At 34.4% G+C, this 57,671-nt stretch carries 44 protein-coding genes, 4 tRNA genes and 1 rRNA gene (1 of these 49 running past the window's edge); 9 read left to right on the top strand and 40 right to left on the bottom strand.

Annotated features, from left to right (window positions below):
- The 8 genes from BED47_RS10585 to BED47_RS10550 form a co-directional block, all read right to left on the bottom strand.
- Window positions 1-204, bottom strand: partial view of a carbohydrate ABC transporter permease gene (locus BED47_RS10585; protein WP_084006881.1) — the 5' portion only. The gene continues 555 nt to the left of window position 1, outside the view; 204 of the gene's 759 nt are visible here — the first part of the coding sequence; the start codon lies at window positions 202-204; its stop codon lies beyond the left edge, outside the window.
- A gap of 89 nt (window positions 205-293) precedes the next feature.
- Window positions 294-1,232, bottom strand: a complete 939-nt coding sequence (locus BED47_RS10580) for a carbohydrate ABC transporter permease (RefSeq protein WP_069033827.1) — start codon at window positions 1,230-1,232, stop codon at window positions 294-296.
- 84 nt (window positions 1,233-1,316) lie between these two features.
- Window positions 1,317-2,567, bottom strand: coding sequence for an ABC transporter substrate-binding protein (locus BED47_RS10575; RefSeq protein WP_069033654.1), 1,251 nt, complete (start codon window positions 2,565-2,567; stop codon window positions 1,317-1,319).
- Between the two features lie 418 nt (window positions 2,568-2,985).
- Complete coding sequence (locus BED47_RS10570; RefSeq protein WP_069033653.1) at window positions 2,986-4,485, bottom strand: malate:quinone oxidoreductase; 1,500 nt, start codon at window positions 4,483-4,485, stop codon at window positions 2,986-2,988.
- 622 nt (window positions 4,486-5,107) lie between these two features.
- Complete coding sequence (locus BED47_RS10565; RefSeq protein ID WP_069033652.1) at window positions 5,108-13,129, bottom strand: S8 family serine peptidase; 8,022 nt, start codon at window positions 13,127-13,129, stop codon at window positions 5,108-5,110.
- Between the two features lie 444 nt (window positions 13,130-13,573).
- On the bottom strand, window positions 13,574-15,061 hold the full coding sequence (locus tag BED47_RS10560) for a WD40/YVTN/BNR-like repeat-containing protein (protein ID WP_069033651.1): 1,488 nt from the start codon (window positions 15,059-15,061) through the stop codon (window positions 13,574-13,576).
- Between the two features lie 136 nt (window positions 15,062-15,197).
- Window positions 15,198-17,279 (bottom strand): HAMP domain-containing sensor histidine kinase, encoded by a 2,082-nt coding sequence (locus tag BED47_RS10555; protein WP_069033650.1) that lies wholly within the window; start codon window positions 17,277-17,279, stop codon window positions 15,198-15,200.
- Window positions 17,254-17,940, bottom strand: coding sequence for a response regulator transcription factor (locus tag BED47_RS10550; RefSeq protein WP_069033649.1), 687 nt, complete (start codon window positions 17,938-17,940; stop codon window positions 17,254-17,256). Before BED47_RS10550 ends, BED47_RS10555 begins: the two co-directional genes overlap by 26 nt.
- Window positions 17,941-18,697: 757 nt before the next feature.
- Here BED47_RS10550 and BED47_RS23210 point away from each other — a divergent pair.
- A complete protein-coding gene (locus BED47_RS23210; protein ID WP_084006860.1) occupies window positions 18,698-20,185 on the top strand; it encodes a DNA/RNA non-specific endonuclease in 1,488 nt (495 codons plus the stop codon).
- Between the two features lie 248 nt (window positions 20,186-20,433).
- Here the strand turns inward: BED47_RS23210 and rlmH are convergent, their stop codons facing one another.
- The 22 genes from rlmH to BED47_RS10435 form a co-directional block, all read right to left on the bottom strand.
- Complete coding sequence (gene rlmH, locus BED47_RS10540) at window positions 20,434-20,913, bottom strand: 23S rRNA (pseudouridine(1915)-N(3))-methyltransferase RlmH (protein ID WP_069033648.1); 480 nt, start codon at window positions 20,911-20,913, stop codon at window positions 20,434-20,436.
- A gap of 59 nt (window positions 20,914-20,972) precedes the next feature.
- Window positions 20,973-21,164 (bottom strand): CxxH/CxxC protein, encoded by a 192-nt coding sequence (locus BED47_RS10535; RefSeq protein ID WP_387325021.1) that lies wholly within the window; start codon window positions 21,162-21,164, stop codon window positions 20,973-20,975.
- A gap of 74 nt (window positions 21,165-21,238) precedes the next feature.
- Window positions 21,239-22,033, bottom strand: coding sequence for an MBL fold metallo-hydrolase (locus BED47_RS10530; protein WP_069033647.1), 795 nt, complete (start codon window positions 22,031-22,033; stop codon window positions 21,239-21,241).
- Between the two features lie 2 nt (window positions 22,034-22,035).
- Entirely contained in the window at window positions 22,036-22,833 is a 798-nt protein-coding gene (locus BED47_RS10525) for a two-component system regulatory protein YycI (protein WP_069033646.1), read from the bottom strand.
- A complete protein-coding gene (locus BED47_RS10520) occupies window positions 22,820-24,172 on the bottom strand; it encodes a YycH family regulatory protein (RefSeq protein ID WP_025569161.1) in 1,353 nt (450 codons plus the stop codon). The genes BED47_RS10525 and BED47_RS10520 overlap by 14 nt, the downstream gene beginning before the upstream one ends.
- Window positions 24,169-26,004 carry a cell wall metabolism sensor histidine kinase WalK gene (gene walK / locus BED47_RS10515; RefSeq protein WP_029715380.1) on the bottom strand — a complete coding sequence of 612 codons (1,836 nt, stop codon included), beginning with the start codon at window positions 26,002-26,004 and terminating at the stop codon, window positions 24,169-24,171. Before walK ends, BED47_RS10520 begins: the two co-directional genes overlap by 4 nt.
- Window positions 26,004-26,708, bottom strand: coding sequence for a response regulator YycF (gene yycF, locus BED47_RS10510; RefSeq protein WP_025569158.1), 705 nt, complete (start codon window positions 26,706-26,708; stop codon window positions 26,004-26,006). The genes walK and yycF overlap by 1 nt, the downstream gene beginning before the upstream one ends.
- Window positions 26,709-27,045: 337 nt before the next feature.
- Window positions 27,046-27,118 (bottom strand) — tRNA-Phe (locus BED47_RS10505).
- Window positions 27,119-27,124: 6 nt separating this feature from the next.
- A tRNA-Asp gene (locus BED47_RS10500) sits at window positions 27,125-27,200 on the bottom strand.
- A 24-nt stretch (window positions 27,201-27,224) separates the two neighbouring features.
- A tRNA-Glu gene (locus BED47_RS10495) sits at window positions 27,225-27,296 on the bottom strand.
- A gap of 19 nt (window positions 27,297-27,315) precedes the next feature.
- A tRNA-Lys gene (locus BED47_RS10490) sits at window positions 27,316-27,388 on the bottom strand.
- 151 nt (window positions 27,389-27,539) lie between these two features.
- Complete coding sequence (locus BED47_RS10485; protein WP_069033645.1) at window positions 27,540-28,829, bottom strand: adenylosuccinate synthase; 1,290 nt, start codon at window positions 28,827-28,829, stop codon at window positions 27,540-27,542.
- A gap of 251 nt (window positions 28,830-29,080) precedes the next feature.
- Complete coding sequence (dnaB, locus tag BED47_RS10480; RefSeq protein ID WP_025568964.1) at window positions 29,081-30,439, bottom strand: replicative DNA helicase; 1,359 nt, start codon at window positions 30,437-30,439, stop codon at window positions 29,081-29,083.
- A gap of 27 nt (window positions 30,440-30,466) precedes the next feature.
- Window positions 30,467-30,910, bottom strand: coding sequence for a 50S ribosomal protein L9 (gene rplI / locus BED47_RS10475; RefSeq protein WP_025568963.1), 444 nt, complete (start codon window positions 30,908-30,910; stop codon window positions 30,467-30,469).
- Window positions 30,907-32,883, bottom strand: a complete 1,977-nt coding sequence (locus tag BED47_RS10470; RefSeq protein ID WP_025568962.1) for a DHH family phosphoesterase — start codon at window positions 32,881-32,883, stop codon at window positions 30,907-30,909. The genes rplI and BED47_RS10470 overlap by 4 nt, the downstream gene beginning before the upstream one ends.
- 91 nt (window positions 32,884-32,974) lie before the next feature.
- Entirely contained in the window at window positions 32,975-33,901 is a 927-nt protein-coding gene (locus tag BED47_RS10465; protein ID WP_069033644.1) for a YybS family protein, read from the bottom strand.
- A 132-nt stretch (window positions 33,902-34,033) separates the two neighbouring features.
- Window positions 34,034-34,267: a 30S ribosomal protein S18 gene (gene rpsR, locus BED47_RS10460; RefSeq protein ID WP_025568960.1), complete on the bottom strand. Its 234-nt coding sequence runs from the start codon at window positions 34,265-34,267 to the stop codon at window positions 34,034-34,036.
- 80 nt (window positions 34,268-34,347) lie between these two features.
- Window positions 34,348-34,833, bottom strand: a complete 486-nt coding sequence (gene ssb, locus BED47_RS10455; protein WP_025568959.1) for a single-stranded DNA-binding protein — start codon at window positions 34,831-34,833, stop codon at window positions 34,348-34,350.
- Window positions 34,834-34,867: 34 nt separating this feature from the next.
- The gene (rpsF, locus tag BED47_RS10450) at window positions 34,868-35,158 is read right to left on the bottom strand and encodes a 30S ribosomal protein S6 (RefSeq protein ID WP_025568958.1); all 291 of its coding nucleotides are present in this window, start codon (window positions 35,156-35,158) and stop codon (window positions 34,868-34,870) included.
- A gap of 130 nt (window positions 35,159-35,288) precedes the next feature.
- Complete coding sequence (gene ychF, locus BED47_RS10445; RefSeq protein WP_025568957.1) at window positions 35,289-36,389, bottom strand: redox-regulated ATPase YchF; 1,101 nt, start codon at window positions 36,387-36,389, stop codon at window positions 35,289-35,291.
- Window positions 36,390-36,552: 163 nt separating this feature from the next.
- Entirely contained in the window at window positions 36,553-36,750 is a 198-nt protein-coding gene (locus BED47_RS10440) for a DUF951 domain-containing protein (RefSeq protein ID WP_025568956.1), read from the bottom strand.
- A 37-nt stretch (window positions 36,751-36,787) separates the two neighbouring features.
- Window positions 36,788-37,684, bottom strand: a complete 897-nt coding sequence (locus BED47_RS10435) for a mechanosensitive ion channel family protein (RefSeq protein WP_049813553.1) — start codon at window positions 37,682-37,684, stop codon at window positions 36,788-36,790.
- Between the two features lie 194 nt (window positions 37,685-37,878).
- Here BED47_RS10435 and yyaC point away from each other — a divergent pair, with 194 nt between their 5' ends.
- Window positions 37,879-38,466, top strand: a complete 588-nt coding sequence (gene yyaC / locus BED47_RS10430; protein ID WP_049813552.1) for a spore protease YyaC — start codon at window positions 37,879-37,881, stop codon at window positions 38,464-38,466.
- A 103-nt stretch (window positions 38,467-38,569) separates the two neighbouring features.
- On the opposite strand, the gene BED47_RS10425 is transcribed toward yyaC, so the two are convergent.
- The 10 genes from BED47_RS10425 to rpmH all read right to left on the bottom strand — a co-directional run bounded on the left by BED47_RS10425 (window position 38,570) and on the right by rpmH (window position 47,521).
- Window positions 38,570-39,406, bottom strand: coding sequence for a ParB/RepB/Spo0J family partition protein (locus BED47_RS10425; RefSeq protein ID WP_025568953.1), 837 nt, complete (start codon window positions 39,404-39,406; stop codon window positions 38,570-38,572).
- On the bottom strand, window positions 39,399-40,160 hold the full coding sequence (locus tag BED47_RS10420; protein WP_025568951.1) for a ParA family protein: 762 nt from the start codon (window positions 40,158-40,160) through the stop codon (window positions 39,399-39,401). The genes BED47_RS10425 and BED47_RS10420 overlap by 8 nt, the downstream gene beginning before the upstream one ends.
- A gap of 127 nt (window positions 40,161-40,287) precedes the next feature.
- Window positions 40,288-41,130, bottom strand: coding sequence for a nucleoid occlusion protein (noc, locus tag BED47_RS10415; protein ID WP_025568950.1), 843 nt, complete (start codon window positions 41,128-41,130; stop codon window positions 40,288-40,290).
- Window positions 41,131-41,215: 85 nt separating this feature from the next.
- The gene (gene rsmG / locus BED47_RS10410) at window positions 41,216-41,935 is read right to left on the bottom strand and encodes a 16S rRNA (guanine(527)-N(7))-methyltransferase RsmG (protein ID WP_069033643.1); all 720 of its coding nucleotides are present in this window, start codon (window positions 41,933-41,935) and stop codon (window positions 41,216-41,218) included.
- 21 nt (window positions 41,936-41,956) lie between these two features.
- A complete protein-coding gene (gene mnmG / locus BED47_RS10405) occupies window positions 41,957-43,843 on the bottom strand; it encodes a tRNA uridine-5-carboxymethylaminomethyl(34) synthesis enzyme MnmG (RefSeq protein ID WP_069033642.1) in 1,887 nt (628 codons plus the stop codon).
- Between the two features lie 18 nt (window positions 43,844-43,861).
- Entirely contained in the window at window positions 43,862-45,238 is a 1,377-nt protein-coding gene (gene mnmE / locus BED47_RS10400; RefSeq protein WP_069033641.1) for a tRNA uridine-5-carboxymethylaminomethyl(34) synthesis GTPase MnmE, read from the bottom strand.
- Between the two features lie 166 nt (window positions 45,239-45,404).
- A complete protein-coding gene (gene jag, locus BED47_RS10395; protein WP_069033640.1) occupies window positions 45,405-46,043 on the bottom strand; it encodes an RNA-binding cell elongation regulator Jag/EloR in 639 nt (212 codons plus the stop codon).
- Complete coding sequence (spoIIIJ, locus tag BED47_RS10390; protein WP_069033639.1) at window positions 46,040-46,825, bottom strand: YidC family membrane integrase SpoIIIJ; 786 nt, start codon at window positions 46,823-46,825, stop codon at window positions 46,040-46,042. Before spoIIIJ ends, jag begins: the two co-directional genes overlap by 4 nt.
- Before the next feature lie 39 nt (window positions 46,826-46,864).
- Window positions 46,865-47,245 (bottom strand): ribonuclease P protein component, encoded by a 381-nt coding sequence (gene rnpA, locus BED47_RS10385; RefSeq protein ID WP_069033638.1) that lies wholly within the window; start codon window positions 47,243-47,245, stop codon window positions 46,865-46,867.
- Window positions 47,246-47,386: 141 nt separating this feature from the next.
- Window positions 47,387-47,521, bottom strand: a complete 135-nt coding sequence (rpmH, locus tag BED47_RS10380) for a 50S ribosomal protein L34 (RefSeq protein WP_056467137.1) — start codon at window positions 47,519-47,521, stop codon at window positions 47,387-47,389.
- 746 nt (window positions 47,522-48,267) lie between these two features.
- On the opposite strand from rpmH, the gene dnaA reads away from it, so the two are divergent.
- From dnaA to BED47_RS10345, 7 genes are all read left to right on the top strand, one after another.
- Window positions 48,268-49,614 (top strand): chromosomal replication initiator protein DnaA, encoded by a 1,347-nt coding sequence (gene dnaA, locus BED47_RS10375; RefSeq protein WP_069033637.1) that lies wholly within the window; start codon window positions 48,268-48,270, stop codon window positions 49,612-49,614.
- A gap of 156 nt (window positions 49,615-49,770) precedes the next feature.
- Window positions 49,771-50,916: a DNA polymerase III subunit beta gene (gene dnaN / locus BED47_RS10370; protein ID WP_069033636.1), complete on the top strand. Its 1,146-nt coding sequence runs from the start codon at window positions 49,771-49,773 to the stop codon at window positions 50,914-50,916.
- A gap of 218 nt (window positions 50,917-51,134) precedes the next feature.
- Entirely contained in the window at window positions 51,135-51,353 is a 219-nt protein-coding gene (gene yaaA / locus BED47_RS10365) for a S4 domain-containing protein YaaA (protein WP_069033635.1), read from the top strand.
- A 17-nt stretch (window positions 51,354-51,370) separates the two neighbouring features.
- Window positions 51,371-52,492 carry a DNA replication/repair protein RecF gene (gene recF, locus BED47_RS10360; RefSeq protein ID WP_069033634.1) on the top strand — a complete coding sequence of 374 codons (1,122 nt, stop codon included), beginning with the start codon at window positions 51,371-51,373 and terminating at the stop codon, window positions 52,490-52,492.
- A gap of 98 nt (window positions 52,493-52,590) precedes the next feature.
- Window positions 52,591-54,510: a DNA topoisomerase (ATP-hydrolyzing) subunit B gene (gyrB, locus tag BED47_RS10355; protein WP_069033824.1), complete on the top strand. Its 1,920-nt coding sequence runs from the start codon at window positions 52,591-52,593 to the stop codon at window positions 54,508-54,510.
- Window positions 54,511-54,580: 70 nt separating this feature from the next.
- Window positions 54,581-57,091: a DNA gyrase subunit A gene (gyrA, locus tag BED47_RS10350; protein WP_069033823.1), complete on the top strand. Its 2,511-nt coding sequence runs from the start codon at window positions 54,581-54,583 to the stop codon at window positions 57,089-57,091.
- A 356-nt stretch (window positions 57,092-57,447) separates the two neighbouring features.
- Window positions 57,448-57,671: ribosomal RNA gene (locus BED47_RS10345) — 16S ribosomal RNA — on the top strand; the annotation flags it as partial.

Genomic DNA, 57,671 nt, shown 5'->3' with positions numbered 1-57,671 from the left:
AGAACATAGTAATAATTGTCCGATTGTGCGAATTACTGTAATGATTAGCGTATTAAACATGAATTTAAAGAATGGTAGTAAATCAAAAACATCTTTATAATTCACCCACTGGAAATGCTTTGGAACAATAACAGGTGGAACATGAATCGACTCAGCATAAGTTTTTAATGAAGTTAGTAACATCCATATAAAAGGGAAGACCATCGCCAAGGCGCCGACAATTAGGATTAAATGAATTAAGATTGTTTTACTTGTAATCTGGTATCTTGCTTTCTCCAATGGTTACTCCTCCTTCAATCATAATGAACCCATTTCTTTTGTAAAACCATTTGAATCGCTGTAATGATCAAAATAATGATTAATAGTAAAACGGCAATTGCAGCAGCATAACCTTTATCATTTAACACGAATGCATGCTGATAAAATAAGTACACAATTGATTGAGTATTTTCGAGTGCTGTACTGCTTTTCCCAATCATCATAAAAATTAAATCAAACACTTGGAACGCCCCAATAAAGGACATGATTGTTACGAAGAATATAACCGGGGAAAGTAACGGTAGTGTTATTTTAAAGAAGACCTTGACTGGCCCTGCACCATCTATCTCCGCTGCTTCGTAATATGATCTTGGAATCCCTTGTAGTCCTGAAAGAAAAATAACCATGTTGTAACCAAGTCCACTCCAAATTGCTACTACTATAATTGAATACAGTGCAATTTTTGGATCACTTACCCATTGTGGACCTTTTATGCCAAAGATGGATAAAAGATAATTTAGGAGCCCATAATCAGAATTATATAACCATCTCCAAACCATAGCGATTGCTGCTGGCATGGTAATAACAGGTAAAAAATATAAGGTTCGATAAACAGATTTACCCTTAATTTTTTGGTTTAAAAGTACTGCTATAAGAATTGATAAAAATATACCAATCGGAACCGTAAAAACGATATAAATGCCTGTGTTTTTAAACGACTGTAGTAGGTTAGAGTCTTCTAACATTCGTCTATAATTGTCTAATCCTGTCCATTCATATTGCCCAAATGCTCCCCATTCTGTAAAACTGAAGTAAATCGTTTGAATGATTGGCCACAAATAGAAAATCGTTAAACCAATCATTGTTGGAGCAATCATACAATACGCCCAAAAATAATCTGATCGTTTTTTCGTCTTTGATAAGCTTGGTATTTTTAGTTTACTTTTTGATTTCACTTCAACTTGTAGGGGCATTTCTTTCACTGTATTCACTCCTTTTAAGGGAAATAAAGAGAAGAAGTAATTTTAGGCTTTATAAATCTTCTTCTCTTCATTTTTTTAGTTCTTTGCTAGTGCCTCGTCTGCCTTTTTCGTTAATTCTTTTGCAGCATCTTCAACACTTTCTTCATTGCTCCATGCCTTTTTCAAGATATCAGTTTCATACTGCCAGATTTCGCCCGTATTTTTTACACTTGGTAACGGAACTGAATAATCAACTCCATCAATAAAGGCTTGAAGATTTAAATTTGGAACAGCTTTTAGCCAAGCATCTTGTGTACCATTATAAGCAGGGATTACTGTACCAGTTTTCGCATATACTTCTGCTGCTTCTTTAGAACCTAGGAATTGAACAAACTTCCAAGCAGCATCTTTATGTTTTGTGTTTGCCGCAATAACGTTTGCTAATCCATGAATGGCAACTGCACGCTGTTTTCCTTTAGGTACGACAGCTACATTTAAATCTGGATTTTTCTTATATTCCGGAACCATCCAAGGTCCATCAAACATCATTGCAATTTTTCCAGAAGAGAATAACTCTGATGGTGCTGTTTCCGTCATTTGAGCTTGTGTTGGAGACAGACCCTCTTTTATAAAACTAATGTTATATTTAAGTGCTTCAATTGCCTCAGGTTGATCAAATCCGACTGATTTGCCATCATCGGAAATAATATGACCACCATTTTGCCAAATGAAATCATAATATCCGCCTTGGTTACCCATTAAAGCCGCAAAGCCGTAAACTCCCTTATCTTTATTTGTAAGCTTCTTAGCAACCTCTTTTAACTTATTCCAATCCCAAGTATTATCTGGGTATGGTATACCTGCTTCATCAAAAATCTTTTTGTTATACCAAAGTCCAGTTGTATCAAAGTCTTTTGGAATACCATAAAGCTTTCCATCTACTGTATAAAGATCGACTAATGACTTAGGATAATTGTCTAGACTGTAGTTGTCCTTTGATGCTAAGTCACTAAGTGGGACAATTACTTTGCCTTCCGCATATTGGACTATATGTGGACCATTCATCCATAAAACGTCCGGTAATGCTCCTCCTGTTGCAGCAGTTTCTAACTTTTGGAAATACTGTGCATATGGAGTAAGCTCAGTTTTCACTTTAATATTAGGGTACTTTTCATTAAATAATTTTATAATTTCATCAACTGCGGGAACTTGCTTCTTATCCCAAAAACCGTAAGTAATTTCAACCTTTCCATCTTTTGCATCCCCCGATGTGTCACTGCTACCACAACCAGCTAATCCTAGTAAGCCTAAAGCCAAAGTTAGTAGCAAAACAAGCCACTTTTTCATCCTATTCCCCTTCTTTCTCTTAAAAGTTTAAAGCCTTTTAATCTAGTAGTTGCTCTAAAAGACATGATTTGGAATATTGTGCTCCATGAATACGTTGTCATGATGTTATTACCAGTTGATTTGAAAAGGCTTACAAAAAAATGTTTAATTTCTAATAGAACATTCACCCCCTGTTATAACTTTCATAAATTCACTTTAGTAATGATGTCATTACCAGTTGTATGTAGTATAACACCTCTTTTTTAAATCATGAACACTTTTTTTCAATTTTTCAAAAAATTTAAATCGACAGGATTCATCATTATCTTCGTCATTTAGCCCTATTCTCCTATAGCCTATCACAACAAAAAGAACCTCCAATCTACTATTAATTGAAGGTTCTTAACTTAACTTAATTATGCTATTTAATTTAAAAAAATTAATTATAAGCTAGCTCTTTTTCGTTTAATCCAAGCGTTTTTGAAGTGGAAGATTGGATTTCATCTAAAAGTTCTGGATGATCTTCTAGAGATAATCCAAATGATGGGATCATTTCTCTAATTTTTGGAGCCCATTCCATCATATGCCCAGGGAAGCATTTTTCTAATACTTCAAGCATTACGTGAACAGCAGTCGAAGCACCTGGAGATGCTCCAAGTAATGCCGCAATCGAACCATCAGCCGCACTAACTACTTCTGTACCGAATTGAAGTGTCCCTTTTCCAGCTGGCGTGTCTTTAATAACTTGTACACGTTGACCAGCAACTACGATATCCCAATCCTCACTCTTAGCATTTGGAATAAATTCACGTAATTCTTCCATACGTTTTTCATTCGATAATAAGACTTGTTGAATTAAATATTTAGTTAATGACATCTCTTTTACGCCTGCCGCTAACATCGTCATAACGTTATTTGGTTTAACAGAGCTAATCAGATCCATATTTGAACCTGTTTTTAAGAACTTTGGTGAAAAGCCTGCAAATGGTCCAAATAATAACGACTTTTGGTTATCGATATATCTTGTATCAAGATGTGGAACAGACATTGGTGGTGCACCAACTTTAGCTTTTCCGTATACTTTTGCATGGTGTTGCTTGGCAACCTCTGGATTTTTACATACTAAGAATAGTCCACTTACAGGGAACCCTCCAATATGTTTTGACTCAGGGATACCAGTTTTTTGCAGTAAAGGTAGACTAGCTCCTCCACTACCGATAAATACGAATTTTGCAATATGGGAATCGATATTACCTGTGCTCATATTATACACTTTTACTTCCCACGAGCCGTCACTAGTGCGCTTAATATCTTCTACAGCATGTCTATAGTTTATCTCTACATTCTTACTCTCTAAGTGCTCAAACATCATACGCGTTAAAGCACCAAAGTTTACGTCCGTTCCTGAGTCTATTTTTGTTGCCGCTATTGGTTCATTAGATGTGCGTCCCTCCATGATTAGCGGGATCCATTCCTTCAACTTTTGAGCGTCTTCTGAGTATTCCATCCCTTTGAATAGAGGATTTTTAGAAAGCGCTTCAAATCGTTTACTCAAAAATTCCACATTTTCTTTACCTTGCACTAAACTCATATGAGGAATCGGCATGATAAAGTCTTGTGGATTACCAATCAAGTTATTGTTTACAAGATATGACCAAAATTGTCTTGAAAGTTGAAACTGTTCGTTAATTTTTATCGCCTTGCTAATATCAATCGATCCATCAGCTTTTTCTGATGTATAGTTAAGCTCACATAACGCAGCATGTCCCGTACCTGCATTATTCCACTCATTAGAGCTTTCTTCTCCTGCTTTTTCTAATTTCTCAAATACTTTAATTTCCATTTCCGGTGCTAACTCTTTTAGTAATGACCCCAAAGTCGCACTCATGACTCCGGCACCAATTAAGATAATGTCTGTTCTAGTTTGTCTGTTGCTCATAATAACCTTCCTTTTCCCCTTTATTTGCAAAAAAGTAGGTTTTCCTGCTTAGGTGTCACAAAAAGCAAGGCACCACCTAGGAACACACCTTTTCTGTCTCAATTATATCTTATTAATAGTATAACACATTTAAACTACATTTTAATAATAGTATATCACTATTTAATTATATCCAATTAATAGTATATTTCTATTATTAACTGCCCTAAAAAAATTTTTTCTTTATCTGATAATTATAAACTATTTAAACAATGTAAAAAAGTTAAAAATCTATCATTAAGGTCCTTATTTTAGAAAAATAAAATTTTGACTCACGATTAGTTAGTAAACCCTACCTCTATATAGTAAGCGCTTATTTTAAGTTTGTCTCCTGTACAATATAAAATAACCGAAGGAAAGATTTGCTTATTATTTTAAAATTATTTAATTGAACCAAATTATGGTCTAAATTTACTCGGATTTAAATGATTTAATACAAAAAAGAGACTGTCGAGAAGATCCCGACAGCCTAGTGCGACTCAAAATGAGCCTTTAATTTCTCGTTCGAAAAAATATATTTTCTATTTATATAACAAACCTATTTTTTGAACGTCTTACTTTCTCTGTCAATTCTGCTGATTCATTACTTTCCGCTGTTACCTTTGTGTTTAAACGTAACACTGATTGTATGATTCTTTGTTATATTCGTAAACGTGTACGTATTATTTGTTAGCTTAGTTTCTACTCCGTCTACTTTAAACGATTCAACCTCATAATTACCCTTATCAGGCGTAATTTTGTATGTTTGATTTGCTCCTTCATCTACTGAAAGTATACCACTTGGGCTAATCGTTCCATTGCCTTCAGCTGATGCTACGATTGTGTAAATGATCTTCTTGAACGTAACGTTAATCATGTGATCCTTCGATACATTTGTAAACGTATACGAATTACCAGTAAGATTTGTATTTACACCATCAACAGTAAATGTAGCAACCTCATACCCTTTATTCGGTGTAATCGTAAATGTTTGATCTTTTCCATGATTTACAGAAACATTACCGTTTGGACTGATTGTTCCATTGCTTCCAGCTGCTGCTGTGATTGTGTGTACGATTTGTTTAAATGTTACATTAATCGTATGATCTTTTGTTACGTTCGTAAACGTGTATGAGTTGTTTGTTAACTTTGTATCCTCACCGTCTACTTTAAACGTTGAAACTTCATAACCCTCGTAAGGCGTGATATTAAATGTTTGGTTCGTTCCATAATTCGTAGCAATTCTACCGTTCGGACTAATCGTTCCATTGCTTCCAGCTGAAGCCGTGATGATGTGAACGATTTGTTTGAATGTTACATTGATCGAATGATTTTTTGTTACGTTTGTGAAAGTGTACTCGCCGTTTGTTACTGTTACTTCTTGTCCATCAACTTTAACGCTTCCAATCTCAAAACCTGTATTCGGTGTGATTTTGAACGTTTGATTTGATCCATGTTTCACTGAAGTAAAGCCATCCGGATCAATTTTACCGTTGCTGTCCGCTGTTGCCGAAATCAAATGTGATAAATCATCACTTATGATAATCGTAAATGAAGTATCGATATAACCAGGTGCAGAAATTGTAAAATTATAATCTCCTAGGTCTTTAAATAAAGAGCGATCAACAAATGTTACTTCCTTAGCTGTTAGAGTGTACTTGCTAGAATCAACTACTTTGCCATTAAGTGAAACAACAGGTGACGCTGCAAGCCAATCTGAATCTTGATTGTAGTTAATAGTGATTGGTGTGTCTTCTTGAATATAAGCAATTTTAGAAGCAAACACTGGTGGATTGCTCTTAATTACTTGAGTTACCTTTGTATCCGGGTAGCAATAAGCTGTAAACATAATCTCTTTATTACCTGTTGTTGAGAAAGCAGTACCTGGTAGAGTAATTGTAATATTGCTCTCATCTGATGAGATTGTTGTATCCGATTTAGTTGACACTCCATCTACTGTAATATCTCCTGTAACTGCCTTTGTAGCATTTGCCCATCTCATATTTTCAGTATTATTAGGTACTGTAATAATTACTGGTTTATTAACTCCACTTGGCGTCAAACTCGGTGTTGGTGCCGTTCTTTGAACAAATGGTTGAGCGATTGTGATTGGCGTAAAGTAAGGTGATATGAACTTAACGTTCTTATTACCAGCAGCAGTAGTAGATTGTGTTGCATTTCCATCAATAGTTACTGATCCTGTACCGTTTTTTACGGATGTTGTGACATAAGGTTTTACTGATGTAATCGATGATAATTGAAGTGTGATATCACCGTTATCTATCGATTGATCTGACGTCGGTGCAAGTAAAATTGAACTTCTCCATAACGGATTATCATCCCCATTAATAGAGTAAGTAATGGTATCACCAAACTGAGGTGTTCCTGCAGTTGACGAAAGTGCAATTACAGGTGCAGTTTGTGGTGTAACAGTTGCATTTACATTAACGTCAGCATAACCCGGAGCTGAAACAACTAAACTCCTTGAAACTGCAGCTCCACCATTTGTTCTTACTAAATCATATGGAATCTTTAACGTTCCTGATGCTTCATCAATCACAGCTCTAGTTTTGATTGAATTGCCGCCAAATTTAATATCACCGCCAGCCTTCATAACAGATATCCAATCAGATGCAGCTGCACCTGGATTAAATGTCATTACAAGGTCTTTTCCAGCATAAATCGTACCTGCCGGACTTGTAAGTGTTACCCCTTGTTTGTAGAGAGGTTGATCAACAGACGTAGTTTGGTAATTTGATGCGATTATATTAATTTTTATACTACCTGGAGCAGTGATTAGCGCTTCATCAATCTTAATTGGTGTTCCAGGAGCACCTACTGTGATTTTATTAGCTTCAAAATCCGCTCTATTAATTGTAGTACCGCTAATTTGAATGGCTGTAATCGCATCTCTCCACGCTTGTGTATCGTTTGTAGCTCCAACTCCAATTGAGATTGGATTTGAATTGCTATCATTAAAATAACGATTTGCTTCAGCAGTCAACGTTGGAGAAGAGAACGCATTAATTCTTTGTGTGAATGAATACGAAGTGTAATTGTCAGCTGAGATTGTAATCTTCCAATCCGCACTACTCGACGATGGCGTCGTGAAAATACCTGCTGGGATAGTAAAGTTAAATGTTGTTGCGTTTGCTGGCGTCAATTGGTTAAAGAGTCCTGCTAATTCAGCTCCGGTATAGTTTTTAACAACATTATTGTTAGGGTCAGTTATTGTTATTGAATTAATATTTGGCTGCCAAATATCACGATAGTGCGCAGCTGTTGAGCCTGTTGTATCTGATCGAGTGTATGTCAACGCTTTTCCGATTGTTGCAACGTTGTTTGGTGATAAAAGTGAAAAGCTGTTTCCTATACCATCTAGCATTTTGAATTTTAAAGAACGATCCATATAACCTGGAGCCTTGAACACGATTGTGTGGACTCCTGCTTTTTTGAACAATGATGGATCAAATTCATATTGTCCTTTGTTAGATACTACTTTTTCAATAATCGAATTTGTTGAAACGCCATTATATGAATTCGTAGCTGCTTTTCGGTCGACTCCATCAATCAGAATTTGTCCACCAGCTCCGTCTACAGCAGTTCTCCAAGCTGTATCTTCAATTTGTGTAAGAGTAGTAGCGCCGTTTACAGGGTCTGGTGTTTTATAGCCTACAGAAAATAATTGAAACGGATTTATTTTTCCATAATATACAAAAGCGGTGCTATCACTTGTTTTAATATATGGCACTGGTTTTACAATAGTGTTAAAAGCAGTAAGATCTGAACCGCTTGGTAAAGTGCCAAATCCAGTGATTGTTATTGTTTTACTTGTAGTTAAAACGATTTTTCCTTCTAAAGTTGATGCATTTGGTGCAGTCGTATTGTATTTTCCAAAGTTTTTGATGATGTATTCAAAGTCGCTATAGTCAATTGTACCGTCGAAGTTAAAATCAGCATTTCTTGTGTAAGTTGATGGTGTACCAACAAAGCTATTGTAAGCTGCACTTTCATTCTCAATGTCTTTCATATCAATTACATCGTCACCATTTACATCACCTGCTAGCATGATTGCATTCGGAACAGAATAACTTCCTCCCGCTGCGTAATTATATTGCCCTGCAGTATTAACAGCTAATGTTCCATAGAACGTTAAATGACCTGGCATTTTCATTGTAAAGTTGTATGGTTTGTCTCCTGCTTGCATAGGAAGGTCAGTTGTGAATAAACCAGTCTGAATAATTCCTGGATTTGCACTTGAAGCGCTGGCTGTAGTATCCTGAGCTATTGACAATTTAGACGTAATACCACCTGCATTAGGATCTTCAAACTTAACCTCAACCCCCGAACCATCAGCTGTTATTGGCGTTGATCTACCGAATGAATTAGAAGTCGGATAGTTTTGGAAACCTTCCGGTCTAATACTTCCACTAATATACGCTGAGCCTTTAATGTAAAGTTTTTTATCTAGGAATGTAGGGACTCGATCCATTCCATTTTTCCCACCGTCATACGTTGTGATTTCCGGTATATTTGCAGAACCAACAAGCCATAAAGTATCGTATCCCGCATCGTTTGATACTTTGTATTTAATGTCAAGAAGAGGCATTTCTTTAGCAACACCACCACTCATTGTGTCCGTTGTATTTAATACACCTTGAGCTTGTACATCTTTCGGAAGATTGAAACTGAATATAAAATCTCCATTTACATCCGTGTCTTTTTGAATCCAAGTCTTATCAGCTGTAAGACCCTTTGTTGCTAAAAAGGCTTTGTATTCCGGACTAAAATCAATATCATTTATATCCGCAAAAGGAAGGCTATCAATATAGAACTTCGCTCCAACAAGATTTTTAGGATATTTAATAGATAATGTTGATTTAAAGTTATCTCCTTTTGAGACTAATGTTTTATCAACAAGGAAGTTAGGATCGACTCCATTTAATGTAGTTGAACCCGGCGAATCTAGTCGCGCAAATCGATTAACTACATACTCATTACCTTTTTTAACAAAATAATAAAATTGTCCTTGCGTTTCAAGATTACCTGCAAATGAATAATCTTCAGGATAAATTCTGAACTGTACACCGTAATTTTCTTTTAATGGGTCATCAGAAGTATTCACAAGGTCTTCTTTACTAATACCAAATTTAAATTGTCCATCACCACTAGGGGAAAGGAAATAGTTGACGTACGGTGCTGAGTTTGAATCACCAACCATTCCGTCAATTCTACCTAAAGACTGACTTACATTTGTATCAGTATCATAGTTAGGTGGTGCTGGGACTTGCGTTTCATGTCCAACGTTTTTCATATAATCAACATTTGAATCGTAAGCTTTTCCTGAGAACCACTTTAACGCCCCATCTGTCATAGGACCATTGGGGTCAATTTCATAAATGCCCGGTTCACTACCTTTATCCATTTGTACCGTTGGGGCGGTGTTATCAACATAAACTGTGCTGTTTTTTTCATATAACTGACCAGTAGTAGCGTCTAAAGCACGAGCTTGTATTGTATAACCACCTTCTCCAACTTGCTTTTGAGTTGATTGTTGTTGTGTAAGTTTAACTGATAAATTAGGATCATCCTTAGAAATAGGATCTTTATAAGGGTAATAATTACCATTAAGTAATAACGGTGCATAAACCAAATTACCAAGAGTAAAAGCAGATAGATTAAATGTAGCAATATATCCGATATATTTACTTCCTGTTATATCCATAATATAAAGCCTAAAACCAAATGAAGGATCTAGTGGACTTTTTACTCGAACCTCTGCCCAAGATTGAGGAACAACAGCAAATGTATTAGGATTAAAATTTTTATCGCCACTTAACGTAAAAGCTTTTCTTTGGATTCTAAAATCTAGTCCTCTACTTTGAACATTAATTGCAAGAGGCATGCGGTAAGTTTCATCAGGATTAGCTTGATTAACAAAGTTAATATATGCCTCGTAATATCCACTTGCAGCTGAAGTAGGAGCAGTAAATTTTACTGTAAGATGAATAGTTCCTCCTGCTGGAACTGTAATTGACTTTATTTCAGTCTCAGGTGATGTTGCATTACTTATGCTAATTTTAGCACCTTGCTCTACACCATCTTGTCCATCTGTCATGAACGCATCCTTAAAGAAAGCGCTCGATCCGTTGAAGGTCTTAGCAGCATTTCCGTTATTAGTAATATACAAATCGCCTGTTTTCGTAACAGAACCATCTACTGAGCGAGCAGTATAGCCAAACGAAAATGAACCTGTTGTATTTGCTATGTTAATAATATTTGAACTTGATGAATCATCAGTTGATGAGCGTGATTGAATAAAATCCTTTACCTTAAATTGCATATCAGAATGCACCGCTTGATATGGATCGGCTTTACCAGAGCCGATTTGGAATAAACTTTTTTGTGAGTCTATAGGATCAGCCGTTTGCATCAATGCTACTTTGACATCCTCAGGCTTATAGTTTGGATGAGCTGATAAAATCAATGCTGCCATACCAGCAACATGAGGAGTAGCCATTGATGTACCTGACATTGTTTGGTAATTATACGAATAATCTTTGCTATTTGGTTCCCAGATATCATAAGGAGCTGTTGAGAAAATATCTACACCTGGTGCAACAACATCAGGTTTAATTGCTAATGAACCTGTAACTGGACCGGTTGAACTAAAACTAGCAAGTGAATTCCCTGGCATTGTGAAATTTCCAGCATTCGATACAGATATTTTCTTAATCGTACCGGCCTTAAAAGCATTATAGAATTTTGTTCCATCTTTATTGCCTATTTGCAAAGTGTAAACCGTACTACCCATAGAACCAAAATAAAATGGATAAAACCCCTGATCATCAAATAGAAGATTAGAATTGTCCGATGGATTCCACAAAATCATTGCCTTAACATGTTCATTAGTCGCGTACTTCATTAGTTGGTCCATAGATGAACCACCGCGCTTGACAAGAACAACTTTATCTTTAACATCAATATTTTTATTACGAAGATCATCATACCAAGCAGGTGTGCCGTATCCAGCATCTACGATATCATACTGAGTCGATCCACTAAGCTTTGAATTCGATTCCGAAAAATCCTTTCCGATTAAACGCGTATTTGTAATCGCAAATGAATCTTCCCCTGATGCTCCATACGAATGGATGTCAAACGTTGGAACTTGAGTAGGTGTAGCAATTGCGCCGACAGTTATTGCCTTAGCTGCTGCACCCGGAGTTCCTACTGTTCCAGCACCTGGCCCAGAATTACCAGCAGCAATAACTGCAGTTACTCCAAGGTCAGAAATATTGTTAATTGCAACAGCATTAGGTGACAATGAATCATTATAAGCTGCACCAAGTGATAAGTTAATTACCTTACACCCATCCTTATATGATTGCTCAATCCCTGCGATAACTGCCTCATCTGTACCACCGTGAGGACCTAATACACGGTAAGCATATAACTGAACTTCAGGAGCAACTCCTCTAACTGCATAAGGAGAACTACTTCTTGATTGACCTGCAATTGTTCCAGCTACGTGGGTTCCGTGAGAAGTAATATAATTATGGTAATCTGTTGGAAAATTCGGGTCTTGTTGATCAGATGGAAGTGAATCATTGGCATTCTTTGCAGTTAACCAGTCAGAATATACCGTTTCCATCGGGTCATTGTCATTGTCTACAAAATCCTTACCGCCTTGATATTCTCCAGCAATATCTGGATGATTATAGTCAAGACCTGTGTCAATAACGCCGACCTTTACGCCTTTCCCTGTGATGTTTTCATTTTGTAAATCATGTATTTTTAACCAATCGAGAACTGCTGTTTCACCAGATTGTGGGCCTTCTGGACCCGGAGGTGGAACTGTTCCAGACTGCGTATTAACTGCTTTTTCTGATACGGAAGAGCTATCTGAAGTACTACTTGCTGATTGTATGTTAGATCGATTTGAACGAATAGCAGGTAATACATTTGGATTTGTTTTTTGATCAGAAACCTTTCCGTCACCTGTTACGCTCGCTGGAACATCGATTAATTGAGAAGCTGGAATTGGCGCATATTTAACATTTTGATAGACACTCTTTACGTAAGGTAATGCCAATATATCATTAAGTGAACTTTTAGGAATTTTGACAGCTAACCCGTTAAATACTTGAGTATACTCTCTTCCTATATGAATAGAGCTAGATTCGCCTGCTGCTTTCAATTTTTTAGACTCATTGCTAACGAAACTCTTAAAGTCACTGTGTGTTTGATTTACTTCTGTTTGAGCACTTTCTAACGTAACAGCCGGCGTGCTTTCTTGATTAACAGAAAGTTTTCCAGAAATTGCATTCTTCTGTTGATTTTGCATTTGAATTGGGGCTGGATCAACATTAAATTGAATAATTAAATCTAATTGATCCGAAGAATTTAATAGCTGTGGATCAAATTGAAGCTTCTCTAAATATAAATTTTGCAATTGTTGCGTTTGAGTCAAGTCAAGTTTGCTATTACTGTCAGATTGGACAGCTTTACTATCATTTGCAGTTGTTCCACCTGTCATGGCAAACGCCGGAACTGTGTATCCTAGCAGTGTGGAAGTTGCAAGAAACGTTGACATGACCATCTTTTTCATTTTTCGATGACTCATACCTTTCTCATTTCCCTTCTTTACTTTAATAGATAGAGCAAAAGCTCTATTCCCCCTTAACCATTTCTCCCCCTTTGATGACTGAATTTTAATAGTTTTTAAAATTTTATGACAAATTAATTGCCATTCTTCATTATAATTGGGGTATTATAGACAGTAAATTGGGGAAATTTAGCATAAAGTGAAGAAAGAACTTTGTCAGATTTTGTTAATAATTTGGAGTAATCTTCCTGTTGTTATTGTTTTACATAAGTATTTTATATGAATGGATTTGGGGGAATTTGTGAATTGTCATTCTACAAATTTTATAGATTTACATTTTTTGGATTAAATTAGTAATCCTTTTCAGCTTTTTCTCTTGCGATTCTATCTCTACTCGCAAGTTAAGAACATAAAAAAAGATCTCTCAATTTTTTGAGAGATCTTTCTACATTCTAATCCGATCTATTTTTTAATTTCCTGGACAAATTTCCAAGTTTGCCCTTTATTCTTTGATTGATAAAGTTCGCTACTATTCCCGTTATAATCCCCATCTGAACCTTGACCAACCAACATGCTTAAAACTCCGCCCATCATAAATGGCATACTTGGTGTGTCAAAAGGTTTTATAGCCTGTCCATTGTTCAACTTTACTTCATGAGATGTATAGTTTACTTTTTTGAAAGTTTTGCCCCCATCGTCTGTGCGGTATAAGGTTCCTTCATTACCGGATGGATTAACTGCTCCTAAAAATCCGAGTTTGTCATCCAAAAAAACGATGCCCGAAGCGCCACCAACTGTTCCGCTGTATGGGTCATTATTAATAATAGTCCATACATTTCCACCATCAGTGGTTTTGCTTAATGAATAAAATGTGCTTCCTAATGCTTTATCTGCAACATTTAGTTTATAACCAACTTCTTTCGATAGAAAAAACTGTTCCTTTGTATTAGTTTGCTCGTCTTTCTTCTCATCTGAAGTAGGTTGTTTTGGGGTAGTAGATGGTTTGCTCCATTTTGGATTACCTATTAAGTTATACCTAGCAGGTGTAATCTCTTTTTCCATCCCAGGGATAAATAAGGATACTGTATAGCCAATGATTTCATTACTTGCTGTTTCCGGACTATATTCTTTTCCATCCTTATCGATATTGATGATTCCATTTGTATTGTATCCCCAATTTCTTTTACCGTAATAGATCAATCCATACTGACTTTCATTCCATTTGCTAACTGCTTTTTTAATTGGAATCACATTAGCGGTTTCAATTAAAGGATCTAACAGTTTGTCATCATTATAATTAGGAGCGGCATAACCGTGTAAATATACGGTAATATTTTCTGACTTATTTTTATCATAAGTTATTAGAAAGCTTTCTTCTTTTCCATTGTCATTCTTCCCATAAACAAATGTATCAAAGGATGTAATTAATCCATCTGAATTAAATTTAAGGGAAAAATTATTTTCCATATATAATTTCTTGGGTAATGTATGTTTATTATTAATATCTTCAAAAATACCTTCTACGCCATATTGATAGATATTGTTATGCTCAAATTTAATTGATCTTTGATTTTTTAGTCGTTCTATATACCACGCAAGTTTACCGCCAAAATTAGTCGCACTTTTATATATGTTCGCTCCGTAAAATAATGTAATAGCAACAAACAAGACAATAGAAATAAATTTCCATACTTTTAAGTCTGATAGTTTATTCGGTTTACGCTCGCTGCCTTTTATAACTCTTATTATGGTAAATAAAATGACCAATATTAATAGGGCTATGCTTACTAATAAAATAGGTAGATTTTTATCAATACTTCCATACTTGCATATTGAAGCTAACTTTAGTCCAAAAACCCAGTATCCAATTAAGAAAATCGGATTTGTTAATAATGTTATAAGTGTTCTTTTTACTTTTCCCCTCAATCTATAAATCCCCCCTAATTGAATTTGTCGTTCTATTCATCCATTCTAAGTATACTTTGTTTTCCTGGATTTCTGCATGACTCGTGATTTACCTCCTTGTCTCCTTCAATAAAAAAGCACCCCTATTTGAACAGGAGTGCTAGATCTTAATTATTTGATCTTAAGAAATTAAACTATTTTGTTTAGGTATTCGAATCATCGCCTTAAATAAATCACCGTCAACTTGAATTGAAAACTGCCCTTTTTGAATTTCAATTAGACTTTTCGCTATTGAAAGACCTAAACCGCTACCTTGGCTATTTCTCGATTCATCGCCTCTTTTGAATCGTTCCATTAGTTCATCAGCCGAAATATTTAATTCATAAGCAGAAATGTTTTTGAAAGTTAGAAGTATATCATTCCCCATATCTTCTATATCAATATATACTCTTGATCCTCTGAGTGCATATTTAAATATATTAGATAATAGATTCTCTATAGATCTCCATAATAGTTTTCCATCCGCTGTAACAAAGAGTTTATTTTTGGGATGATTTATTTTAAATGTTAAATCTAAAGCTTCTACTTTTGCATTAACTTCACCCAAGCCTTGGGTTAATAACGATAAAATATCTATACGCTCAAGATGAACAGGAATTGTTCCACTAGACGCTTTGGCTGCTTCAAATAAATCATCAGTTAATAGCTTTAATCTTTGCGATTTTTGATCCAAAACTCCTACATATTCTTGTATTTTAATAGGGTCCTTTTCCTTTTTTAATAAGTCAACATACGTAATAATTGACGTCAATGGTGTTCTAATATCATGTGATACATTCGTGATAAGCTCAGTTTTCATCCTCTCACTCTTTAGTTCACGATTAACGGCTGTTTTCAAACCATCTGTAATGGTATTTATATTATTAGCAAGACTTGCAAACTCACCTTTCCCATCTACCTCTATATGGTGATTGAAATCGCCTGCTTTTATTTGCTCGATGCCTTCTTTAATTGCATTGAATTTTTTTACTTGTTTATATGCAAACCACGCAGCAAAGCCGATCGTGATTGGGAATATAAAAAATGTTAACGCAATTAAGATTGGATAGCCAACTACAAGTAAAACCGTTTTAACACCAGTACTGCCACTATTATAGACATTTTTAATAAAAGTAAAAAACTTACTTAATGAAAGATAGATTAATGTATGTTTTAACAGTGTTCCGTTTTTAATCTGTTTTATGATTGATAAAATTAGCACTAGTGCCACGATCAGAAACGGAATTGTAAGGAAAAATACTAACTTATTAATGACCTCTATTGTTAGCATGTCTACTAATGCTACCCAAGAGGAAATTAGAGCCATTATCAATACAACATTAACATCATTAAATAATTTATCAATTGTGTTTAAATGAAGTTCTCGATCATTAAATGCTTTTCTACCTATAATAAGTGCTAAGTACACAAAAGATGATAAGAATCCGACTGTACATCCTATAAACAGAATAAATGCTTTCGTCGCAATTGACTTATCTTCTTTCCATTCTTTTATTTTTTGATTCAAAGCATCTTGCGTGAACGCTATAGAAACTTCCATATTTTTTTCATTTAACTGATGTAAATTTCCGGTAATCCAATTAAAACGCTTATTCTTTTCAATTGTTGCTGGATAAATTTCTGTTTTATAATTTTTATAAATTACATAGGAAGGGTTCCCTTTGAATTGGCCTTTTAAAGTGTTATTTGTAAACTCATTAACTCCATCAGTGGCATAATATAATAGATCTTTCTTTTCTCCTAAAATTTGCATTAAACCTTGATATCTTTTTAAATCATCCGTTACCATCTGATTCTTTGCTTGATTAATTTCTTTTGTATAAGCCTTTTTAAAGTTTTCAAAGTTTTCTTCTTCACTTAAACTTGGATTATATATTTTTGACCTCTCCGTAAAGTCGGGATATAAAGATTCTTCAATTGATCTCATATCCTCTGTGCTAATTGCTCCACCCTTTGAAATATTCTCTTCACTTTTATACTCAACTACTAACTGAGTCAGGCTAGTAATAATTGGTTTAACTTCTTGCATATAGGATTTGCTGAGAAAGTAATTATCTTCAAAGACTATTCCAAAATCATCGTCGGTTAAAGCCTCTATATTTGCAATCGATTTTAATATACCTGAAAAGAAAAGAACAACAAGCGTAAATACAATTATTTTTGTAGTTAACGAATGACTATATTTTCTCGACCTTATATCCAACTCCCCACACCACCTTCAAATATTTTGGTTCTTTAGGATTTATTTCGATTTTCTCTCTAATTTTTCGTATATGGACTGATACAGTATTTTCGGGATTAAAAGCCGTTTCGTTCCATACTCTTTCATAAATTTCTTCAATTGAAAATACCCTACCAGCATTTTCAGTCAAGAGCTTTACAATTTTATACTGAACTGGAGTAAGATGAACAACTTCCCCATCAATTGTAATGATTTTACTTTCATCATCGACTGCTAGCCCTCCACTACGATATAAACTATTCTTTGTTTCAAGACTACCTAAGCTTGTATATCTCCGCAGTTGTGATTTAACTCGTGCGATGAGCTCTAAAGGATTGAATGGCTTTGTTATGTAATCATCTGCTCCTAAATTTAAGCCTAAAATTTTATCAGAATCCTCGGACTTCGCAGACAGCATAATGACAGGTACTCCATAACTTTCTCTGATCTTCATCGTAGTCCGAATCCCATCTAGCTTAGGCATCATAATATCCATAATAATGAGATGGATTTCCTGATTTTCGATGATTTCCAGAGCCTCTACTCCATTAAAGGCTTTGAACATGCTGTAACCTTCATTTTCTAAATAAATACAAATAGCCTCTACAATTGACTGATCATCATCGCAAACTAATATGTTCATGTATTTCTCTCCTATTTCCCTTTTTCAAAATTTTATCACCTCTTTATTTTTCATGTAAGAAGATGATATCAGTAAAATCTTAATAACCTCTCTATGTAAATCTTAAGATTTTCTTATGATTATAAAAAATCAATAATGGCTCTCATATATAAAATCAATTAAAATCCTCTTATTTTCCATAAGAGGTACGCATTTTTCACTCATTATTTTAACTAATTTATGGTAACCACATTGTTAGAGTTATAATAAAAGATTTTTATCTTTTTACAAAAAATTAAAACTATTCCAAATTTAATTATGCTATTGTGGAAATAGGCAAATTAAATGATTACAGATTATAGATCTAAGTCATACGGTCTATGTTTTGTGAATAGATAAGAAGTTGATCTTATGATTTTTTGCCCATATCATATTTTCGTTTGTAAAAAAAAGCAAAACTACAAAAAACACTTAAGGAGGTGCTTAAAAGGCTATTTAGGATTACATAGACCGGTAGCAAGATAATTTACGTAAATCCAACTTTAAACAGTATTTTTTTTTGCTTAATTTCAAAAAGGTCGTTATTTTTTCACCTTTTGTATTGTACATATTGCATTGCAGAAACTAGGGTACACAAAGAATCTTCAACCAGAATCTCATCATTTGAACCAACGAATAATTTGTTTTTTACTTCTCTTTAACCATGGGCAATTAATGCTCTTACTACTCCATTCATTCAATAAATCAATTTTAAAACTTATTAGGAGGTTTTTGTTATATGTTAGAAAGTCGATCTGAACAAAAGATTAGATTATCTAAAAAAATTAAAGGAAATCTTAAGAGAAATACAGCGCTTCTTGTTTGTACTAGTTTAGTCTTTTTAGGTGGTACGTTTGGGAATTTATTTAATAAACCCGCACAGGCTGCTGTGGGAACCCATGTTGTGATCAGCGAAATTTATGGTGGTGGAGGTAATAGCGGTTCTTCCTATAAAAATGATTATATTGAACTTTATAATCCGACAAATTCAAGTGTTAGCTTATCTGGATGGTCTATTCAATATGCCTCTTCTACTGGTGCATTCAGTAACATTACAAATTTATCAGGAAGCATTGGAGCACATCAATATATATTAATTAAAGAAGCAAGCGGCGGTGGCGGAACGATTGACCTTCCAACTGCGGATGTTACAGGTACAATCAACTTAAGCGCAAGCAGCGGAAAAGTTGCATTAGCTAAAGCTACGACTGCGGTATCAGGTTCAGCTGATTCAAATGTCGTGGATTTTGTTGGTTTCGGCTCTGCAAATGATTCAGAAACTACACCAGTAGGTACTCTTTCTGCTACAACAAGTGTAGAACGTAAGGACAACAATGGTGGAACTGCCCAAGGCCAAGGGAATGGTTGGGACACGAATAATAATGCTAATGACTTTGTGAATACGAGCAGTATAGTTCCTCAAAATTCGTCTTCCACAGCAGAACCTTCAACAGAAACACAAACGGGCACTGATAATGATCATATTGGATTAGGAAACCCAAGTGGCGCAACAAGTAATACATCTAATTCTAATAATTATCTAATGGTTAAATCTCAGTATGATCTATCTTACAACAATAGCAAACACGAGCCTAACTGGGTTAGCTGGCATGTAGGTTCATCTGATCTTGGAAGTGCCGCTCGTCAGGATGATTTCCGTGCTGATACAACATTGCCATCAGGCTGGTATCAAGTTACTGCTAGTGAATTTTCAGGAAGCGGATTTGATCGAGGTCATATGTGTCCATCAGCTGACCGAACATCTACTGTTGCTAACAATTCAGCAACTTTTCTAATGAGCAATATGATTCCACAAGCTCCAAACAACAACGAAGTTACTTGGGCAAATTTAGAAGAGTATAGTCGTTCACTTGTAACTGCTGGAAATGAATTATATGTAGTATCTGGTGGCTATGGATCAGGAGGCACTGGGTCTAATGGATATAAGACTACTGTTGGGAATGGCGTTGTGGTACCAGCAAAAACATGGAAAGTGATCGTTGTATTACCTAATGGAAATAATGATTTAAGTCGAGTTACAGCTTCTACGAGAGTAATTGCTGTAGTCCTACCAAATGATCAAACCACTTCTAGCCATCCTTGGAGTTACTATAGGGTAAGTGTAGATTCTATTGAGTCTTTGACTGGTTATGATTTCCTATCTTCAGTGCCTGCAAACGTTCAAAGTGCCATTGAAGCTAGCGTTGACAATGGTCCTACAAATTAAGTCTAGAGAATCGTTTCTTCACCTCTGATAGGAAATTAGCCTATATACATAGAAAAGGGAATGTGATCCAACTTTTTGTGGCACATTCCCTTTTCTATTTTACTGCTTATACCGTTAAATAACGTTGAGATTTATTAATTTTATCTTGCATCCTTGACATCTCATCATTTAAATATGACAAGATCAAATGTTGATTTAACAACATTCTTGCGTCTTTTTACAGAAGATTAATTTTAATAATTTCCTTATTATTTATGATACGGCTCATTCCTATTAATTCTAAATGAACGATAAATTTGCTCAACTAAAACCAACTTCATTAATTGATGTGGAAAAGTCATTTTTGAAAATGACAATGTATCATCCGCTCTTTTCATCACCGCATCACTTAGACCTAATGACCCACCAATCACAAATGCTACTTTGCTGTTTCCATATGTGGCAAGTTGATCTATTTTTTTTGCTAGTGATTCAGATGTATGTTCCTTCCCCTTAATAGCTAGTGCAATTACATAAGCATCTTCTGCTATTTTACTTAAAATTCTTTCGCCTTCTTTTTCCTTTACGATTAGCATGTCTGCATCACTTAAATTCTCTGGTGCCTTCTCATCTGGGACTTCGATAATATCCATTTTTGCGTAACTAGATAATCGTTTTATGTATTCATCGATCCCCATCTTTAAATACTTCTCTTTTAACTTTCCAACACTGATAATTGAGATATTCACACTATATCCTCACTTTACGAACAAGTTATACACAAAAGTTATCCACATACCCACAATTTCTATCCACATTTAGTGGGGGAATCTATGTTCGATACAATATATATGGCATCATTTTGACAATATTCACAGGTTGTGGATATATTATGCGTTTTTTCGACTTTATTCAACAGGGGTGTTTCACTATACTTATCCACAAAATCGTCAAGAGCCCATTCTATGTGCTCATCACAGCTTAAAATTATTTTTTCCACTTATACACAGCTCCTTTTTTTAGCACAAAAAAAAGAGGAGAAAGTAAACTCTCCCCTTAAGTATGCGCTTTGTTTTATACATACACTATATCTGTTGGTTTTTGAGGGTCCGTATCATGAATTTCAAATTGCATCCCAACTTCAAACCCTTTTCCCTCTAATGTTTGAGTAACAGACATTCTGGCAAGCTCTTTCATATTATTATCTTGGCTTAAATGAGCAAGATAAATACGTTTTGTTTTGTCCCCAATTACATCTGACATTGCTAGTGCAGCATCCTCATTTGATACGTGACCAACATCGCTTAAAATACGGCGCTTAATGCTCCATGGATATCTACCCATGCGTAACATTTCGACATCATGGTTACTTTCAAAAATATACATATCTGCGTTAGAAATGATCCCTTTCATTCGGTCACTTACATAGCCTGTATCCGTAATTGTAACAAATTTTTTCTCATTATGATGAAATACGTAAAACATTGGTTCAGCAGCATCATGTGATACACCAAATGATTCAACTTCAATATCCCCAAACTGAATCGTTGTTTCCATGTTAAAAATGAACTTTTGCTCTGTTGGAATGTCTCCAATTAAATGGTTCATTGCTTTCCATGTTTTTTCGTTCGCGTAAATTGGGATTTGATATCTTCTGGCAAGAACTCCAAGTCCTTTAATATGATCACTATGCTCATGCGTGACTAGAATGCCGGAAACTTCTTTTATATCCCTGTTGATTTCTTTAAATAAAGACTCCATCGCTTTACCGCTTAGTCCTGTATCAACTAAAAGCTTAGTTTTCTCCGTCCCAACGTATAACGCATTTCCGGTACTTCCACTTGCAAGTACACTAAAATGCAGACTCATCGCTATTCACTCCATTGTTCTTTATCTATCTTAATTATTTGTCCCTCAATAGCATTTACAAAGTAATCCTGCTTTTCATTGACAACGATATGCCATGCTGGTGCTATGAATTTAACTCCATTCGATAACGGGATTACTGTATAATAGCCAAAATCAACTTTTGTAATTCGATCACTCGGTTTTAATTCATCTTTAACGAATAAATTTTCAATGGCTTTAATTGCTGGTAAAGCTTCTTGGACATTCTTTTTATCGATCATTTCTTTTAAGTTTTCTAAATATCTTTGGCGATACCCATAAATCTCATTATTATCGTTATACTTTATTTCAACTACTGAGCTTTCGATATTATAAATTACGCGATCTTTATAGGTTTGACAGAAGTATATCGTTTTTGACGTTGGATCTATTTGACAATAATGATAGTTACCACCATTCCAAACATACTCCTTCACGAAGTTCTCTAAGAAGAGTATTTTATTTGTCTCTGCAATTGGAACTGGTTTTTTTAATTGACTTTGTAATACATCTTTATAGATTTGTATATTCTGTCCTTTTCGATCAGCAAAATTTTTCTTCGAGAAATCCTTACTATTACCTGATATATAAGATTCCTTTAAAGAATTTTTAGGTAATGTCACATATGTGATATCATTTTCCTTTAATTGGTCCTCAATACTCGATTCCGCCATCGTATCAAACTGATCACTACTTCGCTTTTGATAATATTGAATCGCTAAAAATAAATCTAATACTAAGAAAGTTAAAATAAATATTGTTTTGATTCTACTCCAATCCAACAATATTCACCCCAGTTCTACTTAGCATATCTTGATCAATCTTCTTATAGGTATCATCATAATTTATGATCCAAACAGGTTTTAACAGGATTGCTCTGTTATAGTACGGTTGATTGATTGTTGATTTATCTTCATCAAATATCGTCTCGTACCCTAAGCTAATATCCTTTATAAGGGATTTATTAATAGACTTATTATTAGATATGATGTCCATAATTTGTGAACCTGACATTAACTCCATTTCACTATCCTTCTTGTCCACCTGGATTCTAAATTTATACAATGGACGCTTAAAGGTTTCTATATCGTCTACTCCCCAACTCGTCGTAATTGTTGAATTATTATACACAGGTAAATTATTTACAAAAAGTCTAAATGAAACTTCATTATTCTCAGGTTTAACACCAGACAAAATATATCCATCAGTCCAGCCACCATGAGCATTAATAAAATCAACACTTCTTTGGACTAATAAATTAGGACTTTGATTATTATTGTTTTCAGGTGTTGTCGGGTTAACAAATGAAATCGCTCGATTTAATGGTGAAACTGACATTAGTCTAGTACCATCTGTGAATGTATCTCCTGAATCGGTACTTTCTTTTCGGACATTTGATGGATCACTAAATATAGCATCTTTTAATTTATCAACATCAATATCCGTTGTAAGATACTCCATCGTAGTTAGTTTGATTGGTTTTTTAGGTAAATAAATTATTTTACCTGAATCTAACTTATATCTTAAGCTTTCAGTAAAGCTTTCGTAATTGTCTCGAATCTTTTCAACAGAAGCAATAATTGAAGAGTTATCAAAGGTTGCTCCATAGAGAATACTTTGTGCTTCATTTGAAAAATAAATCCTTGCTGAAGAATCCTGTTTAGTAGATAAATTGATGATGATTCGGTCAAATAAAACATTTTGTAATCGTTTTGCATCTAGATTAAGAACTTTACCTAATGTCTCTACTGGCACTACAGTTGGAAAAATAATTTCTAATTTATTTTTTCCTTTTGTAATTGACTGGTAGGCAACTTCAGATGTTTTATTTGTCAGGTTTTCAAAATTCGTGATTTCGGATTTCTGCAATGATCTATAAATTGGTGATATATTCCCCTGTTTAGTTGTTTCATAATTCTTATTTGATTCATGAACAACTAATAAATTCGGAATTACTATGTCCTTAAAGTCTCTTTTTGCACCAATCGAAACTTTTTGGACATAGTCTTGATTTTGAAGTACATCGTATGTTGGTTGATATGACCATAAGCTATATGAAAGAACTAAGCTTACGATAACAAGAGTAGTTAATACAACTGATTTTATATGTTCTCTTCTCATTCCCACTCATCCTCTTGGTCATCAGCCACTGGAAGTGTGAAATAGACTGTTGTACCCTTTCCTTCTTCACTTTTAGCCCATATATGACCATCGTGCGCATAAATCATTTCTTTTGCCAAAGCAAGCCCTAGTCCAGAGCCCCCAACTTGTCTCGATCTAGCTTTATCTACTCGATAGAAACGATCAAATATCTTTGATAGATTTTCTTTTGGAATTCCCATACCTTCGTCAGTTATACTAACTAATATTTGATCTCTAGACTCTTTAATACGATAAGTTACAGTCCCACCTTCTGGTGAATACTTTAATGCATTTGAAATAATATTATCTAACACTTGTGTAATTCTATCTTCATCTATAAATACAAATCTTGTCTTACTTATAAACTCACGTTTGAACGATACTTCTTGAGACTTACTCATTTCATGTCGATCAATTATCCGATTAAATAATTCCGTGAAGTTAACCCAATCTTTCATTAAACGATATTCAGTACTATCTAACTTAGATAATTGTAATAAGTCATTTACTAATCGAATCATTCGTTCTGTTTCATCTTGAGTTACTTGTAAAAACTTAGGTGCAATTTCTTTATTCTCCCAAGCTCCATCTGACAATGCTTCTAAATAGCTTCTCATCGTTGTTAACGGTGTTCTTAATTCATGTGACACATTGGAAACAAAATCTCTTCGTTCTTGCTCTATTTTTTCTTGTTCAGTTACATCATAAAGTACAGCGATTAGACCATTAACTTTACCGGATTCTTTTTGAATAGTTGAAAGACTCGCTCGGATAATCATTGGTCTCTTATTATTACTATAATCTAACATGATTGAATCTGGCTCATCGTATAAATCATCTAAAGTATTAATCTTTTCGATTCCCAATACTTCTAAGATTGATTTATTTAATACTGTTTCACGTGAAACATTAAGCATCGTTTCAGCTGGATCGTTTAAGAGAATAATTTTCCCTCTACGATCAGTTGCGATAACCCCATCTGACATATGCTCTAGTACTGATTGAAGCTTTCTTCTTTCTCCATCCGTCGAAGCTCTGGCTTGCTGTAAATTACGAGATAGATTATTAAATGATATCGTTAATTCACCAATCTCATCTTCACTATAGGCCTTTAATTTGCGAGAGAAGTTTCCTTTCGCCATTTCTTGGGCCTGTCTTCTTATTTCAGAGATTGGCTTTGTAATTGCTTTAGCCAATAGTATCCCTAATATGGATGTAATCGCTACTGCTATAAGTGTACCAGTTGAAAAAATACGGTTAATTAATTCCATTCTTTCATAAGTACTTTCCATCGAAGCACTCGTGTAAATGGCTGAAACAATTTCGTCACCTTCCATTACTGGGGTAACAATTGTTTTCATTCGATGACCATTTTTAGGATCAATTAATACTTTCTCAGTTCTAGTGCCTACTAATAGAGCTCTCTTTACTAAAATATCAGTAGTCCTTTTACCAACAATAGACCGATTACTAGAATCTGAAGTTGCAATGACTTCACTATTTTGGTTAATAACTCTTACGTCTGATATTCCGATATTCTTTCCAAAGTCGGAAACTATTTTTTGGATATTAGCTTTTACTTCTGGGTCATCAAGAGTTTTCTTTTTTTCATACTCTATTTTTATATTATAAGCCAGTAGCTTAGCACGTTCGTTTATCGCAACTGTAAAACTGTTTACGAGTTGCTTTTCAAGCTCTCTTGAAAAATAAACGCTAATAATTTGCATAGCTACTAAGATGAGTAAAATATAAACAAGTACAAATTTAAATACAATTGATTTAAATAAACCAACTTTATTATAAGCTGCCATTAATCTTGCTCCGGATCACGCAGGTAATATCCTACTCCTCTTCTAGTTACAATGAAAAGTGGATAACTTGGATTGTCCTCAATTTTTTCACGAAGTCTTCGAATTGTTACATCGACAGTTCGTACATCTCCAAAATAATCATAACCCCAAACAGTTTGAAGTAAATGTTCTCTCGTCATAACCTGTCCAATATGCTTCGCTAAGTAATATAGTAATTCAAATTCGCGGTGAGTTAATTCAATCTTCTCGCCACGTTTAGTTACGATATAAGCATTTGGATTGATAACAAGCGAGCCAATAATAACTTCAACTGACTCCTCTTTTTCAGATGGAGCTCCTGTTTGGTGTCTACGTAAATTTGCTTTTACTCTGGCAAGCAACTCGCGTGTGCTAAATGGTTTTGTTACGTAGTCATCTGCTCCCATTTCTAAACCTAGTACTTTATCTAATTCTGAGTCCTTTGCTGTAATCATAATGATCGGCATTTCATGGTTCTTTCTTATTTCTCTACAAACTTCTAAACCATCTCTAATTGGTAACATAATATCTAATAAAACTAGGTCAGGAAGAAACTCATCTACTTTTTGTAATGCTTCCTCTCCATCATACGCGCAAACAATTTCAAAACCTTCTTTTTCTAAATTAAACTTCAATATATCAGCAATTGGTTTTTCATCATCGACTATTAATATTTTTTTATTCATTCCCCGCACTCCTTTTCTAGTCAGTTTTTGCTACCATCAATTCTATACATATCTTTTGCAATTTAATATTAAATTAGGCAACAAATAAACTTATCATAGCAATTTCGTTTTGTGGACTATCTCTCTAAATATAATACGACTACCATCTTACGTGTTATTCTTTTTGTATATAAACACTAGATTTTCGAAAAAAACCTCTAGCTTGTTGCTAGAGGTCTACTCCACGTACTTCTATTTTAAATTAAGTAGGTTTTTTTGTAAAATCGAACTGATTTATTCTATTTTCATAAGGTCGATATAAAATAAAAAACTACTGTATATACAGTAGTTTTTATGATGGCTCGGGACGGAATCGAACCGCCGACACGAGGATTTTCAGTCCTCTGCTCTACCGACTGAGCTACCGAGCCATTATATGGCGGTCCCGACCGGGATCGAACCGGCGATCTCCTGCGTGACAGGCAGGCATGTTAACCGCTACACCACGGGACCAAGATAATTTTATTTAAAAAAGGATGACCCGTACGGGACTCGAACCCGTGTTACCGCCGTGAAAGGGCGGTGTCTTAACCGCTTGACCAACGGGCCACATTCATTTAAGAAAAGATGAGCCATGAAGGATTCGAACCTTCGACCCTCTGATTAAAAGTCAGATGCTCTACCTACTGAGCTAATGGCTCACAATTTAAAATATATTACTTTAACTTCATAAACTAAGTACTAGTTATGACGACAAGATTTATCTTATCATACTTTCTAATAAATTTGCAATAGTTTTTTTAAAAAAATAATAAAAGCCCCTAAATTTTTATTTAAGGGCTTTGTATTATATTAAGCTCCGTAAACGTTACGTACGATATTTGTTTGGTTACGGTCAGGACCAACTGAGAATACAGATAATGGAATACCTACTAATTGAGACACACGTTCTACATAATGTCTTGCATTAACTGGTAATTCATTAAGAGTTTTTACTCCAGTAATATCTTCTGTCCAACCTGGAAGTTCTTCATAAACCGGCTCACACTCTGCAAGTTGTTTTAAGCTAGCAGGGAACTCAGTAATTGTTTCTCCACGGAATTTATAAGCAACGCAAATTTTTACAGTCTCTAGACCTGTTAATACGTCAATTGAGTTAAGTGATAAATCAGTAATACCACTAACGCGACGAGCGTGGCGAACTACTACACTATCAAACCAACCTACACGTCTTGGTCTTCCAGTAGTTGTACCGTACTCACGACCTACTTCACGAATTGTATTTCCAATTTCGTCAAATAGTTCAGTTGGGAATGCACCTTCACCAACACGAGTAGTGTAAGCTTTACAAACACCAACAACGTGATTAATTTTTGTCGGACCAACGCCAGATCCAATTGTTACTCCACCTGCAACTGGGTTAGAAGAAGTAACGAATGGGTATGTACCTTGGTCGATATCTAACATTACACCTTGTGCGCCTTCAAATAATACGCGCTTTCCACCATCAATTGCATCATTTAATACAACAGAAGTATCACACACATATTTTTTAATTTGTTGTCCGAACTCATAATATTCTTCAAAAATATCATCGATATTTAATGCATTTGAATCATACATTTTTTCAAATAAATTATTTTTCTCTTCAAGATTACGTTTTAATTTTTCGTAAAACTCTTCTTTATCTAAAAGGTCTGCCATACGGATTCCCACACGAGCAGCTTTGTCCATATAAGCTGGTCCAATACCTTTTTTAGTAGTACCAATTTTATTATCGCCTTTACGCTCTTCTTCTAACTCATCTTGTTTTAAATGATAAGGTAAGATAACATGAGCACGGTTACTAATACGTAAGTTGTCAGTTGAAACACCTTTATCATGTAGGTATGCTAGCTCTTGAACTAAAGCTTTAGGATCTACAACCATACCATTTCCAATAACACAAATTTTATCTGAGAAGAAAATACCTGATGGAATTAAATGAAGTTTGTACTTTTCACCATTAAATACGATTGTATGACCTGCATTGTTACCACCTTGATATCTAGCAACTACTTCTGCCTGTTGTGATAAAAAGTCAGTAATTTTTCCTTTTCCTTCGTCTCCCCATTGAGAACCAACTACTACTACTGATGACAATGTACTGCACCTCCGATTAAAATACGCTATTTCCGAACTAAAACCAAAACTAGTATATCAAACTTACGGAATTTGTCAATAAATCTCTTTGAATAATTCTGTTCTAAGTTTTATTTGTTCGTAAATACAAACTAAAGAATTTGATAAAAATAGTTTGCCCTAACAAAAAAAAATAATCACATAGATTCACTATGTGATTATTTTTTAGATAAGATTCGAAGTAGTAGAAATCAGATAGATGACAATATTTTTTAGGCACCTGGTGCTTGCTCATCAAACCTTCGTTCTAAGTTTACGAACTTGTTATATTCTTTTACGAATGCTAACGAAACAGTACCTACTGGACCATTCCTTTGTTTAGCAATAATGATTTCAATGATATTTTTATTCTCTGATTCTTTATCATAGTAATCGTCTCGGTATAGGAACGCAACAATATCCGCATCTTGCTCAATACTTCCTGATTCACGGATATCGGACATCATTGGACGTTTATCCTGTCTTGACTCAACGCTTCGTGATAGCTGAGATAAGGCTATTAGAGGTACTTTTAATTCCCTCGCCAGTCCTTTAAGAGATCGTGAAATTTCAGATACCTCTTGCTGACGATTCTCTCCACTTTTACCGTTACCTTGAATAAGCTGAAGATAATCTATTAGGATCATTCCTAAGCCATGCTCTTGCTTCAGTCTTCTACACTTAGCACGTATGTCATTTACCCTAATACCAGGTGTGTCATCGATATATATACCCGTACCAGCTAGGCTACTAGCAGCCATAGTAAGCTTATTCCAGTCCTCTTGTTCAAGATTACCTGTACGCAATGCCTGTGCATTAATATTCCCTTCCGCACAAAGCATACGCATTACAAGCTGATCCGCTCCCATCTCGAGACTGAAAATTGCTACGTTTTCATCTGTTTTAGTCGCTACGTTTTGAGCGATATTCAATGCAAAAGCTGTTTTACCTACAGAAGGACGGGCAGCTACTATAATTAAGTCATTCGGTTGAAATCCCGCTGTCATACGATCTAAATCAGTAAACCCTGTCGGTACACCGGTGATTTCGCCACGTTGATTAAATAAAGTCTCAATTTTACTAAATGTAGTAAATACTACATCTTTGATACTTTGGAAACCAGAAACATTTGTGCGCTGAGCTACTTTTAAAATACTTTTTTCAGCCTCGTTTAGTACAACATCCACTGGAATATCTGGCGCATAGCTTTCCGTTACAATATTTGTAGCGGTTCTTATTAATCTTCTTAAAGTAGATTTTTCTTCAACGCTTTTTGCATAGTATTCAACGTTAGATGCCGTTGGTACTGAAGCCAGCAAATCATTTAAATATGATACTCCTCCTACTTCTTCTAATACTCCTTGATTAGCTAGTTCAGAAGTTAGCGTGATAACATCTAGAGGCTCATTCCTTGAAGCAATCTTAAGCATCGCTTCAAATATTTTTTGATGGGCAGCTCGATAAAAGTCATCTGGTAAAAGCCGTTCTGAAGTTGATATTAGCGCCTCTGAGTCTAACAGTATGGCCCCTAATACAGCCTGTTCAGCTTCTATATTCTGTGGTGGAGTACGATCATTTAGCAAATCACTCATTTCTAGTCCTCCAGATGCTTGTTTTTCTTATTGTTCTTTAACGTGTACTTTTAAAGTTGCACTTACTTCAGGATGTAATTTTACTTTAATATTTGTTACACCTAGTCCTCTAATCGCGTCATTCATTTCGAATTTACGCTTATCTAGTTTAATACCATGTACTTTATTAAGCTCATCTGCAATTTGCTTACTTGTGATTGATCCGAAAAGACGGCCACCCTCACCTGATTTAGCTTTTAGTTCTACTGTTAAAGTTTCAATTGTTTCTTTTAGCTTCTTACAATTTTCTAATTCGGCTTGTGCATCTTTTAATTCTTTATTCTTTTTCGCTTCAAGAGTTTTCATATTACCTGCAGTAGCTTCAATAGCATCTCCATTTTTGATTAAGAAGCTTGCATAGCCATCTGCGATATTTTTAGTTTCTCCTTTTTTACCTTTTCCTTTTACATCTTTTAAGAAAATTACTTTCATTTGTTTGTTCTCCCTTCAATATATTCATCGATTATTCTCAATAAACGTTGTTCAACTTCTCTGATTGAAGAAGATTCAATTTGTGCAGCAGCATTTGTTAAGTGACCGCCACCGCCAAGCTCTTCCATTATTAATTGAACATTTATATTCCCTAATGATCGACTGCTGATGCTAACAACATTATCTGACCTTTTCGCAATAACAAAAGATGCAATGACATCAGTCATCGTTAATAATGTATCTGCAGCCTTAGCGATTAATACTTGATCATAGTTTACTTTGTCTTTTCCAAAACTAATCGCAAAGCCCTCTTTGTACATATAGGCTTCCTCTATCAATTCTGCTTTGCGAATATATTCATTCATATCTTGTTTTAGTAAATTTTGAACGAGGATCGTATCCGCCCCATTCGAACGTAAGTAAGACGCTGCATCAAAAGTTCGTGCCCCTGTTCGGAAAGTAAAACTCTTTGTATCAACAATAATACCTGCAAGCAAGGCTGTTGCCTCAAGCATGCTTAATTTTATTTTCTTAGGCTGGTACTCCAACAACTCAGTTACTAATTCTGCAGTAGAGGAAGCGTACGGCTCCATATAAACTAGAATTGCATCCTTAATGAAGTCCTCTCCTCTTCGATGATGGTCTATAACAACAATTTTATCTGTCTCATTTAAAAGTGATTCTTCTTCAACCATTGTCGGTCTATGAGTATCTACTACGATTATTAATGTATCTTCAGAAATAAGTTCTTTTGCTTTTTCGGGTGAAATAAAACAAGACATAAATTGTTCATTTTTAGACATTTCCCTCATCAAACGATTAACACTTTTATCTACTTCATCTTTATCAATTACTACATAACCATCCACTTCATTATGCATTACCATTTTTAAGATCCCAACTGCTGAACCAAGAGCATCCATGTCAGGTAACTTATGACCCATTATCATAACATTGGTGCTACTCTTCATTAAATCTCTTAATGCATGCGAGATTACCCTCGCTCTAACCCTCGTTCTCTTTTCTACAGGGTTAGTTTTCCCACCAAAAAACTTTACTTTACCGTTAATATTTTTTACAGTTACTTGATCTCCCCCGCGCCCTAGTGCTAAATCTAAACCAGATTGAGCTAGTTGGCCAAGTTCGGTTAAATTCAAGCTACCTACTCCTACACCGACGCTTAGAGTAAGAGGTAAATTACGCTTTGTCGTTTCTTCCCTTACTTGGTCTAATATAGAGAATTTATTATTTTCTAATGCTGCTAGAATACCTTCGTTTAAAACTACACTATATCGATCGGATGAAACACGTTTCAAGAACATACCATTGCTATTAGCCCAACTATTTAACATTGTTGTTACTGCACCATTTACACTAGAACGCTCCTGATCATCTAAGCCCTGTGTCATTTCATCGTAATTATCTAGTAAAATAATTCCGATTACTGTTCTTTGATCTTCGTATAACTTCTCTAGTTGTGCTTGTTCTGTCACATCAAATAAGTAAATATATCGCTCTTCCCTTTTAATAACTACCCGATATGTTCTTTTACTTATATTCAATACATCTTCTTTTTTCTCTTTTTTCGAAATTAAAGCCATTAATCCTTCAGATAGATCATATATGTGTTTACCAATTAATGAACGATCATCTAAAATATTTAAAATATATTGATTGCCCCATTCAATATGGTACTCTCTATCATAAAGTAATACTCCAATTGGCATTTCTGTAATTGCTTCGTTACTTAAATTTTTCACTCTCGACATAACTGATTCTATATACATATCTAAAACGTAGCGGTACTTAATTTCTAACTTTACAACTAGAAAAATAACGCATAAAAAGATAACGATAAAAATTATCCCTATTTTAGGTTGAATATAGACTACAGTTCCGATCAGAAACACTGAAAGAGCAGTTAAAAGATAGACGGGTATAAGAAACATCTGTTTCTTATGAAAATCTTGCATATGTTCAACCCCTAAGCCAAATAAAATCTAACTTACATATTAAAGTTTATTCACTTTCTCACAACAAATTAGTAACAAATATGTTTTAAGTTTAAATTTTTCTTCTATTAAATATTCCAATTGAGACAATTCCAATTAGTAAAACAATATAAATTAATGGTTGAATGATAAAACTTGCGATCAATATAATAATTGGTACCGCTTTAGAAAAATGTTTTAAATAACTAAAATAAAATATTGAAGCGTAACCTTGAACGAGCAGTAAAATTTGAAGTACATATGTTAAATTAATCACTGCTGTACTGAGGAAACTACTTTGTTTCAAATTGAAGAATGAAAAAATCATTACAATTAAAAAGAACCACATGAATCCTACTGGGAGTCTAAACTCTCTAAATGGCTTAAATTTCGGAGTTTTATAACCTAATCTTCTTATTAATGGAAAAGTTACAAGTTGAGTTAAAAAAGCAAGTATAAAACTAACCATTAACAGTATTGAAGGAATTAATGTAGGGATTAATTTAATAGCATTTGTAAGACTATCTAATGCTTTTTCATTGGCGTTAGTACCAAGACTGGCACTAAGTTCCTTACTTTTTTCGATAGCTTCCGTTGCCAAGTTTATATTCTCTTTAACGAAATCAATATGAAAAACAGCTTTGAATAGTATGTACGATAGTACTGTATGTATTAAATATAAGAAAGTACTAGTAAGTAATATCTCTCCTTTACTTCGCTCATTTTTCAATAGATACCCAAATGCTATACCAACTGTTGAGTACATTAAAGTAACTGGAAGTAAATTAAATGAGGTAATCACAATTGTTAATCCTAGTGCCACACAGCAAAGTAAAAGTGATTCTTTAATTGAGTATTTAATACTTAGAATAATAAACGGCAGTGGCATAAGGAATGCCATAAAAATTGAGAGAAACGGTACAAATCTAAATATTAACAGTAGTACTGAGTAAATAGCTAATAGTACTGCACCCTCGGTAATAAATCGAGTCGATTTCAAAATAAAGCTCCTTTCAACTACCCCTACTTATTTCACGATAAGCATACTATTTCTTATTTTACCATAAAACTTATTTTTTCATAAATACAAAAAAAGTACAGCACTAGAATGCTGTACTTTTTATTACTTAGCTTATTCAGCTACGTATGGTAATAACGCCATTTGACGAGCGCGTTTGATTGCGATCGTTAATTTACGTTGGTATTTTGCAGAAGTACCAGTTACACGACGAGGTAAAATTTTACCACGCTCAGAAACGAAACGTTTTAATAACTCAGTATCTTTGAAGTCGATTGTAGTGATGCCGTTTGAAGTAAAGTAACAAACTTTACGACGTTTAGCACGTCCACCTTTGCGTCCACCCATTGCCATTGTTATTTCCCTCCTCTACTTAAAAATTAATTTTTTAGTAATGCTAACCGTTCAGCATTACACTGTTTTTATTATTAGAAAGGAAGATCGTCATCAGTAATATCAATCGTTTTGCTTGTCCCACCAAATGGATCATCATTAAAGCTAGGCTTCTGAGATGGTGCTTCGAAAGGATTTCCAGCGTTAAAACCTTGATTTTGTTGGTTCATACCGAATGAACCACCTTGGTTACCTGATGCATTTCTTGGTTCTAAGAATTGAACAGAGTCGGCTACAACTTCAGTTACATATACTCTCTTACCATCTTGACCATCAAAACTTCTAGTTTGAATACGTCCCTCAACGCCAGCTAAGCTTCCTTTTTTCAAGAAGTTTGCTACGTTTTCAGCGGGCTTTCTCCAGATAACGCAGTTAATAAAATCTGCTTCTCTTTCACCTTGCTGATTTGAGTAGGTACGATTCACTGCTAGAGTAAATGTTGCAACGGCAACCCCACTTGGCGTATAACGTAAGTCCGGATCCTTTGTTAAGCGACCTACAAGTACTACACGATTGATCATCTGATTCCTACCTCCCTAAAGCATTTAAAAAATATTATTTTTCTTCTTCACGGATAACGATGTGGCGGATGATATCTTCGCTGATTTTCGCTAAACGATCGAATTCTTGTACTGCTTCTGGTTTAGCAGAAACGTTTACAAGCATGTAGTGTCCATCACGGAAATCGTTAATTTCATAAGCTAAACGACGTTTACCCCACTCTTTAACGTTTGTGATTTCAGCACCTTGTTCAGTTAAAACGCCGTTGAAACGCTCAACTAATGCTTTTTGTGCTTCGTCTTCCATGTTTGGACGAACGATGTACATGATTTCGTATTTATTCATCACAATGTCACCTCCTTTTGGTCTAACGGCCCAACTAAGGGCAAGGAGCAATTTAATTAATCACTCACGAGTTAGAATTATAGCATAGTTTTTTTAAGATAGCAAATCATTAATTGACTTGCTATTTTCATTAAACATTAAATCTGAAATGCATTACATCTCCATCTTGTACGATATACTCTTTCCCTTCAAGACGTACTTTACCTGCTTCTTTTGATGCTGTCATGTTACCATAAGTCGCTAAATCTTCAAAAGAAACTGTTTCTGCGCGGATAAAGCCACGTTCGAAGTCGCTATGAATTACGCCAGCACATTGTGGTGCTTTCATACCTTTTTTAAATGTCCAAGCTCTTACTTCTTGTACACCTGCAGTGAAATAAGTTGCCAATCCTAATAAAGAATAAGCTGCACGAATTAATTGATCTAAACCTGATTCTTCTATTCCAAGTTCTTGAAGGAATGTACGTTTCTCTTCATCATCTAGCTCAGCTATTTCTTCTTCAATTTTTGCACTAATTACAATTACTTGAGAACCTTCTTTAGCTGCAAATTCTCTTACCTTTTCAACGTATTCGTTTGATGAAGCATCTGCGATTTCATCCTCGCCAACATTAGTGATATAAAGCATTGGCTTAGTCGTTAATAAGTGTAAACCTTTTACTACTTTCATTTGCTCTTCCGTAAACTCTACTGAACGAGCCGGCTTATCATTTTCAAATGCATCTCTTAATTTCACTAAAATTTCATGTTCATAAGATGCATCTTTATCTTTTTGCTTCGCTAATTTAGCTACACGATCAATACGTTTTTCAACAGATTCTAAGTCTGCAAGAATTAGTTCTAAGTTAATTGTTTCAATATCTGCTATTGGATCTACTTTTCCAGATACGTGAGTAATATTATCATCTACAAAGCAACGTACTACTTGGCAAATTGCGTCTACTTCACGAATATGAGATAAAAACTTATTTCCTAAACCTTCACCTTTACTTGCACCTTTAACGATCCCTGCGATATCAGTAAATTCAAAAGTTGTTGGAACAGTTTTTTTAGGTTGAACTAATTCAGTTAATTTTACTAAACGGTAATCTGGTACTTCTACCACACCTACGTTTGGATCAATTGTACAAAACGGATAGTTTGCTGATTCAGCACCTGCTTGTGTAATTGCATTAAATAATGTCGACTTTCCTACGTTTGGTAATCCTACGATTCCTGCTGTTAATGGCATATTTTCCACTCCTATACGAACTTAGTTAATCTTTCACAATTATATTGATTTCAAAAAAAAATAACAAGAAAATCTGAATATTAATTCTAAACATACGAAAGGTATCTAATACGAGCGATCCTTCAAATTGCTCTACTAGATACCCATTGATTTAACAATCGTTCTACTCTTCAGATCGAACTAAAACCTTTTTTAATTTTCGTGTGAACTCTCTGCGTGGAATTAATACGCTATGCTCACATCCCTCACATTTTAATCGAATGTCCATACCCATTCGAATAATTTTCCATCTGTTTACTCCACAAGGATGAGGTTTTTTCATTTCTACTACATCATTTAGGTTAAATTCTTTTTCTTCCATGTAAAAACTTCACTTCCTTAAAATAGTAGCATACAAACTATACATTCGCATTTTCATTTTTAGTTTCTGGTTGTTTATATAATACCATCTTTGGATACGAAATTTCTATGTTATTTCTTTCAAGTACTTCCTTAATTTCTTTTCGAATTGCTCTAGAAATTTTAAACTGTGTCATCGCTCTAACTTCCGAAGAGATTCTCAATGTTACTTCAGAAGGTCCTAAGTTTTGGATTCCAAGAAACTCTGGAGGTTTTACCATTTCTTCATATCTAGCTGGCATAGTTTCTAAATGCTGTTCAATTACATTTTGTGCATGTTCAATGTCACCCTCATATGAAATACTAACATCTACCATTGCCACAGCATTATGTAATGAAAAATTGGTTACTTCAGTAATCATTCCGTTCTGGATAATATGAAGCTCACCAGTTCCACTTCTAATTTTAGTTGTTTTTAAACCGATTGATAATACTGTTCCTTCGAAAGTTTGAACTCTAATGTAGTCACCAACTGAAAATTGATCTTCAAACAAAATAAAAAATCCAGAAATGATATCTTTTACTAAGCTTTGTGCACCAAAACCAATTGCTACGCCACCTATTCCTGCTCCAACTAAAAGTCCTTTTATTTCCACACCAAATATCGGGAGAATCGTCAAAGCAGCAATAAAGAATATTACATATGCAAGTACATTTTCCATCAGTTTAATAAGCGTTACTGATCTTCTTTCTGATACTTGTAACGGTCCTCTAGCATTAACCTTTAAAAGATTACGGATTAACTTTCTTCCAAGTTTTACAGCCAAGACTGAAACGATAATAATTAAAGCTATTTTTATTGATGAATTTAAAATTGTGTCCCATTGTTCTGGAGTTAGCATGCTTTTTTTTATTACTTTCTCAGCATTTTCTATTTTATCAGCTGCATTATTCATACTGTATTTTTCCCCCTATCTATTTTCAAATGACTTTAAACGTAATACTAAACGAATTAACACCTTAAAACTACAAATATGAACAAATGTAATAATAGTTTAATTTAATATCGAACATTGCTTGACGAAAGTATAAATTGTTTAAATTTTGCATAAACTAATACTACTCTCTTAAATGAAAAGTAGGCGATATTATGCAATTTTCAGCAAATCCTTTGCGTAACCTATTCAAGGATGATTATTCTGTATTTCTAGATGACGAAAACGCTATTAACAGATTTGCAGATCGTTTATGTAAGTCGCTTCCAAGTGTACACACTAAAGAAATCGTTTTTGTATGTATTGGAACTGACCGTTCTACGGGAGACTCTTTAGGTCCTTTAGTTGGAACCATGTTAGGAGAATTAAACTTAAGTAGGTTTCATTATTATGGTACTCTTGATGAGCCAATTCATGCGTTAAATCTTTCAGAACAACTTGAAAGAATTAAAGGCAAGTATAACAATCCATTTATCATTGCTGTAGATGCATGTTTAGGCAGAGTAAAAAGTATTGGTAGCGTACGTTTATCCAATGGTCCGTTAAAACCTGGTGCAGCAATGAAAAAAGAATTACCTTTAGTTGGCGAAATTAATTTAACCGGAGTTGTAAATGTTAGTGGATTTATGGAATTCTACGTTCTACAAAATACTAGATTAAGCCTTGTAATGAAAATGGCTAAGTTTATTGCGAATTCAATTAAAGAAACTGAAAGAAAATTTACCTGTCAATTAGATTTTTAACATAATAGTTTCCTAACTTTCAATTAAAAAAGGTCAGATAAAAACAAAAAGGGAGTATTAACTGCATTGGAAGCCAACACATTTAATATTCCCTATGAATAACTCATTTTATAATTGAAAGAATTCTCTCCAAATCCTCTTTGTTAAAGAATTGGATTTCTATTTTCCCTTTATCTTTAGCCGATTTAATTTTAACTGACGTTCCGAACTTTTCCTGTAAAAGATCCTCATATTCACTAAAAAATATGTTTTTAGTCGGGGTTTTCTTTGATGTTTCACGTGAAACATTTTCATTTAGCTCATTGACTAACGTTTCAACCTCACGAACACTTAGGTTTTTTTCAATTACTTTTAGTGCGGTACCTTCAATTAATCCTTTTCGTTTTAATCCTAAAAGTGCTCTTCCATGACCCATTGAGAGCGTGCCTTCTTCAACCATTTTTTGAACAGAGTTAGGTAAGGTTAAAATTCTTAAATAGTTAGCAATATGTGGACGACTTTTTCCAAGTTTCTTTGCTAATTGTTCTTGTGTTAAGTGTAATTGTTCAATTAAAGTTTGATATGCTTCAGCCTCTTCAAGAGGATTTAAATCATCTCGCTGTAAATTTTCTAATACAGCTAGCTCCATCATTTGCTCTTCAGTAAGGTCTCTTACAATAACTGGTACTGTATTTAAACCCGCATTTTTTGCAGCGCGATATCGTCTTTCTCCAGCAACGATTTGGAAGCCCTTTATGCTTTTTCTAGCAATGATTGGTTGAAGAATACCATGTTCAATCACTGACTGAGTTAATTCTAACATTGCAGTTTCATCAAATACTTTGCGAGGTTGGTATGGGTTAGGTCTAAGTTCTTTTAAATCAATTTCCTGAACTAACTCTTCTTGCTGGTTTATATCTTGAAAAAATGCTCCAATACCTTTACCTAAACCTTTAGCCATTATCAATCACTTCCTTTGCTAGATCGAGATATACTTCTGCACCTCTTGACTTTGGATCATAAGTAATGATCGGTTTACCATGACTTGGTGCTTCACTTAAGCGTACATTTCTTGGAATAATTGATTTATAGACGCGATCTTGGAAATATTTTTTTACTTCTTCTATAACTTGGAGCCCTAAATTTGTACGAGCATCTAGCATTGTTAGCAAAACGCCTTCAATTGCTAAATTTTTATTTAAATGTTTTTGTACTAAACGTACAGTACTTAATAACTGACTTAAACCTTCAAGTGCGTAATACTCACACTGAACTGGAATAATAATTGAATCAGATGCAGTTAGTGAGTTTAAAGTTAATAACCCTAGTGATGGAGGACAATCTATTAAAATATAATCATAGTTACCTTTTACAGTATCTAAAGCACGCTTTAATCGTACTTCTCTAGAAATAGTAGGTACTAATTCAATTTCTGCTCCAGCAAGTTGAATTGTTGCTGGAATAATATCAAAATTTGGAATAGCAGTGTTTAAAATGACATTTTTCGCCTCAACGTCATCAACTAATACATTGTAAACACACTGATTTACATCAGCTTTTTCAATTCCAATACCACTAGTTGCATTACCTTGGGGATCTATATCGACTAGTAATACTTTTTTTCCTAAGTGAGCTAAACAAGCACTTAAATTTACTGATGTTGTAGTCTTACCAACACCACCTTTTTGATTAGCTATAGAGATTACTTTAACCACTATGTAATCTACTCCTTCCACAACAAACAATTCTTATTTTCTATTTTACCATGAATAGATTCATCGTTGTGTCTAGATTTAAAAATGAATAAAAAAATTCACCACTTAAAAGAGGTGAATTTAATGTTTATTTTTTTGGTATTTTAATTGTAATTTGATAATAGTCATCATGTTCTTCTTCTTGACTATCAATATTCATGCCTGTTTTAGTAACCATTTGTAAAGATTCACGGATCGTATTCATCGCAATTCTAATGTCTTTACTAATGGCCTTAAATTTACGTTTAGCTTTTGGCTTTTTCTCAGTAAGTAATGTAACGACTCGTTCTTCAGTTTGTTTAACATTTAACTGTTTTTCAATTATTTCTTGAAGAAGAGTAATTTGTAGTTGAGGCAACTTTAATGGAATAAGTGCTCTTGCATGACGTTCCGTAATCGACTTATCCAATAATGCTTGTTGTATTTCTCCTGGAAGTTTCAACAATCTCAGTTTATTTGCAACAGTCGATTGACCTTTACCTAATCGCTGAGCTAAAGCCTCTTGAGTTAAGTTATGTAAATCAATTAGTTTTTGGTAAGCTACGGCTTCTTCAAAAGGAGATAGTTCTTCACGTTGTAAGTTTTCAATCAGAGCGACGGAGGCAGTCTCTGTATCGTTAAATGTTTTCACTATTGCAGGAATTGTATCCCAACCTAAAGATGAAACGGCTCTGAATCTTCTTTCCCCGGCAATTATTTCATAAAAGTTTGGTCTAATTTCCCTAACAACAATTGGTTGAATAATACCATGAGTTCGAATCGTTAGCGCTAGTTCTTTAATTTTTTCATCATCAAAGAATGTTCTAGGCTGATACTGATTCGGTACAATGTCCGATACTGGAATTTGGCGAATAACTTCATTACTCGAAACCGAATTTTCATTAATTTCTTTTTCTGATAAGCCAAATAACCTAGATAATGTGCTTTTCAATGTGATTCCCACCCTTTTAGAATTTCGTTCACAATAGAATAAACATAACAAATGTTTCACGTGAAACATTTGTTAGTTTATCATATTAAACCTCTAATGGTTCTTTACCAGGGGTACCCGGTTTGCGAGGGTACTTAGTTGGCGTTTTGCGTTTCTTTTCTACTATAACAATATTTCGATCACTGTCTTCGCTTGGGAGAGTAAAGTGATTAATTGATTTAACTTCTCCACCAAGTGTTTTTATAGCATAATTTGCTTTATCCAACTCTTCTTGACCAGCTGCGCCTTTAAGTGCAACAAAATGGCCATTCGGTCTAACAAGTGGTAAGCATAATTCAGTTAACACAGACATTCTAGCAACTGCTCTAGCAGTTACAACATCGAAAGATTCTCTCATACCAGTTCTTTTAGCAAAAGTTTCTGCTCGATCATGAATAAATGATACATTCTCTAATTGTAATTCCTTCGCTAAATGGTTTAGAAATGTAATCCTTTTTTGAAGGGAGTCTACGATCGTTAATTTGATAGATGGGAAACATATTTTAATTGGGATAGAAGGGAAGCCCGCTCCTGCACCAATATCACATAAAGTAATTTCATCAGCGAAGTCAAAATAAAAGGCAGCGCTAATTGAATCATAAAAATGCTTTAAATATACTTCTTCTTCTTCTGTAATAGCAGTTAAGTTCATTTTATTATTCCACTCAACTAATGTGTGGAAATATATATCAAATTGTTTTAATTGAAAATCAGACAAATGGATTCCTTTATCTTTAAGAGCAGCGATAAATTGTTCTTTATTCACTAGTAATACCCCTATCTATTATTAGTTCGATATTCTTGCAATTTTTCCTTGTTCTAAATAAACAAGTAGAATTGAAATATCTGCTGGATTAACACCAGATATACGAGAAGCTTGACCTACTGATAGAGGACGCACTTGCTCAAGCTTTTGTCTTGCCTCAGTAGCAAGGCCATGAATAGCTTGATAATCGATATTTTCAGGGATTTTCTTTAAATCCATTCTTTTCATACGTTCTACTTGATTTAATGATTTTTCAATATAACCTTCATACTTAATTTGTATTTCAACTTGCTCTTTAACATCCGAATGTAAGTCTTTTTCAGATGGAGAAAGAAGATGGATATGCTCATAAAGCATTTCAGGACGACGTAAAAGATCTGCTGCACGAATGCCATCTTTCAGTTCACTACCACCATTTTTTGCGATTAATTCCTGTACTTCTTTTGTTGGTCTTAATTGTGTTGTTTTTAAGCGCTCTATTTCTTCTTCAATTAACATTTTCTTTTGTTCAAACTCTGCATATCTTTCATCGTTTATTAAACCAAGTCTTTGACCGATTTTAGTTAAACGTAAATCGGCATTATCGTGACGTAATAATAATCGATATTCTGCTCTAGAAGTAAGAAGACGGTATGGTTCATTTGTCCCTTTCGTTACTAGATCATCTATTAAAACACCAATGTAAGCTTCAGAGCGATCTAAAATTAACTCTTCTTTATCTAGTGAACGACATGCAGCGTTAATTCCTGCGATTAAACCTTGACCGGCTGCTTCTTCATAACCCGAAGTTCCGTTAATTTGACCAGCAGTATACAGATTCTTAATTTGCTTAAGTTCCAATGTTGGCCATAATTGAGTAGGTACTATCGCGTCATATTCAATTGCATATCCAGTTCTCATCATTTGAACATTTTCAAGACCTGCAATTGAACGCAGCATCTTTTCCTGTACATCTTCAGGTAAACTAGTTGATAATCCTTGCACATAAACTTCTTGAGTATTTCTTCCTTCTGGCTCTAAGAAAATTTGATGTCTCGGTTTATCATTAAATCGGACAACTTTATCCTCAATAGAAGGACAATAACGTGGCCCAGTACCTTTAATCATACCAGAGTACATCGGCGAACGGTGTAAGTTATCGTCGATGATTTGATGTGTAGTTTCACTTGTATAAGTTAACCAACAAGGAATTTGTTCTGTTTCAACTGGTTCTGTTTCAAATGAAAATGCACGAGGTACATCATCGCCAGGTTGTATTTCTGTTTTTGAATAATCAATACTATGACTATTTACACGAGGAGGCGTACCTGTTTTAAAACGAACAAGTTCAATCCCTAATTCCTCTAAGTGCTCAGAAAGCTTAATTGCTGGCTGTTGGTTATTAGGACCACTTGAGTATTTTAATTCTCCTACAATAATTTCTCCGCGTAAAAAAGTACCTGTTGTAATGACAACTGTTTTTGAACGATAAATAGCACCAGTTTGTGTAATTACACCTGTACATTGTCCATCTTCTACAATTAATCTTTCTACTAATCCTTGCTTTAGTGTTAGATTCTCCGTATTTTCAATGGTTTTCTTTAATTCGTGTTGATAAGCAAATTTATCCGCTTGAGCACGCAATGCGCGTACTGCCGGACCTTTACCCGTATTTAACATTCTCATTTGAATATGTGTTTTATCGATATTTCGACCCATTTCACCGCCAAGTGCATCAATTTCACGTACAACAATCCCCTTGGCAGGACCACCTACTGACGGGTTACAAGGCATAAATGCGACCATATCAAGATTTATTGTCAGCATTAGTGTTTTTGCACCCATTCGAGCAGATGACAAACCGGCTTCACATCCAGCATGACCAGCTCCAATAACGATTACATCATAATTGCCTGCTTCAAAACTCATCTTTTCTCCTCCTAACCATTATTTCCCTAAACAGAATTGAGAAAATAGCTGGTTGATTAAACTTTCCTGAACTGTATCTCCAACGATTTCACCTAACAATTCCCATGCTCTTGTTAAGTCAATCTGTACTAAGTCAATCGGCATACCATTTTTCATGGCCTCAATCGCGTCATTGATTGTCTGTTCTGATTGCTTTAATAGCGCAATATGTCTAGCATTAGATAAATAAGTTAAATCTTGTGCCTCAATTTGCCCTTCAAAATATAAGTCGGCTATTGCTTTTTCTAAATCATCAATTCCTTTTTCTTCTTTTAAGGAAGTTGTAACAACTTTAGCATTACCAACTAACGCCTTTACTTCATTCAGATCGAGCTTTTGTGGCAAATCTGTTTTGTTAATGATCACAATTACGTCTTTACCGCTCATTTCGACAAACAATTTACGATCTTCTTCACTTAATTGCTCATTATTATTTAAAACAAATAAAACTAAATCAGCTAAGTTCAATACTTTTTTAGATCTTTCTACACCAATTGCTTCTACAACATCCTTAGTTTCACGAATACCGGCTGTATCAATTAGGCGTAATGGCACACCTTTTACATTAACGTATTCTTCAATTACATCACGTGTTGTACCTGGAATATCAGTAACAATTGCTTTGCTTTCCTGGACAAGTGTATTTAAAAGAGACGATTTCCCAACATTAGGTCTACCAATAATGACAGTAGATAGTCCTTCACGTAAAATTTTACCTTGTTTTGATGTTTCTAGCAGTTTTTGTATTTCAACACGAACTGTTTTCGCTTTTTCAATTAAAACAGTATTGGTCATTTCTTCAACATCATCATATTCAGGGTAGTCAATATTTACTTCAATATGAGCTAAAATTTCAAGTAATGTTTGTCTTAAGCCATTAACTAACTTTGACAATCGACCTTCCACTTGATTCATTGCGATCGCCATTGCCCTGTCAGTCTTTGAACGAATTAAATCCATTACTGCTTCTGCCTGAGATAGGTCGATTCGTCCATTAAGAAATGCTCTTTTTGTAAATTCACCAGGCTCCGCTAATCTAGCACCTTGTGATAGTACTAATTCAAGTACTTTGTTAACCGAAAAAATTCCACCATGACAATTTATTTCGACAACATCTTCACGTGTAAACGTTTTCGGTGCCCTTAAAATCGAGACCATAACTTCCTCAACAGTATTACCCGAACTTGGATCGACTAAATGTCCGTAATGGATTGTGTGTGAATCTACTCTATTTAAATCTTTTTCTTTAAATAATTTATTCGCTATTTGAACAGCTTCATCGCCACTTAATCGAACGATGGCAATTGCACCTTCGCCTTTTGGTGTCGATATGGCTGTAATTGTATCGAATTCCATCAAAAAATCACCTCGGAGCATGTTAAACAAAAGTTAACATGTTACTTCTAAATCTATAGCATAGCATAAAGAATTTTATAATTGAATGTTTTTATATTATAACCGTACCAAAGTACAAGTAAACTTAAATGACTTGAATGAACAATATTAAAAAACCAATTAAGGCTTAGCCCTTAATTGGTTTCTTTAAATCTATAATTAATTGACGATGTGGATCTTGTCCTACAGACTTTGTAGAGATATTCGGCATATCTGTTAGTATATGATGTATAATTTTTCTTTCGAAAGAAGGCATTGGCTCTAAAGAGATCGCTTTTCTTGTTTTTAAAACTGTTTGAGCAGTCTTTTTTGCAAGAATTTCTAGCGATTCCTTACGTTTTAATCGATAATTTTCTGCATCAACGACAACATGAATCAATTGTTTTGAATGACGATTAACAAATGTTTGAACTAAGAATTGAAGAGCATTTAAAGTATTACCTCTTTTTCCAATAATAAGGGCAACCTTATCACCCTTTACTGTAAATAAGAAGGTTTGTTCTTTAGTACCTTGCAATTCGAAATTTACATCTGCAGTTTCATCAAGACTCTTAACAATATTTAAAAGGTAGTCATATGCTTTTTCGATTAAAGTCTTCTTTTTAACAACTAATACTTTAGCAGGTTTAGCACCAAATCCTAAAAATCCTTTTTTGCCGTCTTCGATTACTGTAATTTCTACGTCTTCTTCTGTTGAACTAAGTTGCTGAAGTGCTAATTGAACTGCTTGTTCGATTGTTTGACCAGTAGCAGTTACTTCTCTCACTTACTAGCCCCTCCTACATTGTTATTTTTAACGGTAGTGTTACCTCTATTAACAAATAATGTTTGAAGAATCATAAATGTGTTACCAACTACCCAATATAAAGCTAAAGCAGATGGTAGTCTAACAGCAAATATTAAAATCATGATTGGCATAACATAAAGCATGATTTTCATTTGTTGAGCAGCAGGTCCTGTCATTGAACCAGTACTCATTGATACTTTTTGTTGAATGAAAGTTGTAATACCAGCGATGATTGGTAAAGCATAAATTGGATCCGGATGTCCTAATTGGAACCATAAGAAGTCATGCGCTTTAATTTCCATTGTTCTCATAATTGCATGATAGAAAGCAATTAAGATTGGCATTTGAATAAAAATAGGTAAACAACCAGATAGCGGATTTACACCATGTTGTTGATACAACTTCATTGTTTCTTCATTTAATTTTTGGACAGTTTTTTGGTCCTTTGAAGAATATTTTTCTTTAAGTTTGGCCATTTCAGGCTGGATTGATTGCATCGCTTTTGTACTTTTAATTTGTTTAATCATTAACGGTAGTAATGCTAAACGGATTAAAAGTGTTACGACGATAATCGACATTCCATAACTTCCACCAAAAATTTTAGATACAGCTGTGATTAACCATGATAGTGGATAAACGAAATACTCATTCCAAATCCCCGTACTTTCAGACGTAATCGGTTGGTTTGTTTGCGAACACCCAGCTAACACGACTACTAATAAAAGAACTGTAACTAGCAATTGGTACTTCTTAGTCTTCAAACTAGTTCCTCCTTTAAGAAGTTACATTTAAATATGTAATTACTTAATTTGATTTTTATCTAATTTATGTTTTGAATCACGTATTTTAAGCGCTTCCGCCCTTTTCAACACATGAATTAAACTTTTTTTAAATTCATTAAAAGGTAGTTCAGTACAGGGCTTTCTTGCGATTACAACATAATCCATATTTACACGAAGATCATCACTTAATTCAGTAAGAGCTTGTCTTATATACCGCTTAATATGATTTCTTTCTACAGCATTACCTAACTTCTTACTAACAGATAATCCTATACGAAATTGCTTTTGATCTTCCTTTTTTAATGTATAGATTACAAATTGTCGATTTGCAGTTGACGATCCCTTTTGAAAAACGCGACTAAAATCTGCATTCTTTTTTATTCTGTTTTTCTTGTTCATGTTCTACTGACACCTCAAATGATTCCTTCAATTATCATAACAATTTTTTTATAAAAAATGAGGCCCTTTTTACTTACAAATTGTGACATAAAAGCAAAAAAGGCCTTCTTATTAGTGAAAAAGACCACTGTTGACAGTGGCCTACGCAGATAATACTTTTCTTCCTTTACGACGACGAGCTGCTAGAACTTTACGTCCATTTGCAGTGCTCATACGGCTACGGAAACCATGTACTTTGCTGCGTTTACGTTTGTTTGGTTGAAATGTTCTTTTCATTATATGACACCTCCCTGAGGAATTACTGTAATAGACAGTCCTATAAATTATAAAGAATAACTACTATTAATGTCAATGTAAGATGTTAAATCATGATTAATAATTATTTCCAATTTGTGAAGAATGGTTGATCCAGTGAGTTTTAATAAGAAAAAAATAAAAAAAAGTCACTTATTTTATAAAAGAAATGCGATTTACTCCTATCATTTCCCTCCAATAAATTTATAAACGATTAATCAGAGCAGAAAAATATGGTGTCGAAAGATTTTTTGAAACGCACTTTTCAGTGAATAAAAAAATCTACATAAAACTACTTCTTTCCCTTTTCTTAAAATTGTTAAGTGCTCTGTGGATAATATTTTTCTACACATTTTTTACCCACAGCAGTTACTGACAACTTTTACACAAGTCCGTTTTCTGTGGATAATTTTTTTAAACAAGTGGATTAGCATGTGGATAACATTAACTACTCATTGAAATAGCTAAAGATTTTTGATATTATTAATTTGTTTTCCACTTTGGACAAGTTGTTTTTTATTTTTATTTGTCCACAGATGTTAATAACTTGTGGACAGGTTTTACACTTGTACCATTTTTAAGTTATCCACATGGGTGAATACTGTCAAATAAAGTGGATTTTTGCAGTTTTATAAAATAACGCATATTCAAAGACATGAATAAAAATAAATACTTAATTTATGTGCTTGTACAAAAGTTGAACAAGCTTTGTAAGGAGGGATTACTGTTTGGAAAATATAGGGGATCTGTGGTCCAGGGTTCTAGCAGAAATAGAAAAAAAAATAAGTAAACCAAGCTTTGAAACATGGCTAAAATCAACAAAGGCATTTTCTTTAAAGAATGATACTTTAACAATTATTGCCCCAAATGAATTCGCTCGTGATTGGCTTGAGTCTAAGTATTCATCTTTAATAATGGATACAGTTTTAGAAATAACTGGAGCGGAATTAGAAATCAAATTTATCCTTCCTCAAAATCATGTAGAAGAAATAGAGATGAATATACCGGCCGTTAAAGCCAAAGTAAAATTTGAAGAACCAGTAGAGTTCAACCAAAGTATGTTGAACCCTAAATATACTTTTGATACTTTCGTAATTGGTTCAGGTAACCGTTTTGCCCACGCAGCATCATTAGCGGTTGCCGAGGCACCTGCAAAAGCCTATAACCCATTATTTATATATGGGGGCGTTGGGTTAGGGAAAACCCACTTAATGCACGCAATTGGACATTATGTACTCGAGCATAATCCAAATGCCAAAGTCGTTTATTTATCATCAGAAAAATTTACAAATGAGTTCATTAATTCAATTCGTGATAATAAAGCAATTGAATTTAGAAATAAGTACCGTAATGTAGACGTGTTACTTATAGACGATATTCAGTTCTTAGCTGGAAAAGAACAAACACAGGAAGAATTTTTCCATACTTTTAATACACTTCATGAAGAAAGTAAACAAATCATTATCTCAAGTGACCGACCACCTAAAGAAATTCCTACATTAGAAGATCGACTTCGCTCACGATTTGAATGGGGCCTTATTACAGATATCACACCACCAGATTTAGAAACTAGGATTGCGATTTTACGTAAAAAGGCTAAGGCTGAGGGGTTAGATATTCCAAATGAGGTAATGTTATATATTGCAAATCAAATTGATACAAATATCCGTGAATTAGAAGGAGCACTTATTCGTGTAGTTGCTTATTCATCGTTAATTAATAAGGATATAAATGCTAGCGTGGCCGCTGAAGCCTTAAAGAATTTAATTACAGCGACGAGGCCTAAAACAGTATCAATACATGACATTCAACGAACAGTTGGAGAAGTTTTTAGTATTAAATTAGAGGATTTTAAAGCAAAGAAACGTACAAAATCCGTAGCCTTCCCAAGACAGATTGCAATGTATCTTTCAAGAGAGCTGACAGACCATTCTTTACCTAAAATAGGAGAAGAGTTTGGAGGACGAGATCATACAACTGTTATTCATGCGCATGAAAAAATCTCAAAATTAGTCGAAACTGACTCACAGCTGCAATCTCAAATTAAAGAAATCAATGAAAAATTAAATCAGTAGAGTTATTTACCTGTGCATAACTTTCTCTCTTTTTTACACAGTCTATCCACATGTTGATAGACTTATTTTTCTTTAATAAATTATAGTTATCCACAAATTCACAGGCCCTACTACTATTACTATATTATTTTATAAATTATATAAGGAGTACAAACAATGAAATTTACTGTACAAAAAGATCATCTTGTTAAAGCTGTACAAGAAGTTATGAGAGCTGTTTCATCAAGAACAACTATTCCAATCTTAACTGGTATTAAATTAGTCGTTACAAATGAAGGACTAACTTTCACAGGTAGTGATTCAGATATATCTATAGAATCTTATTTACCAATAGTATTAGATGATCAGCAACTAGTTGATGTAAAACGAACTGGAAGCATTGTATTAAATGCTCGATATTTTAGTGATATTGTAAAAAAATTACCTTCAGATTTTGTCGAATTAGAGTCTGATAATAATTATGTAACAACAATAAGAGCCGGAAAAACTGAATTTAGCTTAAATGGCTTTGACTCTGAGGAATATCCACTACTTCCTCAGATTGAAGAACATGAAACAATTTCTATTTCTGCAGATTTATTAAAATTTATGATTCGTCAAACTGTATTTGCAGTATCAACTTCAGAAACTAGACCAATTTTAACTGGTGTAAACTGGAAGATTGAAAATGGTGATCTAACGTGTATAGCGACAGATAGCCATCGATTAGCTTTAAGACAAGCTAAAATTGACGGAAGTTCTATAACAAGTGAATTTAAAGCTAGCGTAGTAATTCCTGGGAAAAGTCTAAATGAATTAAGTAAAATTCTAGATGACAATAATGAAAAAGTAGAAATCGTCTTAACAGAACATCAAGCTTTATTTAAGACAAAACATCTATTGTTCTTTACTCGACTATTAGAAGGTAATTATCCTGACACATCAAAGTTAATTCCAAGTGAAAGTAAAACGGAACTAACTGTAATGACGAAAGAATTCTTACAAGCAATTGATCGTGCTTCTTTATTAGCAAGAGAAGGTAGAAATAATGTTGTTCACTTAGAAACAGTTGGCAGCTCAGTGGTCAATATTTCCTCTTATTCTCCTGAAATCGGTAAAGTAGTAGACGAAATTGTTTGCGAGGATATTAAAGGTGAAGAGTTAAAAATCTCTTTTAGTGCGAAGTATGTTATGGATGCATTAAAAGCAATAGAAAGCCCAGAAATTTATATTCAATTTACGGGGGCAATGAGACCATTTTTAATTCGTACTGTAAATGATTCAAGAACATTGCAATTAATTTTACCAGTTCGCACATACTAGTTAGTAATTTCTATCGAAAGGGGCTGGCCTAATAGAATGTACTAGCAATCTCCAAAGGGCAGAATAAATAAAGAATTTATTCTACAAATTTGTTTGGGGAGTGCATAGTACATTTAGGTCAGTCTTTTTGTACTTAATAGACAAAATAAGGGTTAAGTGTTTTTTTTCTTATAGAAGTTTAGTACAATTAAGGAATGGATAAATGAGGGTGATAAAAAATGAAAACAGAAAAAGTTAAAATAAATACAGAATATATTACATTAGGCCAATTTTTAAAGCTTGCGGGTGTAATTGATACAGGTGGAATGGCTAAATGGTTTCTATCGGAGCATGAAATCTTTGTAAACAATGAACCTGAGAATAGAAGAGGAAAAAAATTAGTTTTAAATGATACAATTTCTATAACTGGAAAAGGTTCGTATATTATAACTTCATAAGTTTTGGGGGAATCCCATTGTATATTAAAGATTTACAGCTAAAACAATATCGTAATTATGAAAAACTTGAGTTGAATTTTCAAAATAATGTTAATGTCATTATTGGTGAGAATGCTCAAGGTAAAACAAATTTAATGGAATCCATTTATGTGCTAGCTTTAACAAAGTCCCATCGAACAAGCAACGACAAAGAAATGATACGGTGGGATGAAGAATATGGTACAATAAAGGGTACGTTACAGAAAAAAAATCAGCAAGTAACACTACAGCTAATCCTCTCAAAGAAAGGTAAGAAAGCAAAGCTGAACCATCTTGAGCAGATGAAGTTAAGTCAATATATAGGCGTGATGAATGTCGTTATGTTTGCACCGGAAGATTTACATTTAGTAAAAGGTAGTCCGCAAGTGCGTCGTAAATTCCTAGATATGGAACTAGGACAAGTTTCGCCTGTTTACCTACATGAACTAAGTCAGTACCAGAGAATCCTCCAACAGCGAAATTCACTACTAAAAACATTACAAACTAGCCGAGATCGGAACTATTTAATGCTTGAAGTCCTAACATCTCAGCTTGTAAAACATGCCGTAAAAATAATTGAAAAACGAATTTCGTTCATCAAATTACTACAGGATTGGGCATCGCCTATTCATAGTCAAATTTCTAGAGAGACCGAAAAGCTAGAAATTATATATAAACCAAGCATTAATGTATCAGATTTAACAGATTTGACGAAAATGGAAGATGAGTACATAAAACTATTCGAAGCTGAAAAAGAGCGTGAAGTATCAAGAGGTACTACATTGCTTGGTCCGCATAGAGATGATTTGGTTTTTATGGTAAATGATAAAAACGTTCAAACTTTTGGATCGCAAGGACAGCAGCGGACAACAGCTCTTTCATTAAAACTAGCAGAAATTGAACTGATTAAAGAGGAAGTTGGAGAATATCCCATACTTTTATTAGATGATGTCCTTTCAGAGCTAGATGACTATCGTCAAACACACTTATTAAATGCAATTCAAAATAAAGTACAGACTTTTGTCACAACAACAAGTGTCGACGGGATTCAGCACGAAACGATAAAACAAGCTAATATTATAAATGTTTCACATGGAACAATTATAAGTACTTCTCGATAAATAATTTATGAAATTTCTACTACGCCGCCTAAAAAGCATAGCTGAAATTTACTAATTCTTTTATGTAAAATAAAAAAAGTAGGTGAGTGTTCATGACAATGGATCAAAAGATGCAAGAACATAATTATGATGAAAATCAGATACAAGTTCTTGAAGGTTTAGAAGCCGTACGTAAAAGACCGGGTATGTATATCGGTTCTACGAGCGGAAAAGGATTACATCACTTAGTATGGGAAATCGTTGATAATAGTATAGATGAGGCATTGGCTGGATACTGTGATGAGATTAATTTAACGATTGAAGAAGATAATAGTATTACTGTTAAAGATAATGGCCGTGGGATTCCAGTAGGTATCCATGAAAAAATGGGTAGACCTGCACTAGAAGTAATTATGACGGTACTTCATGCGGGTGGAAAATTTGGCGGTGGTGGATACAAAGTATCTGGTGGATTACACGGGGTTGGTGCTTCAGTAGTAAATGCACTGTCTACTTTGCTAGAAGTTCACGTTCATCGTGAAGGTACTATTTATTATCAACAATTTTCTAAAGGTATACCTGTTGAAGATATGAGTATCGTTGGTGAAACTGATGTTACAGGTACGATTACTCATTTTAAACCTGATGTAGAAATTTTCACTGAAACGACAGTTTATGACTTTGATACATTAGCAAACCGTTTAAGAGAACTAGCATTCCTTAATAGAGGTATTCGCTTAACAATTGAAGACCGTAGAGAAAATAAACAAAAGAAAGAATTCCATTATGAAGGTGGAATTAAATCTTACGTTGAACATTTAAACCGTTCTAAAGAAGTAATACATGACGAACCAATTTTTGTTATTGGTGAAAAAGATGGAATTAGTGTAGAAATTGCACTTCAATATAACGAAAGCTATACAAGTAATATTTACTCATTCACGAATAATATTAATACACACGAAGGTGGTACGCACGAGGTTGGGTTTAAAACAGCTTTAACTCGTGTAATTAATGATTATGGTCGTAAGAATGGTTTAATTAAGGATCAAGATAGCAACTTATCTGGTGAGGATGTACGTGAAGGATTAACAGCAATCGTTTCTATTAAACATCCAGATCCACAGTTTGAGGGACAAACAAAAACTAAATTAGGTAATAGTGAAGTTCGTACGATTACTGAGCAAGTTTTTGGAGAAAAACTTGAAAAGTTTTTATTAGAGAATCCAACAGAAGCTAAAAAAATAGTTGAAAAAGGTTTAATGGCGGCTAGAGCGCGTGTTGCTGCTAAGAAGGCTCGTGAGTTAACAAGAAGAAAAAGTGCTTTAGAAGTATCAAGTTTACCTGGGAAATTAGCAGATTGTTCTTCAAAAGATTCTTCTATTAGCGAAATTTATATCGTTGAGGGTGATTCAGCGGGTGGAAGTGCAAAACAAGGACGAGACCGTCACTTCCAAGCAATTCTTCCTTTACGTGGAAAAATTATTAATGTAGAAAAAGCTCGACTTGATAAAATTTTATCAAATAACGAGGTGCGTTCAATGATTACTGCTTTTGGTACCGGAATCGGTGATGATTTCGATATCGAGAAAGCACGATATCATAAAATTATATTGATGACGGATGCTGATGTAGATGGTGCCCACATCCGTACTTTATTGTTAACGTTCTTATATCGTTATATGCGTCAAATCATTGAAAGTGGTTATATTTATATTGCTCAACCACCTTTATATAAGATCCAGCAAGGGAAAAAAATACAATATGCTTATAATGATCGACAAATGAATGAGATTATGTCGACTTTAAATGCAGTACCAAAACCTGTTATTCAACGATATAAAGGTCTAGGTGAAATGAACCCTGATCAGTTATGGGAAACTACAATGAATCCAGAAACTAGAACGTTACTACAAGTTAACCTTCAAGATGCTATCGAAGCGGATGAAACGTTTGAAACGTTAATGGGCGAAAAAGTGGAGCCAAGACGTAACTTTATTCAAGATAACGCTAAGTATGTAAAGAATTTAGATATTTAATATGTATTTGTAAGGAGCTTTTATGCTCCTTTTCTCAGGTAGATACGGAAACTAAAGGGAGGTGCCGATGTTGAGTGAAAATCAACAAATTAAAGAAATAAATATTAGTCATGAAATGCGTAATTCCTTCCTAGATTATGCAATGAGTGTAATTGTTTCTCGAGCGTTACCAGATGTACGAGACGGCCTTAAGCCTGTGCATAGAAGAATTTTATATGCAATGAATGATTTAGGTATGACAGCTGATAAAGCCTATAAAAAGTCAGCGCGTATCGTTGGTGAAGTAATTGGTAAGTATCACCCGCATGGTGATTCTGCTGTATATGAAACAATGGTACGTATGGCTCAGGACTTTAACTTCAGATATATGTTAGTAGATGGCCATGGGAATTTTGGATCAGTTGATGGAGACGCGGCGGCGGCGATGCGTTATACAGAAGCTAGAATGTCTAAAATTTCGATGGAATTGATTCGTGATATTAATAAAAACACGATTGATTATCAAGATAACTATGATGGTTCAGAAAGAGAGCCAATCGTTCTTCCTGCACGATTCCCTAACTTGTTGGTAAACGGAGCAACGGGTATAGCGGTTGGTATGGCTACGAATATTCCTCCTCACCAATTAGGTGAAGTAATTGATGGTGTACTTGCATTAAGTAAAGACCCCGAAATCACTACACAAGAATTAATGGAATATATTCAAGGTCCTGATTTTCCTACATCAGGTATGATTTTAGGTAAAAGCGGAATCCGTAAGGCCTATGAAACTGGTAAAGGTTCGATCATCATTCGAGGGAAAGTTGAAATTGAAGAAAAAGCAAATGGCAGACAAACGATTATTGTTACAGAATTACCATATCAGGTAAATAAAGCCAAGCTTGTTGAACGAATTGCTGAACTAGTTCGAGATAAGAAAATTGAAGGTATTACTGATTTACGTGATGAATCTGACAGAAATGGTATGCGTATTGTCATTGAAGTTAGAAGAGACGCGAACGCAAATGTACTTTTAAATAATCTTTATAAACAAACTGCTCTTCAAACAAGTTTTGGTATTAATTTATTAGCACTTGTTAATGGTGAACCAAAAGTTCTATCTCTAAAGAGCTGTTTAAAACACTATTTAGACCATCAAATTGTTGTTATTAAACGTAGAACACAGTTTGAGTTGGAAAAAGCAGAAGCGCGTGCACATATTTTAGAAGGTTTAAAAGTTGCTTTAGACCATTTAGATGCGGTAATTAGCTTAATTAGAGCTTCTCAAACAGGAGAAATCGCTAAACATGGCTTAATGGAAACTTTTAATTTATCTGAAAAGCAAGCTCAAGCAATCTTAGATATGAGGTTACAACGTTTAACTGGTTTAGAGCGCGAGAAAATTGAAGAAGAATATCAAGAGCTAATCAAGTTAATTGCAGAATTAAGAGAAATTCTTGCAAATGAGGAAAGAGTTCTTGAAATTATTCGAGAAGAATTAACTCAGCTAAAAGAGCAGTATAATGATAAACGAAGAACAGCAATAGTTCCTGGTGGATTAGAAATCATTGAAGATGAAGACTTAATACCAGTGGAGAATATCATTTTAAGTTTAACTCATAATGGATATATTAAACGTCTTCCAGTTTCTACTTACCGATCTCAACGTAGAGGTGGACGTGGTATTCAAGGAATGGGTACTAATAATGATGACTTCTTAGAGCACTTACTAACAACTTCAACACATGATACTATTTTATTCTTTACGAATAAGGGAAAAGTATACCGTTCAAAAGGTTATGAGATTCCAGAGTATAGCCGTACAGCTAAAGGATTACCTATCGTAAACTTACTTGAAATCGATCGCGATGAAAATATTAACGCTATTATTCCAGTAAGTGAATTTTTAGAGAATTGGTACCTATTCTTTACAACAAAACAAGGAATAGCAAAACGTGTACCTTTATCTGCCTTTGCAAACATTCGTACTAACGGGTTAATTGCAATTAATTTAAAAGAAGATGATGACGTAATATCGGTACGTTTAACTGACGGAACAAAAGATATTGTTGTCGGTACTTCAAAAGGTATGATGATCCGTTTTAATGAAGATGATGTTAGATCGATGGGAAGAACGGCAACAGGTGTTAAAGCAATTACACTTTCTGATGATGATTATGTTGTTGGAATGGAAGTTGTTGAAGAGCATTTAGATATTCTTGTTGTCACGGAACTAGGTTATGGTAAGCGAACTGCACAGGAAGAATACCGAATTCAAAGTCGTGGTGGTAAAGGTCTAAAAACGCTTAATGTTACAGATAAAAACGGTAAAATGATTTCGTTAAAATGTGTAAGTGACGAAGAGGATTTAATGTTAATTACTGAGTCTGGTGTAATGATTCGTATGCCAATTGACCAAATTTCACGTTTAGGTCGAGTTACTCAAGGTGTTAAATTAATTAAACTTGATCAAGAAGGTCATGTTGCGACTGTAGCAATTGCTGCGAAAGAAGAAGAGGAAATTGATGAAGAAGCTGAAAATGAAGCTGATGAAGCAGTGACTCTTGAAAACGAAGATGAGATTGAAACAACAGAAGAGTAATTGAGCTGTGACTAGTAGAGAGAACAATTAGGTTCTCTCTTTTTTTGACTGTATATTAGTGAACTATTTTTGATTAAGAACTTACTAGTTCTATTTTGATTAGTATATCTCTATTATTTGTACTACTTTAGACAAGGGTTAAAATGCTTGAGATGAAGGGGATATTAATGAAGAATAAGGTTTTGTATTTTTTTTGAAATTATATTATAAAAACTATTGACCAAGGTTATCAGATTTGTTATTATATAGAAGTCGCCAAGAGATACGGACGACAAAGTGAACTTTGAAAACTAAACAAAACATGAAGTAAACGTCAATTATTAGTTTTTTGAGCAGTACAAGATTTAAACTTAACTTTTATGGAGAGTTTGATCCTGGCTCAGGACGAACGCTGGCGGCGTGCCTAATACATGCAAGTCGAGCGGACTAATGGGAGCTTGCTCCCATTAGTTAGCGGCGGACGGGTGAGTAACACGTGGGCAACCTACCTGTAAGACTGGGATAACTTCGGGAAACCGGAGCTAATACCGGATGACATAAAGGAACTCCTGTTCCTTTATTGAAAGATGGCCTCGGCTAT

This window comes from Gottfriedia luciferensis (assembly GCF_001712755.1).
Taxonomy (GTDB): Bacteria; Bacillota; Bacilli; order Bacillales; family Bacillaceae_G; genus Gottfriedia; species Gottfriedia luciferensis_B.
This window is presented reverse-complemented; position numbering and strand designations above follow the sequence as displayed.

Coding starts and splice junctions, on each gene's coding strand:
- BED47_RS10575 (WP_069033654.1), bottom strand. CDS start 2,567: ATGAAAAAGTGGCTTGTTTTGCTACTAACTTTGGCTTTAGGCTTACTA.
- BED47_RS10580 (WP_069033827.1), bottom strand. CDS start 1,232: ATGCCCCTACAAGTTGAAGTGAAATCAAAAAGTAAACTAAAAATACCA.
- ychF (WP_025568957.1), bottom strand. CDS start 36,389: ATGCCATTAACAGCAGGAATCGTAGGATTACCAAACGTAGGAAAGTCG.
- BED47_RS10565 (WP_069033652.1), bottom strand. CDS start 13,129: ATGAGTCATCGAAAAATGAAAAAGATGGTCATGTCAACGTTTCTTGCA.
- gyrB (WP_069033824.1), top strand. CDS start 52,591: ATGGATCAAAAGATGCAAGAACATAATTATGATGAAAATCAGATACAA.
- BED47_RS23210 (WP_084006860.1), top strand. CDS start 18,698: ATGTTAGAAAGTCGATCTGAACAAAAGATTAGATTATCTAAAAAAATT.
- BED47_RS10470 (WP_025568962.1), bottom strand. CDS start 32,883: ATGCAAGATTTTCATAAGAAACAGATGTTTCTTATACCCGTCTATCTT.
- dnaN (WP_069033636.1), top strand. CDS start 49,771: ATGAAATTTACTGTACAAAAAGATCATCTTGTTAAAGCTGTACAAGAA.
- mnmE (WP_069033641.1), bottom strand. CDS start 45,238: ATGGAATTCGATACAATTACAGCCATATCGACACCAAAAGGCGAAGGT.
- BED47_RS10570 (WP_069033653.1), bottom strand. CDS start 4,485: ATGAGCAACAGACAAACTAGAACAGACATTATCTTAATTGGTGCCGGA.
- yaaA (WP_069033635.1), top strand. CDS start 51,135: ATGAAAACAGAAAAAGTTAAAATAAATACAGAATATATTACATTAGGC.
- rpsF (WP_025568958.1), bottom strand. CDS start 35,158: ATGAATAAATACGAAATCATGTACATCGTTCGTCCAAACATGGAAGAC.
- mnmG (WP_069033642.1), bottom strand. CDS start 43,843: ATGAGTTTTGAAGCAGGCAATTATGATGTAATCGTTATTGGAGCTGGT.
- rnpA (WP_069033638.1), bottom strand. CDS start 47,245: ATGAACAAGAAAAACAGAATAAAAAAGAATGCAGATTTTAGTCGCGTT.
- yyaC (WP_049813552.1), top strand. CDS start 37,879: ATGCAATTTTCAGCAAATCCTTTGCGTAACCTATTCAAGGATGATTAT.
- walK (WP_029715380.1), bottom strand. CDS start 26,004: ATGGCAGCTTATAATAAAGTTGGTTTATTTAAATCAATTGTATTTAAA.
- ssb (WP_025568959.1), bottom strand. CDS start 34,833: ATGATCAATCGTGTAGTACTTGTAGGTCGCTTAACAAAGGATCCGGAC.
- BED47_RS10425 (WP_025568953.1), bottom strand. CDS start 39,406: ATGGCTAAAGGTTTAGGTAAAGGTATTGGAGCATTTTTTCAAGATATA.
- BED47_RS10550 (WP_069033649.1), bottom strand. CDS start 17,940: ATGAACATATTAGTTTGCGATGATGATCAGTCAATTGTAGAGGCTATT.
- rpsR (WP_025568960.1), bottom strand. CDS start 34,267: ATGGGTGGACGCAAAGGTGGACGTGCTAAACGTCGTAAAGTTTGTTAC.
- rplI (WP_025568963.1), bottom strand. CDS start 30,910: ATGAAAGTAATTTTCTTAAAAGATGTAAAAGGAAAAGGTAAAAAAGGA.
- dnaB (WP_025568964.1), bottom strand. CDS start 30,439: ATGAGTGATTTGCTAAATGATCGTACTCCACCACAGAATATAGAAGCT.
- BED47_RS10530 (WP_069033647.1), bottom strand. CDS start 22,033: ATGAGTCTGCATTTTAGTGTACTTGCAAGTGGAAGTACCGGAAATGCG.
- rpmH (WP_056467137.1), bottom strand. CDS start 47,521: ATGAAAAGAACATTTCAACCAAACAAACGTAAACGCAGCAAAGTACAT.
- BED47_RS10435 (WP_049813553.1), bottom strand. CDS start 37,684: ATGAATAATGCAGCTGATAAAATAGAAAATGCTGAGAAAGTAATAAAA.
- BED47_RS10520 (WP_025569161.1), bottom strand. CDS start 24,172: ATGAGAAGAGAACATATAAAATCAGTTGTATTAACTACTCTTGTTATC.
- yycF (WP_025569158.1), bottom strand. CDS start 26,708: ATGAATAAAAAAATATTAATAGTCGATGATGAAAAACCAATTGCTGAT.
- BED47_RS10440 (WP_025568956.1), bottom strand. CDS start 36,750: ATGGAAGAAAAAGAATTTAACCTAAATGATGTAGTAGAAATGAAAAAA.